This window comes from Janthinobacterium sp. SUN137, assembly GCF_030587265.1.
In the GTDB taxonomy this organism is placed as follows: Bacteria; Pseudomonadota; Gammaproteobacteria; order Burkholderiales; family Burkholderiaceae_D; genus Janthinobacterium; species Janthinobacterium kumbetense.
The window spans coordinates 716,274-772,717 of record NZ_JAPWHZ010000003.1 but is presented as its reverse complement, the minus strand read 5'-3'; the positions used below and the strand labels follow the sequence as shown (position 1 = coordinate 772,717).

The 56,444-nt window shown below is 63.1% G+C and carries 51 protein-coding genes and 5 tRNA genes (1 of these 56 only partly in view); 36 read left to right on the top strand and 20 right to left on the bottom strand.

Features of this window, described 5'->3' with window-relative positions:
* A protein-coding gene (locus O3298_RS18440) for a PAS domain-containing methyl-accepting chemotaxis protein (RefSeq protein WP_305060207.1) crosses the window boundary here: on the top strand, nt 1-1,123 show its 3' portion. The gene continues 530 nt to the left of window position 1, outside the view; only the last 1,123 of its 1,653 coding nucleotides appear in the window; the start codon falls outside the window, past its left edge; it ends in the stop codon at nt 1,121-1,123.
* On the opposite strand, the gene O3298_RS18435 is transcribed toward O3298_RS18440, so the two are convergent.
* From O3298_RS18435 to O3298_RS18425, 3 genes are all read right to left on the bottom strand, one after another.
* The gene (locus O3298_RS18435; RefSeq protein WP_305060206.1) at nt 1,095-1,943 is read right to left on the bottom strand and encodes a DUF2071 domain-containing protein; all 849 of its coding nucleotides are present in this window, start codon (nt 1,941-1,943) and stop codon (nt 1,095-1,097) included. The two genes, O3298_RS18440 and O3298_RS18435, sit on opposite strands and share 29 nt — an antisense overlap.
* Nucleotides 1,944-2,112: 169 nt before the next feature.
* The gene (locus O3298_RS18430; protein ID WP_034777971.1) at nt 2,113-2,895 is read right to left on the bottom strand and encodes a 3-hydroxybutyrate dehydrogenase; all 783 of its coding nucleotides are present in this window, start codon (nt 2,893-2,895) and stop codon (nt 2,113-2,115) included.
* A 92-nt stretch (nt 2,896-2,987) separates the two neighbouring features.
* Nucleotides 2,988-4,061, bottom strand: coding sequence for an AraC family transcriptional regulator (locus O3298_RS18425; protein ID WP_305060205.1), 1,074 nt, complete (start codon nt 4,059-4,061; stop codon nt 2,988-2,990).
* Between the two features lie 126 nt (nt 4,062-4,187).
* Between O3298_RS18425 and O3298_RS18420 the strand changes: the two genes are divergently transcribed.
* The 4 genes from O3298_RS18420 to O3298_RS18405 all read left to right on the top strand — a co-directional run bounded on the left by O3298_RS18420 (nt 4,188) and on the right by O3298_RS18405 (nt 9,346).
* Entirely contained in the window at nt 4,188-5,798 is a 1,611-nt protein-coding gene (locus O3298_RS18420; RefSeq protein WP_305060204.1) for an FAD-binding oxidoreductase, read from the top strand.
* Nucleotides 5,795-7,375, top strand: coding sequence for a glycerol-3-phosphate dehydrogenase/oxidase (locus tag O3298_RS18415; RefSeq protein ID WP_305060203.1), 1,581 nt, complete (start codon nt 5,795-5,797; stop codon nt 7,373-7,375). Before O3298_RS18420 ends, O3298_RS18415 begins: the two co-directional genes overlap by 4 nt.
* A gap of 159 nt (nt 7,376-7,534) precedes the next feature.
* Nucleotides 7,535-7,762 carry a hypothetical protein gene (locus tag O3298_RS18410; RefSeq protein WP_305060202.1) on the top strand — a complete coding sequence of 76 codons (228 nt, stop codon included), beginning with the start codon at nt 7,535-7,537 and terminating at the stop codon, nt 7,760-7,762.
* 3 nt (nt 7,763-7,765) lie between these two features.
* Nucleotides 7,766-9,346, top strand: a complete 1,581-nt coding sequence (locus O3298_RS18405) for an FGGY-family carbohydrate kinase (protein WP_305060201.1) — start codon at nt 7,766-7,768, stop codon at nt 9,344-9,346.
* Nucleotides 9,347-9,350: 4 nt separating this feature from the next.
* On the opposite strand, the gene O3298_RS18400 is transcribed toward O3298_RS18405, so the two are convergent.
* From O3298_RS18400 to O3298_RS18390, 3 genes are all read right to left on the bottom strand, one after another.
* Nucleotides 9,351-10,709: a diguanylate cyclase domain-containing protein gene (locus tag O3298_RS18400; RefSeq protein ID WP_305060200.1), complete on the bottom strand. Its 1,359-nt coding sequence runs from the start codon at nt 10,707-10,709 to the stop codon at nt 9,351-9,353.
* 290 nt (nt 10,710-10,999) lie between these two features.
* The gene (locus tag O3298_RS18395; RefSeq protein ID WP_305060199.1) at nt 11,000-12,193 is read right to left on the bottom strand and encodes a PLP-dependent aminotransferase family protein; all 1,194 of its coding nucleotides are present in this window, start codon (nt 12,191-12,193) and stop codon (nt 11,000-11,002) included.
* 176 nt (nt 12,194-12,369) lie between these two features.
* Complete coding sequence (locus tag O3298_RS18390; protein ID WP_305060198.1) at nt 12,370-13,284, bottom strand: DMT family transporter; 915 nt, start codon at nt 13,282-13,284, stop codon at nt 12,370-12,372.
* Nucleotides 13,285-13,413: 129 nt separating this feature from the next.
* On the opposite strand from O3298_RS18390, the gene O3298_RS18385 reads away from it, so the two are divergent.
* The 4 genes from O3298_RS18385 to O3298_RS18370 all read left to right on the top strand — a co-directional run bounded on the left by O3298_RS18385 (nt 13,414) and on the right by O3298_RS18370 (nt 17,750).
* On the top strand, nt 13,414-14,832 hold the full coding sequence (locus O3298_RS18385) for a PLP-dependent aminotransferase family protein (RefSeq protein WP_305060197.1): 1,419 nt from the start codon (nt 13,414-13,416) through the stop codon (nt 14,830-14,832).
* Nucleotides 14,833-14,930: 98 nt separating this feature from the next.
* Complete coding sequence (gene htpG, locus O3298_RS18380; RefSeq protein ID WP_305060196.1) at nt 14,931-16,850, top strand: molecular chaperone HtpG; 1,920 nt, start codon at nt 14,931-14,933, stop codon at nt 16,848-16,850.
* Nucleotides 16,851-16,998: 148 nt separating this feature from the next.
* Nucleotides 16,999-17,388: a hypothetical protein gene (locus O3298_RS18375; protein WP_305060195.1), complete on the top strand. Its 390-nt coding sequence runs from the start codon at nt 16,999-17,001 to the stop codon at nt 17,386-17,388.
* Entirely contained in the window at nt 17,385-17,750 is a 366-nt protein-coding gene (locus O3298_RS18370) for a hypothetical protein (protein ID WP_305060194.1), read from the top strand. Before O3298_RS18375 ends, O3298_RS18370 begins: the two co-directional genes overlap by 4 nt.
* Here the strand turns inward: O3298_RS18370 and O3298_RS18365 are convergent.
* Nucleotides 17,727-18,458 (bottom strand): alpha/beta fold hydrolase, encoded by a 732-nt coding sequence (locus O3298_RS18365; protein ID WP_305060193.1) that lies wholly within the window; start codon nt 18,456-18,458, stop codon nt 17,727-17,729. The two genes, O3298_RS18370 and O3298_RS18365, sit on opposite strands and share 24 nt — an antisense overlap.
* A 134-nt stretch (nt 18,459-18,592) precedes the next feature.
* Between O3298_RS18365 and O3298_RS18360 the strand changes: the two genes are divergently transcribed.
* Nucleotides 18,593-19,630 carry a hypothetical protein gene (locus O3298_RS18360; RefSeq protein WP_305057024.1) on the top strand — a complete coding sequence of 346 codons (1,038 nt, stop codon included), beginning with the start codon at nt 18,593-18,595 and terminating at the stop codon, nt 19,628-19,630.
* A 2-nt stretch (nt 19,631-19,632) separates the two neighbouring features.
* Here O3298_RS18360 and O3298_RS18355 read toward each other — a convergent pair whose 3' ends face one another.
* From O3298_RS18355 to kynU, 5 genes are all read right to left on the bottom strand, one after another.
* Nucleotides 19,633-20,658, bottom strand: coding sequence for a hypothetical protein (locus O3298_RS18355; protein ID WP_305060192.1), 1,026 nt, complete (start codon nt 20,656-20,658; stop codon nt 19,633-19,635).
* Between the two features lie 2 nt (nt 20,659-20,660).
* A complete protein-coding gene (locus O3298_RS18350; RefSeq protein ID WP_305060191.1) occupies nt 20,661-22,715 on the bottom strand; it encodes a toxin-antitoxin system YwqK family antitoxin in 2,055 nt (684 codons plus the stop codon).
* 106 nt (nt 22,716-22,821) lie between these two features.
* On the bottom strand, nt 22,822-23,367 hold the full coding sequence (locus O3298_RS18345) for an alpha/beta hydrolase (protein WP_289916182.1): 546 nt from the start codon (nt 23,365-23,367) through the stop codon (nt 22,822-22,824).
* A 15-nt stretch (nt 23,368-23,382) separates the two neighbouring features.
* Entirely contained in the window at nt 23,383-24,270 is an 888-nt protein-coding gene (gene kynA, locus O3298_RS18340) for a tryptophan 2,3-dioxygenase (protein WP_305060190.1), read from the bottom strand.
* An 8-nt stretch (nt 24,271-24,278) separates the two neighbouring features.
* On the bottom strand, nt 24,279-25,529 hold the full coding sequence (gene kynU / locus O3298_RS18335) for a kynureninase (protein WP_305060189.1): 1,251 nt from the start codon (nt 25,527-25,529) through the stop codon (nt 24,279-24,281).
* Nucleotides 25,530-26,135: 606 nt separating this feature from the next.
* Between kynU and flhD the strand changes: the two genes are divergently transcribed.
* The 14 genes from flhD (at nt 26,136) to cheY (ending at nt 39,071) form a co-directional block, all read left to right on the top strand.
* Nucleotides 26,136-26,453, top strand: a complete 318-nt coding sequence (gene flhD, locus O3298_RS18330) for a flagellar transcriptional regulator FlhD (RefSeq protein WP_034758381.1) — start codon at nt 26,136-26,138, stop codon at nt 26,451-26,453.
* A gap of 48 nt (nt 26,454-26,501) precedes the next feature.
* Nucleotides 26,502-27,065: a flagellar transcriptional regulator FlhC gene (gene flhC, locus O3298_RS18325; RefSeq protein ID WP_099664754.1), complete on the top strand. Its 564-nt coding sequence runs from the start codon at nt 26,502-26,504 to the stop codon at nt 27,063-27,065.
* Between the two features lie 121 nt (nt 27,066-27,186).
* Nucleotides 27,187-27,948: a class I SAM-dependent methyltransferase gene (locus O3298_RS18320; RefSeq protein WP_305060188.1), complete on the top strand. Its 762-nt coding sequence runs from the start codon at nt 27,187-27,189 to the stop codon at nt 27,946-27,948.
* Between the two features lie 219 nt (nt 27,949-28,167).
* Entirely contained in the window at nt 28,168-29,028 is an 861-nt protein-coding gene (gene motA / locus O3298_RS18315; RefSeq protein WP_077401985.1) for a flagellar motor stator protein MotA, read from the top strand.
* 58 nt (nt 29,029-29,086) lie between these two features.
* Nucleotides 29,087-30,064, top strand: a complete 978-nt coding sequence (gene motB / locus O3298_RS18310) for a flagellar motor protein MotB (RefSeq protein WP_077401988.1) — start codon at nt 29,087-29,089, stop codon at nt 30,062-30,064.
* A gap of 46 nt (nt 30,065-30,110) precedes the next feature.
* Entirely contained in the window at nt 30,111-30,659 is a 549-nt protein-coding gene (locus O3298_RS18305; RefSeq protein ID WP_077401991.1) for a chemotaxis protein, read from the top strand.
* Nucleotides 30,660-30,742: 83 nt separating this feature from the next.
* Entirely contained in the window at nt 30,743-31,108 is a 366-nt protein-coding gene (locus O3298_RS18300) for a response regulator (RefSeq protein ID WP_034758362.1), read from the top strand.
* 43 nt (nt 31,109-31,151) lie between these two features.
* Complete coding sequence (cheA, locus tag O3298_RS18295) at nt 31,152-33,344, top strand: chemotaxis protein CheA (RefSeq protein ID WP_305060187.1); 2,193 nt, start codon at nt 31,152-31,154, stop codon at nt 33,342-33,344.
* A gap of 30 nt (nt 33,345-33,374) precedes the next feature.
* Nucleotides 33,375-33,881, top strand: a complete 507-nt coding sequence (locus O3298_RS18290) for a chemotaxis protein CheW (RefSeq protein ID WP_034758356.1) — start codon at nt 33,375-33,377, stop codon at nt 33,879-33,881.
* 180 nt (nt 33,882-34,061) lie between these two features.
* Nucleotides 34,062-35,783 (top strand): methyl-accepting chemotaxis protein, encoded by a 1,722-nt coding sequence (locus tag O3298_RS18285; RefSeq protein ID WP_305057030.1) that lies wholly within the window; start codon nt 34,062-34,064, stop codon nt 35,781-35,783.
* Nucleotides 35,784-35,854: 71 nt separating this feature from the next.
* Entirely contained in the window at nt 35,855-36,727 is an 873-nt protein-coding gene (locus tag O3298_RS18280; protein WP_251351875.1) for a CheR family methyltransferase, read from the top strand.
* 9 nt (nt 36,728-36,736) lie between these two features.
* Complete coding sequence (cheD, locus tag O3298_RS18275) at nt 36,737-37,345, top strand: chemoreceptor glutamine deamidase CheD (RefSeq protein WP_034758343.1); 609 nt, start codon at nt 36,737-36,739, stop codon at nt 37,343-37,345.
* Nucleotides 37,346-37,454: 109 nt separating this feature from the next.
* Complete coding sequence (locus O3298_RS18270; protein ID WP_034778028.1) at nt 37,455-38,525, top strand: chemotaxis response regulator protein-glutamate methylesterase; 1,071 nt, start codon at nt 37,455-37,457, stop codon at nt 38,523-38,525.
* Between the two features lie 147 nt (nt 38,526-38,672).
* Nucleotides 38,673-39,071 carry a chemotaxis response regulator CheY gene (cheY, locus tag O3298_RS18265; RefSeq protein WP_010396677.1) on the top strand — a complete coding sequence of 133 codons (399 nt, stop codon included), beginning with the start codon at nt 38,673-38,675 and terminating at the stop codon, nt 39,069-39,071.
* 73 nt (nt 39,072-39,144) lie between these two features.
* Here cheY and O3298_RS18260 read toward each other — a convergent pair whose 3' ends face one another.
* Entirely contained in the window at nt 39,145-39,897 is a 753-nt protein-coding gene (locus tag O3298_RS18260; protein ID WP_305060186.1) for an SDR family oxidoreductase, read from the bottom strand.
* A gap of 294 nt (nt 39,898-40,191) precedes the next feature.
* On the opposite strand from O3298_RS18260, the gene O3298_RS18255 reads away from it, so the two are divergent.
* A complete protein-coding gene (locus O3298_RS18255) occupies nt 40,192-40,644 on the top strand; it encodes a hypothetical protein (protein ID WP_099664748.1) in 453 nt (150 codons plus the stop codon).
* A gap of 65 nt (nt 40,645-40,709) precedes the next feature.
* On the opposite strand, the gene panC is transcribed toward O3298_RS18255, so the two are convergent.
* From panC to metG, 5 genes are all read right to left on the bottom strand, one after another.
* A complete protein-coding gene (panC, locus tag O3298_RS18250) occupies nt 40,710-41,549 on the bottom strand; it encodes a pantoate--beta-alanine ligase (RefSeq protein ID WP_099664747.1) in 840 nt (279 codons plus the stop codon).
* A gap of 54 nt (nt 41,550-41,603) precedes the next feature.
* Nucleotides 41,604-42,536: a ScpA family protein gene (locus O3298_RS18245; RefSeq protein WP_077402012.1), complete on the bottom strand. Its 933-nt coding sequence runs from the start codon at nt 42,534-42,536 to the stop codon at nt 41,604-41,606.
* A gap of 17 nt (nt 42,537-42,553) precedes the next feature.
* On the bottom strand, nt 42,554-42,763 hold the full coding sequence (locus O3298_RS18240) for a DUF3460 family protein (protein WP_034778041.1): 210 nt from the start codon (nt 42,761-42,763) through the stop codon (nt 42,554-42,556).
* Between the two features lie 107 nt (nt 42,764-42,870).
* Nucleotides 42,871-43,350: a GNAT family N-acetyltransferase gene (locus O3298_RS18235; protein WP_077409049.1), complete on the bottom strand. Its 480-nt coding sequence runs from the start codon at nt 43,348-43,350 to the stop codon at nt 42,871-42,873.
* A gap of 19 nt (nt 43,351-43,369) precedes the next feature.
* Complete coding sequence (gene metG, locus O3298_RS18230; protein ID WP_099664746.1) at nt 43,370-45,526, bottom strand: methionine--tRNA ligase; 2,157 nt, start codon at nt 45,524-45,526, stop codon at nt 43,370-43,372.
* Nucleotides 45,527-45,686: 160 nt separating this feature from the next.
* Between metG and apbC the strand changes: the two genes are divergently transcribed.
* From apbC to O3298_RS18210, 4 genes are all read left to right on the top strand, one after another.
* Complete coding sequence (gene apbC, locus O3298_RS18225; RefSeq protein ID WP_034758315.1) at nt 45,687-46,775, top strand: iron-sulfur cluster carrier protein ApbC; 1,089 nt, start codon at nt 45,687-45,689, stop codon at nt 46,773-46,775.
* An 87-nt stretch (nt 46,776-46,862) separates the two neighbouring features.
* Nucleotides 46,863-47,270 carry a DUF4399 domain-containing protein gene (locus tag O3298_RS18220; RefSeq protein ID WP_152257152.1) on the top strand — a complete coding sequence of 136 codons (408 nt, stop codon included), beginning with the start codon at nt 46,863-46,865 and terminating at the stop codon, nt 47,268-47,270.
* Between the two features lie 165 nt (nt 47,271-47,435).
* Complete coding sequence (locus tag O3298_RS18215) at nt 47,436-49,121, top strand: alkaline phosphatase family protein (RefSeq protein ID WP_305060185.1); 1,686 nt, start codon at nt 47,436-47,438, stop codon at nt 49,119-49,121.
* 160 nt (nt 49,122-49,281) lie between these two features.
* The gene (locus O3298_RS18210) at nt 49,282-50,244 is read left to right on the top strand and encodes a hypothetical protein (protein ID WP_305060184.1); all 963 of its coding nucleotides are present in this window, start codon (nt 49,282-49,284) and stop codon (nt 50,242-50,244) included.
* A 15-nt stretch (nt 50,245-50,259) separates the two neighbouring features.
* Here the strand turns inward: O3298_RS18210 and O3298_RS18205 are convergent, their stop codons facing one another.
* Nucleotides 50,260-51,825 (bottom strand): phospholipase D family protein, encoded by a 1,566-nt coding sequence (locus O3298_RS18205; RefSeq protein ID WP_305060183.1) that lies wholly within the window; start codon nt 51,823-51,825, stop codon nt 50,260-50,262.
* Between the two features lie 62 nt (nt 51,826-51,887).
* Nucleotides 51,888-53,126 (bottom strand): diaminopimelate decarboxylase, encoded by a 1,239-nt coding sequence (gene lysA, locus O3298_RS18200; RefSeq protein WP_305053389.1) that lies wholly within the window; start codon nt 53,124-53,126, stop codon nt 51,888-51,890.
* A gap of 101 nt (nt 53,127-53,227) precedes the next feature.
* On the opposite strand from lysA, the gene O3298_RS18195 reads away from it, so the two are divergent.
* The 7 genes from O3298_RS18195 to O3298_RS18165 all read left to right on the top strand — a co-directional run bounded on the left by O3298_RS18195 (nt 53,228) and on the right by O3298_RS18165 (nt 56,409).
* On the top strand, nt 53,228-54,139 hold the full coding sequence (locus O3298_RS18195; protein WP_251351870.1) for a LysR family transcriptional regulator: 912 nt from the start codon (nt 53,228-53,230) through the stop codon (nt 54,137-54,139).
* A 70-nt stretch (nt 54,140-54,209) separates the two neighbouring features.
* Nucleotides 54,210-55,616, top strand: coding sequence for a glutamate--tRNA ligase (gltX, locus tag O3298_RS18190; protein ID WP_305060182.1), 1,407 nt, complete (start codon nt 54,210-54,212; stop codon nt 55,614-55,616).
* A 124-nt stretch (nt 55,617-55,740) separates the two neighbouring features.
* Nucleotides 55,741-55,816: transfer RNA gene (locus O3298_RS18185), tRNA-Ala, on the top strand.
* Nucleotides 55,817-55,883: 67 nt separating this feature from the next.
* A tRNA-Glu gene (locus O3298_RS18180) sits at nt 55,884-55,959 on the top strand.
* A 134-nt stretch (nt 55,960-56,093) separates the two neighbouring features.
* Nucleotides 56,094-56,169 (top strand) — tRNA-Ala (locus tag O3298_RS18175).
* Between the two features lie 38 nt (nt 56,170-56,207).
* Nucleotides 56,208-56,283: transfer RNA gene (locus tag O3298_RS18170), tRNA-Glu, on the top strand.
* A gap of 50 nt (nt 56,284-56,333) precedes the next feature.
* A tRNA-Ala gene (locus O3298_RS18165) sits at nt 56,334-56,409 on the top strand.
* Nucleotides 56,410-56,444 lie beyond the last annotated feature (35 nt).

Below are 56,444 nucleotides of genomic sequence, written 5' to 3'. Positions count from 1 at the left end.
CCTGGTATTGCTGCTGCAACTGGCGTGGAATGCGGGCCTGCTGCCGGCCGGCGCGGCCGGCTGGCTGACGGGCTTGTCCGTGGCGGCCTTGGGCGCGACCCTGTATTTCTGGTACAGCCTGCACCGCGCCGTGCTGCAACCGTTGCAGCAGGCGCGCCAGGCTTGCGACGTGATGGCGGGCGGCGACCTGACGGGCGAGCTCGATACGACGCGGCGCGACGAAATGGGGCAACTGCTGCGCTCCCTGCGCCAGCTGCGCGTAAACTTGCATTCCATCGTCGGCGACGTGCGCGGCAATTTCTTGCGTATCAGCATGGCCAGCCAGGAAATCGCCGCCGGCAATATGGACTTGTCGGGCCGCACGGAAGCGCAGGCGTCAGCCCTGCAGCAGACGGCGTCGAGCATGGAGCAGCTGGCGGCCACGGTGCAGCAAAACAGCGGCAACGCCGTGCAGGCCAGCGACATGGCGGGCAAGGTCCACGGCCTGGCCGGGCGCGGCGGCGAGATCGTCGGTCAGATGGTGAGCATGATGGCCGATATTGACGCTTCATCGAAGAAGATCGGCGACATTACGGGCATTATCGAAGGCATCGCCTTCCAGACGAATATCCTGGCCCTGAACGCGGCCGTGGAAGCGGCGCGCGCCGGCGACCAGGGGCGGGGCTTTGCCGTGGTGGCGGGCGAAGTGCGCAGCCTGGCCCATCGCAGCGCGGCGGCGGCCACGGAAATCAAGCAATTGATCACGGCGTCGTTGGCGCAGGTGCAGGCGGGCGCGAAGCTGGCCCAGCAGGCGGGCGCCAGCAGCGCCGAAATGCTGGGCGCCGTGCAGGGCGTGCACGGCATCATGGAAGAGATCGCCTCCGCTTCGCGCGAGCAAAGCCACGGCATCGGGCAAGTCAACATGGCCGTCACGCAGATGGATGAAGTCACGCAGCAGAACGCGGCGCTGGTGGAGGAATCGGCGGCCGCCTCGGCGTCGCTGCAAGACCAGACCTTGCAGCTGGAGCAGGCGATGGCCTTGTTCAAGCTGGAACGGCGGCGCGGCGGCCAGACAGGCTCCGCCACGCCCCCGCGCACGGGGGAGCGCCGGCGTGCTACAGCAGGCGCTCTGACAACGCCTTGAAGGGAACCTTGGGCACGAGAAAGGCAAACGGCTGGGAGACGGGCGGCAACTGCGCCAGCAAGCCGCAGTCGGCGCGCAAGGCTGTCAGCGCTTGTACTTGATCCAGATCAACGGGCAAGTCGATTTCGCCGAAGACCAGTTTGCCGTTGCGCGGCACGTGCGCGATGGCCGCATCCTGGCAGGCGAGGAAGGCGACGGCGTCGCGCCAGTTGCCGAACAGCGCTTGCCAGCCGGCATCGAGGGCATGGTCGGTTGCGATGTCCGCCTGCACGTCCAGCGATGGCGCGCTGCCGTTGCCGCTGGCAATGCTGCAGCGCGCTTGCGTGGCCGTGACTTCCAGCGTCATGCCGGCGGCCAGGTGGGTCGGCAGGATGTCGCTGAACAGCCGCGTGCCCAGCGCATGCGGCAAGCTGTCCATGATGTTTTTCAGAAAGTACACGCAGGGCACTGCCGGCGCGCCCGCTGGCGTGTGGTCCAGATATACACGCCAGTTGCTTTGCAACGGAGACGGCAGCATCCGGCGCAGGGGGCCGAGCAGGGCCGGGCCGAAATGCCCGTGGCGGTAGGTCAGCACGGTAAATGGCGTCTTGCCGTCGCGCTGCCACAGGGGCACGCCGGCGGGTAGCAGTTGCTGCGCGGCAGCGGCGTCGACCAGCCAACTCACGTAGACGACGTCGCGCACGTCGCTATGCAGCGTCAGGAAGGGCAGGCGGGACATGATCGCGTGGCGCGTGTTGGCAAAGCGCGTGGAATTGGCGAGCGCGGCAAACAGGCGCCCCGGCCAGCCCGCGCGCGGGTGGCGGTAAGTGTTGTCTTGCAATTAGGAACTTTCGGGGTAGATACCGGGGGAATACGCTGATGCAAAAGCGCCCGTCCACATCATCGCGAGCGGCAGCGATGTGTGGCCGAGACGCGCAGCTGTGCTGGAGCACAGCGAGCATCGCAGGCCGCACAGGGCGCCGCGCAGCCGATGTGGGCGGGCGTCACTATTATTGCATGTGCCAGCCGTGGCTCACGACGATCGACTGGCCGCTCAGGGCGTTCGACGGGAAGGCGGCCAGGAAGACGGCCGTTTGCGCCACGTCCTGCGTGGTGGTGAATTCGCCGTCGATGGTGTCTTTCAGCATGACTTTCTTGATCACGTCTTCTTCGCTGATGTTCAGCTGGGCCGCCTGTTCGGGGATTTGCTTGTCCACCAGCGGCGTGCGCACGAAGCCGGGGCAGATGACGTTGGCGCGGATGCCATCCTTGGCGCCTTCCTTGGCCACCACCTTGGCCAGGCCCAGCAAGCCGTGCTTGGCGGCAACGTAGGCGCTCTTGAAGGGCGAGCCTTCGTGCGAGTGCACGGAACCCATGTAGATGATGGCGCCGCCGCGGCCCGCCTTGATCATTTCGCGCATGCAGGCGCGCGTGGTGAGGAAGGCGCCGTCCATGTGAATGGCCAGCATCTTTTTCCATTGATCGAACGGGTAGTCGACGACGGGGCTGATGATCTGGATGCCCGCATTGCTGATCAGGATATCGATGCCGCCGAAGTGGGCGGCGGCATCGGCCACGCCCTTGTCCACTTGTTCTTCGCTGGAGACATCCATGGCGACGGCAAACGCCTGGCCGCCCGACTGCTTGATTTCCTCGGCCGTCTTGCTGGCCGCTTCCAGGGCCAGGTCGGCGATGACGACCTTGGCGCCTTGTTTCGCGTATTCAATAGCCATTTCCTTGCCGATACCACTGGCGGCGCCGGTAATCAGTGCGACTTTGTCTTTGAGTTGCATATTAATCCTTTGCATTGCGGGTTGGAGTGATCGTGGAAAACCTGACTATGCCAGTATAGCCAGAAAACGCGCCGCGCATGCCCCGCGCACGCCTATGGGGCTTGCTGCCGGTCAAGCTGCCTCTCTTGTATTTCCTGCAAGCGCCAGGCGCCGGGATTGGTACCCGCCCAGGTGCGGAACGCGTGATTGAACGCGCTTTGCTCCTGGTAGCCGAGCAGGAAGGCGATGTCGACCAGCGACAAATCCGGCGCGCGCAGATAATCGCGCGCCAGGCCGTACCTGGCCTGGTCCAGCAGGGCCTGGAAGCTGGTGCCCGCGTCGGCCAGCTTGCGCTGCAGGGTGCGCGGCGTGACGGCCAAGGCGGCGGCAACGGTGGCCAACCGCGCCGAACCGTGGCGCAAGCCCGCGACGATGGCCGCGTGGACTTGCGCGTCGATGGCGCCGCCAGTGTCGGTTTCGGCCTGGCGCTGCGCCAGCAGTTGTTCCGCATGCTGGCACAGCACGGGGTACAGGCTGACGTCGGCGTTCGGCACGGGCCAGTCCAGCAATTGCGCATCGAAGGTGGCCGTGTTGGCAGGGGCGTTGAAGGCGGGCAGGCTGCCCAGCACGCGCACATATTCGTCGCGGTGCGCCGCGTGGCGCAGCAGGTCGCCGCCGCCATCGTGCGTGAATGCCAGCCGGGCCGGCGGCAGCGGCATGCCCGCCAGCCAGTCGCCGCACACGCGGATGCCGGCAAAGACGCTGTCGACCAGGTGCCGGCTGGCGCCCGGGTAATTGCTTGCCCAGCGGTAATGCGCGACGGCGCCGTCGCGCTGCAGGGTCGAGCGGCCCAGGTCGTGCGCCAGCCGTTCATAGCGGGCCGTCTGTTCCAGTGCCTGGCCCACGTTGCTGCAACTGAGCAATATCAAACCGTAGGCGCTGTAGGTGCCCATGCGCACGCGCTGGCCCACGTGCAGGCCGAAATGCGCATCGCCCGCCAGTTGCGCGCCCGCATCGAGCAGGCGCACGTAGTCGCACGCGGCCAGGCTGGCTGCGGACGCTTCCAGGCTGTGCGGCGCCACGCCGGCCGCCTGCGCCAGGGCGGCAACGGGGATGCCGTGCGCGCCGGCCGCTTCCAGCAGCGGCTGCAGATAGGCGCCGGCGACCCGGCCTTCAGTGCTTGTCATGATGGAACAATGCGATTGTCATGAAAAACCAATACCCTTGGCCTGTGGCGGCATATGCTGTTGAACAGGCAAGAACAGTATAGCAAGCCGCCGTGGCGCGCAACTGGCCGAACACAGGGGATGTCGATGCAACGCTGGAATGGCTGGGGAGACGAGAGCATCACGTATGCGCTGAGCGAGGACGCGCTGGCCTTCCTGGGCGAGCGCCTGGGGCCGGGCAGCGCCATCGTCGACGCCACCTTCGACGACGCCTGCGCGCAAGTGCCCGCTTCGCGTCTGGCGCCGCATCCGCTGATCGACACACAGCCTGCCACGCGCGTGCGCCATGCGCTCGGTCAAAGCCTGCCCGACTGGTTTAAATTACGCCATGGCCGCATCGGCGCCGTGCCCGATGGCGTGGCCTTTCCCGGCAGCGCGCTGCAGGTGCGCCAGCTGCTCGCGTATGCGCGCCAGGCGTGCGTGGCCGTGATTCCCCACGGTGGCGGCACCAGCGTGGCCGGGCATTTGACGGTGGCGGCGGGACCGCGCCCCGTGCTGGCGCTGAGCCTCGTGCGCCTGTGCGCGCTGGGCCACCTGGACCGCGAAGCGCAGCTGGCCACGTTCGGCGCGGGCGTGTATGGCCCCGACCTGGAAGCGCAGTTGCGCGCGCACGGCTACACCCTGGGCCACTACCCGCAGTCGTTCGAGTATTCGACCCTGGGCGGCTGGATCGCCACGCGCTCGTCGGGCCAGCAATCGCTGCGCTATGGCCGCATCGAGCAGCTGTTTGCGGGCGGCGAAGTGGAAACGCCGGCCGGTACCTTGAGCATTCCCACGTTTCCCGCTTCCGCGGCTGGTATCGACCTGCGCGAAATGGTGCTTGGCTCCGAAGGGCGGCTGGGCATCCTGACGCAGGCCACGGTGCGCGTTTCGCCGCTGCCGCCGTATGAAGCGTTCCACGCCGTGTTTTTCGCCGACTGGGGCCAGGCGCAAGCGGCCGTGCGGGCGCTGGCCCAGTCGCGGCTGTCCTTGTGCATGCTGCGCCTGTCGAATGCGCTCGAAACGCAGACCATGCTGACCCTGGCCGGGCACAAGAAGCTGGTGGGCTTGCTGGAGCGCTATTTGTCGCTGCGCGGCTGCGGCGAAGGCAAGTGCATGCTGATGCTGGGCGTCAGCGGCGAAACCGGGCCGGCGCGCGCGGCCCTGCGCGGCGCCCTGGCGCTGGCGCGGCGGCACAAGGGCGTGCACGTGGGGCGGCACATGGGCGACAAATGGAAGCAGGGGCGTTTTCGCAACGTTTACCTGCGCAACGGCGCGTGGGAACACGGCTATGTCATCGACACGGTGGAAACGGCCGTCGACTGGCCGCGCGTCACGGCGATGATGGCGGCGCTGGAGCAGGCGGGCACCAAAGCGCTGGCGCGGCATGGCGAGCAAGTGCATGCGTACACGCATCTGTCGCACGTGTATGCGCAGGGGGCCAGCGTCTACACTACGTATGTGTACCGGCTGGCGCCGACCTTTGAAGACAACATGGCGCGCTGGCGTACGTTGAAAGACGCGGCCAGCGCCGCCATCGTCGCCAACGGCGGCACCATCAGCCACCAGCATGGCGTGGGCACGGACCACGCGCCGTGGCTTGCGGCGGAAAAGGGAGAGCTGGGCATCGCCGCCATGCGCGCGCTGCTGCGCCAGTTCGACCCGCAGGGCATGATGAATCCCGGCAAACTGCTGCCCGAAGCGGGAGGCGGCTTGTGAACGGGGCAAGGCGCCGCGACGGGCTGTCCGCGCTGTTGGCGCGCGAGTGGGATATCTTGATCGTCGGCGGCGGCATCACGGGCGCCGGCATCCTGCTGGAAGCGGCGCGGCGCGGCTTGACGGCGCTGCTGGTGGAGCAGCGCGATTTCGCCTGGGGCACGTCGAGCCGCTCCTCGAAGCTGGTGCACGGCGGCTTGCGCTACCTGAAGCAGGGACAGTTCGCGCTGACGCGCGAATCGGTGCATGAGCGGCAAGCCTTGCTGACGGATGCGGCGGGGCTGGTCGAGCCGCAGGGCTTTGCCTTTGGCGATTACACGGGCCGGAAGCCGGGCCGGCGCCAGTTCATGCTGGGCCTGGCCATCTATGACGTGATGGCGGGCCGGCGCGCGCGCCGCTATGTCGATGCGGCGGATTTCGCCATGCTGGCGCCGCATGTCAACCGCGATGGCCTGCGGGGCGGCATGCTGTACCAGGACGCCAAGACGGACGATGCGCGCCTGGTGCTGCGCGTGCTGCAGGAGGCGCGCCGCCATGGCGGCGTGGCCGTCAATTACCTGGGCGTGGACTCGCTGCTGCGCGACGATGGCAAGGTCGCCGGCGCCACCTTGAACGATGCGGTCGATGGCAGGGCACTCACTGTGCGCGCGCGCCTGGTGATCAGCGCCACGGGCGCCTGGGCCGACGGCTTGCGCGGCCAGGTGGGAGAGCCGCCGAAACTGCGGCCCCTGCGCGGCAGCCATCTGCTGTTGCCGGCCTGGCGCCTGCCGCTGGCGCAAGCCGTCAGCCTGATGCACCCGCACGATGGCCGCCCCGTGTTTGCGTATCCCTGGGAGGGCGTGACCCTGGTGGGCACCACCGATGTCGACCATGGCGCCAGCCTGGACCTGGAGCCGGCCATCACGCGCGGCGAACTCGATTATCTGCTGGCGGCGCTGCGCTGGCAGTTTCCGCAGCTGGCGCTGTGCGAAGACGATGTGCTGGCCACGTTTGCCGGCGTGCGCCCCGTGATCGACAGCGGCCAGCTTGACCCGTCGAAGGAAGCGCGCGAACATGCGCTATGGCTGGAAAACGGCTTGCTGACGGTGGCGGGCGGCAAATTGACGACGTTTCGCGTGATTGCCCTGGACGCATTGCGCCGCGCCGCGCCGCTGCTGCCGGGCTGGCAGGCGGATTTGCGCCCCTTGCCGATCTTTGACCCGTCGCCGCCCTTGTCGGGCAAGGCGTTGGCGCTCGATGGCGAGCAGCGCGAACGCCTGCTGGGCCGTCATGGCGCGGCCGCGCAAGCGCTGTGCGATGCGGCGCAGGAGGGCGAACTGGCGCCGGTTCCCGGCACGCAGACCTTATGGGCGCAGCTGCGCTGGGGCGCGCGCAACGAGGACGTGCAGCACTTGGACGACTTGCTGCTGCGGCGCACGCGCCTCGGTTTGCAGCTGGCCGGCGGCGCGCTTGCTATCATGCCGCGCCTGCGCGCCGTCTGCCAGCAGGAACTGGGCTGGGACGATGTGCGCTGGGAGGAAGAGCAGCAGCGCTACCTGGCCCTGTGGCGCCGCCATTACAGCGTGCCGCAAGGCGAATGAAGCAATGATAAAAACAGCGATAAATGCGGCGATACAAGCAGCGATAAGAATATAAAAGAGGAGAGCATCATCGAAACTACCCTGTTTGGCCAGCCCCTGGCGCTGGGCGACGCCCGCATCACCTACGACAGCCTGTCGCCGCTGGACTTGCGCCAGAGCGTGGACGTCCTCGTCGACGACCTGGGCGAAGACCTGCTGCAAATCACGTGCGCGAATGGCGACATCGTCGACGTGGGCTGGTATCCGGCCTGGAATGCGCAGGGACGCTTGCGCGTGGTGGCCGTGCGGGGACAGGACTGGGACGCGCCCGTGTTCAGCGCGCAGCCGGACAAGGATTCGCAGGCGCTGCTGCAGGCGCTGCGCGCCGCGCTGGCCAGCGTGGGCTGAGCCATGACCTCCGCGGCGGGCGACGGCCCGTATATCCTCTCCATCGACAATGGCACGCAAAGCGTGCGCGCGCTGCTGTTCGATCGGGACGGCAAGCTGGCGGCCAAGGCGCAAGTCTTCCTGGAAGCGTATTACTCCGACCACCCCGGCTGGGCCGAGCACGACGCCGACGGCTACTGGCAAGCCGTATGCGAAGCGTGCCAGCAGCTGTGGCGCGGCACGGACATAGCCAAATCCTCGGTGGCCGGCGTGGCCGTGACCACGCAGCGCGGCACGGTGGTCAACGTGGATGAACATGGCGCACCGTTGCGGCCCGCCATCACCTGGCTGGACCAGCGCAGCACGCGCGACATTCCCCGGCTGGCGCCATGGTGGCGCGCTGCCTTCCGCGCCACGCGTCTCGACGGCACGATACGCTACTTCCGCCGCGAGGCCGAGATCAACTGGATCAGCGCGCACCAGCCCGACATCTGGCGCCGCACGCACAAATTCCTGCTGCTGTCGGGTTTTTTGAACCACCGGCTCTGCGGCAACTACGTCGATTCGACGGGCTCGCAAGTGGCGTATATTCCCTTCGACTACAAGCGCCACGCCTGGGCCGGGCGCTTCGACTGGAAATGGCAGGCGCTGGCGATTCGACGCGCCATGCTGCCCGAGCTGGTAACGCCGGGCACGCGCATGGGCGCCATCACCAGGGCCGCCGCCGCAGCGACGGGCATCCTGGAAGGCACGCCCTTGCTGGCGGCGGCCGCCGACAAGGCGTGCGAGGTGCTGGGCGCCGGCTGCGTCGAACCGCACGTGGCGTGCCTCAGCTACGGCACCACGGCCACCATCAACACGACCAACCGCAAATATGTGGAAGTGACGCGCTTCATTCCGCCGTATCCGGCCGCCATGCCGGGCGCCTACAGCACGGAAGTGCAGATATTCCGCGGCTACTGGATGGTCAACTGGTTCAAGGAGCAGTTCGGCGACCGCGAACGGGCGGCGGCGGCCGAATATGGCACGGGCTTGTCCGCCGAAGCGCTGTTCGACCGCCTGGTCGAGGCCGTGCCGCCCGGCTCCATGGGCCTGATGCTGCAGCCGTACTGGAGTCCCGGCATCAAGGTGCCTGGACCGGAAGCGAAGGGCGCCATGATCGGCTTTGGCGACGTGCACACGCGCGCACACATCTATCGCGCCATCCTCGAAGGACTCGCGTATGCGCTGCGCGAAGGCAAGGAGCGCATCGAGCAACGCAGCGGCATCGCCATCACGGAGCTGCGCATCGCGGGCGGCGGTTCGCAAAGCGATGCGGCCATGCAGCTGACGGCCGACATCTTCGGCTTGCCCGCCGCGCGCGCCCACGTGTATGAAAGTTCGGGCCTGGGCGCGGCCATCGCCGCTAGCGTGGGCCTGGGCTGGCATGCGGACTTTCCCGCCGCCGTGCAAGCCATGACGCGCAAGGGCAAGGTATTCCAGCCGGATCCCGGGCACAGCAAGGTCTATGAAAAACTGTACCGGCGCGTGTACCGCAAGATGTATGCGCGGCTGCAGCCCCTGTACCGCGAAATCGCCGACATCACCGGCTATCCTGAAAAGTGACCGGCTAGCGCAGGACGAGCGCCTTGACCGTTTCCCAGGCCGCGCTGCCCGATTGCGTGACGCGCACCTGGTTGCGGCCCCCTTCCTTGGCCACGTACAGGGCGCGGTCGGCGGCGACGAACAGCGCTTCGCGGTCGTCCAGCTGGTGCGGGCAGATGGTCGCCACGCCGATGCTGACGGTGATCCACGGCGAGGTGATCGATCGCGGGTGCGGCAGTTGCAGCGCCTCGATGTGCGCGCGGATGGCTGCGGCCAGGTGCAGGGCGCCTTCGGCATCCGTGTCGGCGAACAGCAGGACGAATTCCTCGCCGCCGTAGCGGGCAGCCAGGTCGCCGGGGCGTGCGGCGTGCGAGGCGATGGCTTGCGCCACCTGCTGCAGGCAGCTGTCGCCGGCCGGATGGCCCAGGCTATCGTTGTACAGCTTGAAGTGGTCGACATCGAGCACCACCAGCGACAGGACGCCGCCGCCGCGCACGGCGCGCTGCCATTCCTTTTCCAGGAAGCTGTCGAAATGCCGGCGGTTGGCGATCTGCGTCAGCGGGTCAAGATAGGCGGCGCGCTGCAAGGCGTCTTCCGACTGCTTGTGGTGCGTGATGTCGTGCAGCAGGCCGATATACAGGGGCTGGCGCAGATACATGGGCGTCAGGGTCAGGTCCATGCTCAGCGCCTCGCCGTTGCGGTGGCGGATCGCCACTTCGCGCGTGCCGTGGTTGTGCGCTTTTTCCGGATTGGCCGCGTGCATGGCGAAGTAATCGAGGTATTCCTGCGTCACCAGGGGGCTGAGCAACTCGCCGATGGAGCGCCCGGCCAGTTCGTTTTCGCGGTAGCCCAGGTACTGGTCGCAGGCGGGATTGGTGTACTGGATGCGGCCATCGGCTTCGATGATCAGCAAGCCCTCGGCCATGTTGTTGACGATGGTGCGCAGGCGCTCGGCCTGTTCCTGCTGGGTTTCATTGTTGCTGCGGATTTGCAGCTGGGCGCGCACGCGCGCGCACACTTCGGCCATGCGCAGCGGCTTGCTGATGTAATCGACGGCGCCGCAGTCGAAGCCGGCCACCACGTCTTCCGTTTCCGTCTTGGCGCTCATGAAGATGACGGGGATACCCTGCGTCAGCGGGTGCTGCTTGAGGCGGCGGCACGTTTCGATGCCGTCCATGTCCGGCATCAGCACGTCGAGCAGGATCAGGTCGGGGTGGGCGCGCTGGGCGATCACCAGCGCCCGTTCGCCGGACGTGGCGACATAGGTTTGATAGCCTTGCTCGCTCATCAGTTTGCGCAGCAGCTCAAGGTTGGCCGGCGCATCGTCGACAATCAAAATGGCGGCCTCGCGCCGCTGGGAATGCTCCACACTGCCTGGACTCATTGCTTCCGGCCTTCTCGATGTACTTTGCGATGCCAGCGATTGCTGCACTTTCGGTGATGCTGACCGGGTTCAAATCTGCGACAGCGGTCAAATCATACCGCCTTGCCAATTTTTTGGGTAAAAAAATCGACGTTGCGCGAGGTGATAAAATATTATTTTTATGCTATTTTTAAAAATAAATACACGCAATTGCTGTCGTGAAGGCGGTTTTTGGGCGAAAAAGACGCGTGCCCCCTGGAGCTGGGGCAGCTGGGACACGCCCCGCGGCAGGCGGGGCGTGGGGAGTGCGATTACATTTTTGCGGCGATCAGTTTGCCGAGGATGGCGATGCCTTCGCGGATGCGTTCCGGCGGCACCGTCACGAACGACAGGCGCAAGGTGTGCGTTTCCGGCGTGTTGGCGTAGAACGGCGCGCCCGGCACGAAGGCGACCTTGTTGGCGATGGCTTCATCGAGCAGTTTCATCGCATCGATGTGCTTCGGCAGGGTGACCCAGATGAACATGCCGCCTTCAGGCTTGGTCCACGTGACGCCGGCCGGGAAGTGCTCTTCCAGCGCCGACAGCATGGCCTGGCACTGGTTGCCGTACAGGCTGCGGATGCTGGGGATATGCCGGTCCAGGAAGCCATCCTTGATCACTTCATGCACGACCATCTGCGTCAGTTGCGACGTGTGCAGGTCGGCCGCCTGCTTGGCCAGTTCCAGGCGGCGCACCAGCGGCATCGGCGCCACCACGTAGCCGAGGCGGATGCCGGGCGTGAGCACTTTCGAGAACGAGCCCATGTAGATCACGCCGTCCGGATTCATGTTGATCATCTTCGGATACGGTTCGCCGCTGTAGCTCAGGGCGCCGTACGGATCATCTTCAATCAGCGGCAGGCCGTGGCGGGCGCAAGTTTCCACCAGTTCCACGCGGCGCGCCACGGACAGGCTACGGCCCGTCGGGTTCTGGAAGTTCGGCAGCGCGTACAGCAGGCGCGCACCGTCGGCGACGGGGTTGATCGACGACGGCACCAGGCCTTCGTCATCGGTATCGACGGAAACGAATTCGGGACGGTAGACGGAAAACGCCTGCAGGGCGCCCAGGTAGCTGGGGGTTTCCACCAATACCTTGCTGCCTTCGTCGATCAGGACCTTGCCCAGCAAGTCCAGTGCCTGCTGCGAGCCGGACGTCATCAGCACTTGTTCCGGCAGGATGGTGCTGCCGTTGGCGGACAGGGAATCGGCGATCCACTGGCGCAGCGGCAGGTAGCCGTCGGTCGGGCCGTATTGCAGGGCGACCTTGCCATTGTTCGACAGGACCTTGTCGAAGGCGGTCTTCATTTCTTCCACGGGGAAGGTGGCGGGCGAGGGCAGGCCGCCGGCAAACGAGATGATCTCGGGACGCTGCGTGATCTTCAGGATTTCGCGGATGAACGAGCTTTGCAGCTGTTCCGCGCGTTCGGCAAAGCGCCATTGGATCGGATTCGGATTTTCAATTTTCATACGAGTCTCACAGAAGATGCCGAGCTGCGCCGGCTGGATTTGTTGGCCCGCTTGTGGCGGTGCGTGCGCAAGCGGCGCCGGATAGGCGTCGCCATGGTGCTGCGGTATTGTACGGCTTGCACGCCGCTCTGCCCATCCGCACGCGTAACGGCGTTGCAAATGGGCGTCAGGGAGCGTTACTTCAGCTTGCGCCCGATCCCCACCACGGCGATCACGGCGCCCGCAAACAGCAGGCTTTCACCCGTCAGGGGTTCGTGCAGCAGCACCGCCGCGCCCAGCAGGGTGAGGAAAGGCTGCAGCAACTGCGTCTGTCCCACGCGCGCCACGCCGCCCAGCGCCATGCCCCGGTACCAGAAAAAGAAACCGATAAACATGGAAAACACGGAAATATAGGCAAAGCCCAGCCAGGCGGCGGCGCTGGCCTGCGCCATCAGCGCGCGCTGCGGCCAGGCGTTCCACAGCACCACGGGCAAGACAAATGGCACGGCCAGCAGCAGCGCCCAGGAAATCACATGCTGGCCCGGCATGGCTTGCGCCAGGCGCCCGCCTTCGGCATAGCCGAGCGCGGCCAGCAGCACGGCGGCAAAGATTAGCCAGTCGGCCAGGTGGAAGCTGCCGCCGCCCTGGCGCAGCGCGAAGGCCACCACCAGCGCCGTGCCGAGCAGGGCCATCAGCCAGAAGCCCGGCGATGGGCGCTCCTTGCCGCGCAGTACGGCAAACACGGCGGTGGCCAGCGGCAGGATGCCCACCAGCACGGCGCCGTGCGAGGCGGGCAAGCTGCGCATGGCGATCGACGTCAGCCAGGGGAAGCCCAGTACGCAGCCCAGCGACACGAGCGCCAGCGGCAGCCATTGTTCGCGGCGCGGCATCGGCGCGCGCTGCTGCCATAGCCACAGGCCGGCCAGGACGGCGGCCACCAGGGCGCGGCCCAGGGCGACGAAGGTGGGGTCGAGTTCGGCCACCGCCAGCCGCGTAAAAGGCAGGGTCAGGCTGAAGAGGGCGACGGCGATCAAGCCCAGCAACAGGCCGGTGCGGTCGGCGCCGAGGCGCGGTGGATGGTTGGAAACGATGGTGCTGGTGTGCGAAGGCATGGGATTCCCGAGGCTGGCGTGACAAGGTATGGGCATGGATTAAACTGCCCGATACTGCTATCCTAGGGTGCAATAGCAATACAGTACAAATACACTTCCACGCATAATTTCACATACTGTGATGGTCATATGAGCAATACACTCCCTTTGCTGTCGCGCGTCTCGGGCGAAACCCTGATCGACCAGATCGTGCGCTCGCTGGCGGCGCGCATCGACGATAAGCTGCTGCGCGGCGGTGCGCGCATGCCGTCGATCCGCCAGTGCGCCGCCAGCCTGAGCGTGTCCTGCGCCACGGTGGTGGCCAGCTACGACAAGCTGGTGGCGCGCGGCTACCTGGAATCGCGGCGCGGCGCCGGCTTTTTCGTGTGCGAGCGCTCGCCGTTGAACACCCCCTTGCCGCCCGCTGGCGCGCAGGATGCGGCGGCGCAGCCGATGGACGTGGTGTGGCTGATCCGTAACATGTTCCGCCAGACGCCGGCCATCCCCGCGCCAGGCTCCGGCATGCTGCCCGCCGAGTGGCTCGATGGCGACCTGGTGGCGCGCGCCTTGCGCGACGTCAGCCGCCAGCCCGGCAGTTTGCTGCTGGGCTACGGCGCGCCGCAGGGTTTCCTGCCGTTGCGCCAGCAGTTGCAGCTGAAGCTGGCGGGGCTGGAAATCGGCTGTCCGCCCGAGCAGATCGTCACCACGGTGGGCGTGATGCAGGCGCTGGACCTGGTGGCGCGCGAGTTTGCCCGTCCCGGTGAAACGATTTTCGTCGACGATCCCGCGTATTGGCTGATGTTCGGCGCTTTTGCCGCGATGGGCATGAATGTCATCGGCATCCCGCGCTTGGCCGACGGCCCCGATATCGCCGTGCTGGCCGAGCTGGCGGCGCTGCACCGTCCCAGGCTGTACGTGATCAATTCGGTGCTGCACAATCCCAGTTCGACGTCGCTGTCGGCGGCCAAGGCTTTCCAGGTGCTGCGCCTGGCCGAACAGCACGATTTCCTGATCGTCGAGGATGACATTTATTGCGACATGCACCCGGGCGGCGCGGTGCAGCCGGCCACCCGCCTGGCCGCGCTGGACCAGCTGCGCCGCGTAATTTACCTGGGCGGCTTTTCCAAGAGCCTGGCGGCGAACCTGCGCGTGGGCTTCATCGCCACCTCTGCGGAGCGGGCGCAGCGCCTGGCCGACCGCAAGATGCTGGCAACGCTCACCACCAGCGACATCGGCGAGCGCGTGGTGTATAAAATCCTCTCGCAGGGGCTGTACCGCAAGCATGCGGAGCGCCTGCGCGCGCGGCTCGACAAGGTGCGCGAGGGTACGTACCGCAAGGTCGAGCAGGCGGGCTTGCGCTTCAACCCGGCATCGGCGGGCATGTTCGTGTGGGCCGATGCGGGCTGCGACACGAATGTATTGGCCGAAAAGGCGCTGGCCGAGGGCTTGGTGCTGGCGCCGGGCAGCCTGTTTTCGCCGCGCCAGCTGCCGTCGACCCGCATGCGCCTGAACCTGGCCACGGTGCAGGACGAGCGCATCTGGGCGTTTTTCGACCGCGCACTGGGGTAAACTGGACATTGCAGGACATTCGGCTGGGGCTCTTGAAATCGCTTGTACCATCCCCAACTCCGTAGAATCCGTCCCATCCACAAGACTATGAGGTAAAAATGGCTGTCTCCGAAAAGCAAACCCTGGGTTTTCAGACCGAAGTGAAGCAAATGCTGCACCTGATGATCCATTCCCTGTACTCGAACAAGGAAATCTTCCTGCGCGAATTGATCTCGAATGCGTCCGACGCGGCCGACAAGTTGCGCTTCGAGGCGATCGATAACGACGCCCTGTACGGCAACGATCACGAATTGAAGATCAAGGTCAGCTTCGACAAGGATGCGCGCACCATCACCATTTCCGACAACGGCATCGGCATGACCCGCGACGAGGCGATCTCGCACCTGGGCACCATCGCCAAGTCGGGCACCAAGGAATTCTTCGGCAAGCTGTCGGGCGACCAGCAGCAGGACGCGGCCCTGATCGGCCAGTTCGGCGTGGGCTTCTATTCGGGCTTCATCGTCGCCGACAAGATCACCGTCGAAACGCGCCGCGCCGGCGTCGACGCCTCCGAGGGCGTGCGCTGGGAATCGGCCGGCGAAGGCGATTACAGCATCGAGACCATCGAAAAAACGGGCCGCGGCACGGACATCATCCTGCACCTGCGCGAAGGCGAAGACGAATTGCTGTCGAGCTGGAAGATCAAGTCCATCATCCGCAAATATTCGGACCATATCTCGCTGCCGATCGTGATGCAGAAGGAAGAGTGGGACGACGAGAAAAAAGAAACCGTCCTGAAAGACGAATTCGAAACCGTCAACCAGGCCAGCGCCCTGTGGGCCCGCAACAAGGCCGACATCACGCCGGAACAGTACGACGAATTCTACAAGCACGTGTCGCACGACTTCCAGTCGCCGCTCACGCACACGCACAACCGCGTGGAAGGCCGCAGCGAATACACGCAGCTGCTGTACATCCCGGCCAAGGCGCCGTTCGACATGTGGGACCGCAACAAGCGCGGCGGCATCAAGCTGTACGTCAAGCGCGTCTTCATCATGGACGATGCCGAGCAGCTGATGCCGATGTACCTGCGCTTCGTGCGCGGGGTGATCGACTCGGCCGACCTGCCGCTGAACGTATCGCGCGAAATCCTGCAGGAATCGCGCGACGTGAAAGTGATCCGTGAAGGCTCGACCAAGCGCGTGCTGGGCATGCTGGAAGAACTGGCGAACGCGGACGAGCAGGACAAGAAGGACAAGTATGCCGTCTTCTGGAAGGAATTCGGCCAGGTGCTGAAGGAAGGTATCGGCGAAGACGCGGCCAACAAGGAACGCCTGGCCAAGCTGCTGCGCTTTGCCTCGACGGCCAACGACAGCGACGAGCAAATCACTTCGTTCGCCGACTACGTGGCGCGCATGAAGGAAGGCCAGGACAAGATTTACTACGTCACGGCCGAGAATTACGCCGCCGCCAAGAACAGCCCGCACCTGGAAATTTTCCGCAAGAAGGGCGTCGAAGTGCTGCTGCTGACGGACCGTGTCGATGAATGGATGCTGTCGTTTATCCAGGACTTCGAAGGCAAGGAACTGGTCTCCGTGGCAAAAGGCGGCCTGGACCTGGGCGCGCTGGAAGATGAAGCGGAAAAGAAAGAGCACGAAGAAACGGAAACCTCGTACGCCGACCTGGTGGGCAAGATGAAGGCCGTGCTGGCCGACAAGGCCAAGGACGTGCGCGTGACGTTCCGCCTGACCGATTCGCCTGCCTGTCTGGTGGCCGATGAAAACGAATTGTCGGGCAACCTGCTGCGCATGCTCAAAGCTGCTGGCCAGAGCGCGCCGGAATCGAAGCCGATTTTGGAAATCAACCCGAACCATCCGCTGGTGACGCGCTTGAAGTATGAAGATGCGGAAGGCGGCAAGTTCGGCGACTGGGCCAACATCCTGTTCGACCAGGCCATGCTGGCCGAAGGCGGTTCGCTGGCCGACCCGGCCAGCTTCGTGAAACGCCTCAACGAATTGCTGCTCAATTCGGCGAAGTAAACACCTTGCTGTTGACGTAAGCAAGCCGGCCCTTTCTGCGTGAAAGGGCCGGCTTTTTTTATGCTACAGTGCGCGATTATTTTATTTTATGGAAAAAGCAATGGCGCATTGCCCGGCATGTGACAGTTCCAACGTTCAACGCCTCTCCATGGTGCATGCCTCCGGCATTTCCGGCACATCGACCCATATGTCGGGCAGGATCGATGGTGATTTCATCCACGGCCATGCGCATACGCGCAGCCAGACCTTGCTGTCACGCCAGGCCGCAGGGCCGACGATGCAGACCCACCAGAAGGCAGGGCTGATCGTGTTGGGCGTGATCATTTTTATTATCGCCGCCGTCGTCTTTTACCAGGCCGGCGCGAATGGCCTGTTCTGGATCTTCGTGGCAGGGGGCGTCGTCTCCATCGCCTTGTCGCAAACGACCTTCGTCGCCAATTGGGACAAGGAGGCCGCCGCCTTGCAGGACAAATATGCGCGTACCTTCATGTGCCATGCCTGCGGCCACCGCTTCATTCCTGTACTCAGGCAACCGTGAAAATTCGCCTGATGGCCGGCCTGGGCGCGCATGCGCTGGGCTGCCTGCTGTTTATCGCATTGAGCTGGCTGGGGTTTTATTTGTACACGCAGCTGTTCGGCAGCCTCGGCTCGCGCGGCGTGGCCGGCGGCCTGGCCCTGCTGCTGGTGTTTTACGTGTATGCGGGCACGAATCTGCTGCTGGCGCTGCTGCCGCCCGGCAGGGTGAAGCCGCTGCTGTGCGCCTTGCTGGGCGCGGCCGTGCTCGCGTATCTGCTGCCCCAGCATCCGCTGCGTGCCATTTACTTCAGTGCGCTGTCGGGCGGCTTGAGCTGGCTGGCCGTGCTGGCCGGCGCGCGTTTAAGCGGATACTTGCGCGGCTGACAGGGTGTTGACAAAGGCGGCGACGGCGACGGCGGCCGCTTCCGGCGCCGCCTGCAGCAGCATGTGGGGCGCGGCGATGTCGGCCAGTTGCGCGCCGGGTGCCAGGCGCAGTATCTGCAGGGCGTTCGCCGGCGGCACCAGGCGGTCGTGCCGGGCGCGCAGATACAGCACGGGCAAGCTGCCGCGCGCGAAGCTGCGCGAGGCGTCGGTTTCCAGCACGGCGCGCAGGCGCTGGCGCAGCACGCTGGGAGGCACTTGCGCCAGCGCTGCCGCCAGTTCCGCCTGCAGTTGCGGCGTGGCGCAGGGCGCCAGCAGCGCCTGGCGCAGGGCGAAGCCGGGCATGGCGCCAAAGGGCACAAGGCCGAGCAGGTGGCGCAGTGGCGCCAGCATCGGGCGCGGATTGCGCACGAATGAACAGCACAGGATCAGGGCGCGCATGCCGGGCGGCGGATCGGCGCGCAGGGCGGCCCCCAGCGGCCCGGAAAACGATTCGGCCAGCACCACGAAAGGGCGATCCTGCGGCAAGCGCTCGCGCACGAATGCTTCCAGCGCCGCGTAACCGAGTGGCGCGGCCGGATAGGCGATGGCCAGGGTATCGAGGGCGGCCTGCGCGCGCAGGGCGGCGTCAAAGCGGTCGAATAGCCGGGCCGTGCCATCCATGCCAGGCAGGAGGACAAGCAGGGGCGAGGCGTGGGTTGGTGTCGTCATTGCGGCCATCATAGCAGCCGCGCCGGCATATGGGCCGTCCGCCAGCCGCACCGCATGGGCGCTGGCGCCATGCTAGAATCGCCAGCGCGCCCTGCGTGGCCGCAATTGCGGCCAAATCCCCGACAGACAGAATCATGCATATCATTTTTTCGAATTACCGTACTCTGGGCGGCGCCTTGCTGGCAGCGGCCTGCGTCCTTTCCCAGTCCGCCGGCGCCACGGCGGCACCCTCCGCGCCGGCCGGGAAAAGCCTGTCCTCCTTGCTGGCCGGCGGCCCCTTGCCGCGCCTGAGCGACGATGCGCAGGTGCGGGCCGCCCTGTTCGACTTCTTCGGTTACGCGCGCGGCAGTTACACGGAAGACGATGAATTGCTGCTGGCGCAGGCGCTCGAAGCGATCAGCGAAAAGCGCGACGCCACGCGCACCGTGCTGGCCGATGGCCGCCAGTTGCTGGCGTCGATGAATGACCGCAAGCAGGGCCGCGAACGGGGTGCCATGCTGCTCGACAAGCGCGGCGCCATCATCGCTTTTGGCCTCGTCAACGGGCATTGCCACCTCGAGGGCCAGCCGCTGGCAAAAGTCTGCAATCCCGATCCGAACGCGGTGTTGACGGTGTTCCACCGCAAGGGCATGCTGGTCGGCGAAGCGGCGCCCTTGCTGGCCTGGGCCCGGCAATTGCCGCCCATGCTGGCGCTGATCGCGGGCGACAAGGAAGCGGGCGCCGATGGGCAAAAGATCGCCAGCGTCGAATATGTGCTGGCGCAGCCGGCCCTGCCGGGCTGGAACCGTGCCCAGTTGCCGCCCGCCTATCCGCCGGCGCTGCTGGCGCTGCTGCTCGATAAGTCCACGGTGCTGACGTCGGCCGGCGCCGGCGTGTTTGCCTATCCGCTCACCTTGAAGGGCAAGAAACAGAACAATGTGCTGGACCATGCCGAAGGCCGCCCGCCGCGCGACCTGGAAGTGGCGCTGCGCAGCTATGCCAGTTTCGACACGGTGGTGGAGCGCTACCGCCAGCTGGCCAAGGGCGCCAGGCTGCAGCGCAACGAGCGCACGGCCTACCTCGATGGCGACATGGGGCAGGGCAGCTACCGCGTCTACATCCGCAACACGGGCGCCGATGGCGTGATGATCGACGTGGCGCTGTGGCAGCGCAAGCTGGCGGCCGGCCGCTGATTTCAGCCAGGGCGCGCCGGTTCGTAGCCCAGTTGTACCAGCTGCGCGGCGATGGCGTCGTCGCGTGTTTTCCTGCCGGTGCGCAGGCGCGCATGCGTCAGGGACGCGGGCAAGCCATGCGCCAGCAATGCGTCGATGTCGAGCATGGTCTCGGATGCCGACAGCTGGCGCAGGGCGGGCAAGGTGGCGAGGCCGGGCAGGCTGTCGAGCGTCTTGCAGGTGTGCAGGTCCAGGCGTTCGAGCACGGAATTGGCCCCCAGCGCGATCTGCCGCAGCTTGATCTGGTCTTCCACCCATAGCGCCTGCAGCAACGGGAAGCGGCCGATGTCGCCCAGCGTTTCCAGGCCGCGCACGCGTATCACTTCCAATTTCTTCAGCAGCGGCGCCTCGATGTGGGCGAGCGATTCGCGGCCGCCCAGCTGCAACAGCAGCCTGTCCAGGCGGCCCATCTCCGAGATGAAATCCAGCGGCACCTTGTTCTTGATGCGGTACAGCGACAGCTCGTGCAGCGCCGGCAGGCCGGCCAGGGTGTCGATGCGCTGGTGGTGGCCTTCGAGGACCAGGCTGGCCAGGTGCGTATAGTGGCGCAGGGGTGCCAGGTCGATATTGTTTTTGGCCGACTCGCCCAGATGCAGGTATTCGAGGCCGCGCAAACTCTTCAGCTGCAGGATGTCGGCTTGCGCCAGCTCGTACACGCCCAGGCTCAGGCGCTTGAGATGCCGCAGCTCGCCCAGCGCTTCCAGATGGATGGCTTGCCGGTGGTAGTCGATGGAGAGGCTGGCCACATGCGGCAGCGCGCGCAGGATGCGGGCATCGAACACCCTCGGGTCGTAGCCGTAGATGCGGATGGTCAGCGCCGTGCCGCAGGTGGCGGCCAGGGCGTCGAGATCGGCCAGCAGCGGTTCCGGCTCGGCCAGGGTATTGAACTGCACCAGCACCTGCTTGCCAGCGGCAATGGCGGCGCGGATCGCCGCGGCGTCTATGCGCTCGGGGTTCTGGATGCACTGCGCCCGTTCTGCTTGCGTCATCGTCACAATCCAATGGGGTAGGTTACCTGCCTGGGGGGCGGACAACCTTCCGGGCCCGGGAACGTCTGCTTGCCCGTGTCATCGTAGCGCTTGCCGCAATCGACGAGCACGCGCTTGCGGAAGGTGTAGATGCTGGCCACCTTGCCGTTCGGGTGGTAGCAGATATTGTCGCCGTCGCGGTCGGCCGACGCGTAGCTGTTCATGGTTTGGCCATTCACCGTGCGCGTGCTGTGGCCGCTGCGCGGCTCCGTGCATTTGAGCTGGCCGCTTTCGTAATACACGTTGAAGACGGAGGTGTCGGCGGCGCGGTCGACCAGTAGTTCGTCCTTGCGCTTGCCGTTCGGGTAGTTCTCGTATCCTTCCTGGCGCTGGCCGTACTGGAAGGCGTAGTAAGACTGCGGCTTGCCGTCCGGGTAGTACATGTGGTGGTACTCGCACACGTCGTCGCGTGTGCTGCCGTACTCCTGGAAGGTGCAGCGGTGGATGTCGTTGAACAGCTGGCCGTCTTCATAGTATTCGCGCAGGTGCGTGAGCAGGCGGCCCTGATCGATGACGGCCAGGCGTTCCGGCTTGCCGTTCGGGTAGTAGCGCGCGTCCAGCCCCTGCTTCTTGCCGTTGTCCCACAAGGTGTCGAGGCGCAGGATCTTGCCGCTGTCGTCGAACGCCTGTTCGCGCCCATCGAGCTGGCCGTTGCGGTAGGTGGCCGTGTAGACCACGTATTCCTTGCCGGCCGGGCCAAGATAGCGCGTGCGGCTGCCATCGAGCACGCCGGCCTGGTAGTGGTCGCGCACGCGCAGCGCGCCTTGCGCATCCGTGTCGACCGCCTCGCCCTGTTTTTTGCCCTGCACAAAAGTGACGCTCTGCGTGACCTTGTCCTTGAGCCTGAGTTTCCATGGCCCGTCGCGCAAGCCGTCGATGAAGCTGCCGTCGCCGTCTTCCGTGATCCACGCGCCATGGCGCGCGCCGTTGACGTAATTGCCGCGCGTTTGCAGCTTGCCGCCCATGCTGCGCTCGTGCGGGCCATTGAGCTGGCCGCCCGTGTAGGTGTCGAAGCCCGTCACTTCCTCTGCATCGGCATAGTTGACGACCGTCCAGCGGCCTTCGCGCTTGCCGGCCCGGTACATGCCGCTCTCGCTCTGCCTTGGATAATCGAAGCGCCACAGGCCTTCCTGCAGGCCGTTGACGAAATGTCCCTTTTCGCTGCCTTCGTGCATGCCTTCGCGCACCCACAGTCCCTGGCGCTTGCCCTTCACGTACTGGCCCCGTTCGACCACCGAACCGTCGTCCCAGGCCAGACTGTAAATGACGGACGGGCCGGCTGCGCTGCCCGTGAACTGCCGCGGCGCCGTTTCCCATGTCACTTGCCACAGGCGGTAGTTGGGCAGGATGCCCGCGCCCGCGTCGCTGTACAGGGTGTAGCTGGCCGTCAGGTAGTGGTCACCTTTTTTCAGGAAGGTTTTCTTGTAGGTGATGGCGTCCTTGCCGCCAGCGGCCACGGGTTTGCCTTCATCGCTGTAGTAGCCGACGATGGTGCCTTGCGTATGGTCGATGGCGTCGAAGTCCGCATTGCCGCTCTTGCCCCGGGCGACGCTGTAGTCCATCGGCGCCAGTTTCGCCAGCGCGGCCTTGACCAGTCCCGCGTTGGGACTGGCGCTTTGCGCCGCGATGCGGTTCAGGGCCGGCTGCAAGCCATCGAGGCGCCGGTACTTGCCGGAACTGCGGTGGTAGCGGTAGGCGCGCAAGCCATTTTTGTCGCCCTGGAGGAACAGCACCAGCATGGTTTGCACGCTGTCGTCCGTCTCCTTGTCCAGCGAAGCGTAGAAGACGGAGCGGATGACGGCATTGCCGAACTGGTCGAGCAAAATCGGTTTCGCGCTGCCGCTCTTGCACTCGCAGTAATAGCCGTTGACGCCATCTTTTTCCTTGAGGAAGGCGATGTCGAAGCCGCTGTCCTGGGATGCGCTGATGGCGGGATGGGCGAGGCTCTTGCCTTCATAAAAGGGCGCGCCGTGGGCCAGCGCGGAGCAGAGGAGCAAGGGCAGAAGCAGACGTTTCATCGTGTGGCTGGCGCCGGGGCGCCGCAATGGAAAGGCCACGATTCTGCCTGCGTTCTTACTTGTGGGCAAATATGCGCCTATCGTGCGCAGGTGCGCGCCCTGCGTGTCAGGGCTGGTGCGCGGCGCAGAAGTCCAGCAGCAGTTGCTCGCCATCCGGCCACGGGCCGTAGCCGGCGTCGCCGTTGATATGACCGGCGTCGCCGATCAGGGTGAAATCGCTGCCCCAGGCGGTGGCAAATGCGCGTGCGCGCGCGAAGCTGACGTAGGGATCATCGCCGCTGGCGACCACCAGGCTGGGGAATGGCAAGGCTTGCAGCGGCATCGGCGCAAAGCCGGTGGTGCCGGACGGGTAGGAGGGCGCTTCCACATCGCTGGGGGCGACGAGGAAGGCGCCGGCGATCCTGTGCGGCGAGCCGCTGGCCGCCCAGTGGGCCACCAGCGTGCAGGCCAGGCTGTGCGCCGCCAGCACGGGCGGGCGCTCGCAGGCGGCGATGGCGCGGTCGAGCTCCGCCACCCATTCGTCCTTGTCCGGCGTCTGCCATTCCCCGTGCGGCACGCGCGACCATTGCGGGTGGCGCGCTTCCCAATGGGTTTGCCAGTGCTGCGGCCCCGAATTCCACAGGCCGGCCAGGGTCAGGACGAGAGGCGACATCGATGCTCCTTGAGGTTATAACTCCGTGCGCAGGGCAAACAGCTCCGGGAACAATACCACGTCGAGCATCTTGCGCAAATAGCTCACGCCCGCCGTGCCGCCCGTGCCCGTCTTGAAGCCGATGATGCGCTCCACCGTCGTCACATGGCGGAAGCGCCAGAAGCGGAAGGCCGTTTCCAGGTCCACCAGCTTTTCGGCCAGCTCGTACAGGGCCCAGTGTTTCGACGGGTCGCGGTAGACTTCCAGCCACGCCGCCTTGACCGAGGCGTCGGAGGCGGTCGGCAGGGTCCAGTCGGCGTTCAATCGTTCGGCGGAGATGGGCAAGCCGCTGCGCGCCAGCAGCTTGATGGCTTCATCGTAGACGGAGGGCGCGCGCAGGGCGGCGTCGAGCACCTCATAGGTTTCCGGCGCCGTCGTATGCACGTTGAGCAGGGCGGCGTTCTTGTTCCCCAAAATGAATTCGATTTCGCGGTACTGGAAGGACTGGAAACCGGACGAGGCGCCCAGGTAGGGGCGGATGGCCGTGTATTCGGGCGGCGTCATGGTGGCCAGCACGTCCCAGGCATGCACCAGTTGATCCATGATGCGCGCCACGCGGGCCAGCATTTTAAAGGCGGGCGCCAAATCGCCGCTTTGCAGGTTGGCGCGCACGGCGTGCATTTCGTGCAGCATCAGCTTCATCCACAATTCGCTCGTCTGGTGCTGCACGATGAACAGCATTTCGTTGTGGTTCGGCGACAGCGGATGCTGGGCCGTGAGGATGCGGTCCAGCGCCAGGTAATTACCGTAGCTCATAGATTCGCTGAAATCCATCTGCGCGCCATGCCACTGCGCGTCCTGGGCGCCGGCATGCATGGGGCAGCCGCTGGTGTTTTCCTTGTTCATAGTCTTGTCGTCGCTCATGGGATGGTTCAGGTGACCGCATCGCGCTTGGCGGCGATGTCATAGGCTTGGGTATCGAGGATGTCGCGCAGGATGTCCACGGCATCCCATACGTCGGCAAAGCTCGTATACAGGGGCGTGAAGCCGAAGCGCATGATGGCCGGTTCGCGGTAGTCGCCGATCACGCCGCGCGCGATCAGCGCCTGCATCACGGCATAGCCGTGCGGGTGCGTGAAGCTGACCTGGCTGCCGCGCCGCGCATGTTCGCGCGGCGTGACGAGGCCCAGCGGATGGCTGGCGCAGCGCTGTTCCACCAGCGCGATGAACAGGTCCGTCAGGGCCAGCGACTTGTGGCGGATGGCTTCCATGCTCGTCTGCGCGAAGATCTCCAGGCCGCATTCGACCAGGGCCAGCGAGAGTATCGGCTGCGTGCCGCACAGGGCGCGGGCGATGCCGTCGGCCGGCGCAAAGCCCGGATCCATGGCGAACGGCGTGGCGTGGCCCCACCAGCCGGACAAAGGCTGGCGGAAGCGCGCCTGGTGTTTTTCCGGCACCCAGATGAAGGCGGGCGAGCCTGGGCCACCGTTCAGGTATTTATAGGTGCAGCCGACGGCCAGGTCGGCGCCGGCGCCGTTCAGGTCCAGCGGCACGGCGCCGGCCGAATGGGCCAGGTCCCACAGCGCCAGCGCGCCGTGCGCGTGGCAATGGCTGCTGATGGCGGCCATGTCGTGCTGGTAGCCGGTGCGGTAGTTCACGTGCGTGAGCATGGCGACGGCGCAATCGGCATCGATGGCTTGCGCCAGTTCTTCGGGACTGTCGACCAGGCGTAGCTGGTAGCCGCGGTCCAGCCAGGCAGCCAGGCCCTGTGCCATGTACAGGTCGGTGGGGAAGTTGCTGCGTTCGCTGACGATGATGCGCCGCGCTGCCCGCGCCGGATCGCCGGCCTGCATCTGCAGGGCGGCGGCCAGGGCCTTGAACAGGTTGACGGAGGTGGTGTCGGTGATCACCACTTCGCCTGTGCCGGCGCCCAGCAGCGGGGCCAGGCGGTCGCCCAGGCGCTTGGGCAAGTCGAACCAGCCGGCCGTATTCCAGCTGCGGATCAGGTCCGTGCCCCATTCGGCCGTGATGACGTGCTGGGCGCGGGCCAGGGCCGCTTTCGGCCGCGCGCCCAGGGAATTGCCATCGAGGTAAATCACGCCTTGCGGCAAGTCGAATTGCTGGCGCAGGGGCGCCAGGGGATCGTCGAGGTCGCGCGCGCTGCAGTCATGTCGAGAAATCATGGTGGCTTTCATATTGATACTTGTCTGGATGGCATGATATTGCTTGAGGCTTAAAGTATCACGCGGAAGTGGCAGTGTAGCAAATCCCCGTCGCAAAACGTGTTTCCTGGCATGGACAGGCGGCGAAAAAATGCCTGCTTGTGGGGCGTCAACGAAAAAAATCACGATTTTTAAAAATATTTTCAAATAGCCCTAAAGTTTTGCCAGGCGCCGCCGTCAACGATTACATGAACGGCGTCAAACCGACGGAAAAAGAATGCAGCTTTTTTAAATATTTTTCAAAAAAGCCCTAAAGTTCCTGCCAAGGCAGCCGTTATCTCAGTAGACAGGCTTGATTCTTATCAAGTTGTTGTAAAAAAGTGATATTTTTTACAGGCCAAAAGTCGGGCAAATCCGGCACAGAGCCAACCTCCCATATCCGCGCCGTTGCTGGCGTGCGACCATGATCGAGTAGTGTTTGTCAGACAAACACCTACGATCCCATCCGCTATTCCCCGACCAAAAATACAGCGCTTTGCCTCTGTTGCGTTTAATGTTGCTCCTGCAGAATGTATCTCACTGGCAACACACAACGCCAGCTGAATTCAACGGATTGAGGAGATGGAAATGACTGCTAACGACATGATGGCTGAGATTCGCGACGCTAACCTGAGCTACCTGATGCTGGCCCAGCAAATGATTCGTGCGGACAAAGTAACGGCCATCTTCCGTTTGGGCATTGCCGCCGAAATCGCCGAACTGATCGAGGGCATGAGCAATGCGCAGATCCTGAAACTGGCTGGCGGCAACATGATGCTGGCCCGCTTCCGCTTCGACGATAGCGCCATCCTGGGCATGTTGACGAACTACAATAAAGACCGCTCGCTGGCCCAGTCGCATGCTGCCATTCTGATGGCCGGCCAGGGCGTCGAAGAAATCGCTTAAGGTTCCCGACCTTATCAGTCAGTATCAGTCAGTAGTGGAGTACACAGCATGGCCAAGAAAAGTGTCGTATCGGAAGCGCAGGAAATCCAGCTGGCCATCGAATTGATACAGCTGGGCGCCCGTTTGCAACTGCTGGAGACGGAAGTCTCGCTGTCGCGCGAACGCCTGCTGAATCTGTACAAGGAATTGAAGGGCGTCTCGCCGCCCAAGGGCATGCTGCCGTTTTCCACCGACTGGTTCATCACCTGGCAACCGAATATCCATTCCTCGCTGTTCATCAATATCCACAAATTCCTCGTCGACCACGCCGGCGCTACCGGCATCGAAGCCGTGATGAAGGCATATAAGCTGTATCTGGAGCAGATGCCGCCCGAAGCGGGTGAAGAGCCCCTGCTGTCGCTGACGCGGGCCTGGACCCTGGTGCGCTTTTTCAGCAGCAAGATGCTGGACATGGCGCCCTGCGGCAAGTGTGGCGGCAAATTTGTCGTCAACTGCCTCGACCTGAACGCCGATTATGTGTGCGGCCTGTGCCACATGCCTTCGCGTGCTGGCAAGACCAAGAAGGCGCGCGATGAAGCGGCCGCTGTCGCGCCGCCGGGTGTCGCCGCCTGATGCTGCCTTAATAGCTGCCCGAATAATAGCCTCAGTGAAAACCGGAGCGGTCGCCAGACCGGACTCCGGTTTTTTCATGGTGCTTTCGCTTACACTGGCGTTTTCCTCCTTTGACTGCCCCATGCTGCAACAAATCCTGCGCGCGCCCGCGCTCAAGGCCATCCTGATCCAGGTGCTGGCCTTTCCCTTGATGTTGCTATTGGTATATGGTCTGGCGCGTGCCGGCGTGGCCATGTCGTTGCCGGCCGTGGTGTTGGTGCAGGGCATGCTGGCGGCGCTCATCACGTGGCGCGCGGGACTGGCGCGCTGGTGGTGCGCCATCGGCCTGCTGTTTGCGCCCGCCTTGCTGGCGGCCAGCCTGCTCGATTTGCCGCCGGCCGTGTTCCTGGTGGCCTTTGTCTTCCTGCTGAGTTTGTACTGGTCGACGTTTCGCACGCAAGTGCCGTTTTATCCGTCGGGGCCGAAGGTGTGGCAGGCGGTGGCCGAGCTGATCGCGGACCGTCCCGGCGTGCGCCTGGTCGATATCGGCAGCGGCCTGGGCGGCCTGGTGCTGGACCTGGCGCGGCGCCGGCCCGATGGGCAGTTTTCCGGTATCGAGCTGGCGCCGCTGCCGTGGCTGGCAAGCCGCTTGCGCGCAGGACTGGCGGGCAGCCGCGCGCGCTTCCTGCGCGGCGACTACGAGGCGCTCGATTTCGGCCGCTACGATGTCGTCTTTGCCTACCTGTCGCCGGCGGCGATGGCGGCCCTGTGGCGCAAGGCGGAAAGGGAAATGTTGCCCGGTAGCATGCTTCTTAGTTACGAATTCCAGATTGCGGCACGCGAGCCCGATAAGACCATCGCCGCCACAGAGGGTGGCCCTTTACTTTACATATGGTGCTTTTAAGCAATTGTCTGCGTTATTTGCTTGCCCGTGGGGCAATCTCACGTTATTGTAGTTCCACACGGCATTTTCTCGGAATTGCATTGAAAAGCAGCGCATTTCAATTAACTTCCGGTTGCTTTTTTTGCCGCTGTCTTTGCCGGCGGCGCAGCCGCCAGAAGGCAGGAACAGGTTTGAACACGCCGGGCATACAGCCCCGGCCATTATTGGGAGTCAGGGCACTTGTTAGTCATAATCGGATACATCATCGTCTGCGCCTCGGTCTTTGGCGGCTTCGCGTTGGCCGGCGGCCATCTGGCGGCGCTGTTCCAGCCGCTGGAGCTGCTGATGATCGGCGGCGCCGCCCTGGGCGCCTTCCTTGTTGGTAACAATAACAAGGCCATCAAGGCGACGATCGCCGCCTTGCCCAGCCTGTTCAAGGGGTCGCGCTATACCAAAGAACTGTACATGGAACTGATGTCGCTGCTGTTCGAAGTGCTCAGCAAAGTGCGCAAGGAAGGCTTGATGTCGATCGAAGGCGATATCGACAAGCCAGAGGAAAGCCCGCTGTTTTCCAAGTATCCGGCCGTGCTGGCCGACCACCACATCGTCGAATTCATGACCGATTACCTGCGCCTGATGGTGTCGGGCAATATGGATGCGTTCCAGATCGAAAACCTGATGGACAACGAAATCGAAACTCACCATCACGAAGGCGCCGTGCCGGCCCACGTGATCGCCAAGGTGGGCGATGGCTTGCCCGCCTTCGGTATCGTCGCTGCCGTGATGGGCGTGGTGCACACGATGGAATCGGTGGGTATCCCGCCGGCCGAACTGGGCATGCTGATCGCGCATGCGCTGGTCGGCACCTTCCTCGGCATCTTGCTGGCGTATGGTTTCGTCGGACCGCTGGCCAGCCTGCTGGAGCAGAAGCTGGAAGAGTCGAGCAAGATGTTCCAGTGCGTGAAAGTGACCCTGCTGGCCAGCCTGAACGGCTATGCGCCGGCGCTGGCCGTGGAGTTCGGCCGCAAGGTGCTGTTCTCGACCGAGCGCCCGACGTTCAATGAGCTGGAAGACCACATCAAGAAATCGAAAACGAAGTAAGCAGTGAATATACGCCTGGACACCATGAGTCATTTGCAGCACACGGAAGGGGGACGCCATGGCCGATGAAGGCATGCGCCCGATTATCGTCAAGCGTATCAAGAAGACGGCTGGCGGACACCATGGCGGGGCGTGGAAAATCGCCTACGCCGACTTTGTCACGGCCATGATGGCCTTCTTCCTGCTGATGTGGCTGCTGGGCTCCACCTCGAAGGGCGACTTGAACGGCATTTCCGAATTCTTCAAGACCCCCTTGAAAGTGGCCATGGCGGGCGGTTCCGGCAGCGGCGAAAGCAATTCCGTGATCCAGGGCGGCGGCCAGGACTTGTCGCGCCAGGATGGGCAAGTGCGCAAGGCGCAGGAAGAGCAGCAGCGCAAGTCGTTCGACCTCAATTCCGCCAAGGCCGCGCTGGAACGCGAAGAGGGCAAGCGCCTGCAGGCGCTCAAGGCGCGCATCGAAGCGACCATCGACGCCAATCCCCTGCTGAAAAAATACAAGAACCAGTTGCTGCTCGATATCACCAGCGAAGGCTTGCGCATCCAGATCGTCGACGAGCAGAACCGTCCGATGTTTGCGCTCGCCAATGCGAATCTGCAACCGTACACCAAGGAAATCCTGCACGCCATCGGCTCCGTGCTCAATGAAGTGCCGAACCGCATCGGCCTGTCCGGCCATACGGATTCGACGCCCTACATGAGCGATGCCGGCTATAGCAACTGGGAATTGTCGGCCGACCGCGCAAACGCGTCGCGTCGCGAACTGGTGATTGGCGGCATGAAGGAAGAGAAAGTATTGCGCGTGGTGGGACTGGGCTCGGCCGCCCACCTGGACAAGCTCGACCCCTTCAATCCGATCAACCGGCGCATCAGCATCATCGTCATGAATAAACGCACGGAAGAAAATGTCCTGCGCGATGGCTCGGCGATCGAGCTGCCGGTGACCGATGCCGCTGCCGCCGCTGTCGCTTCAGGGCTGGCGGCCGGTGCGCCGCCCGCGGCGGCGCCAGCCCCCAGCCCGGTAGCGGCGAAAAAATAACACGCAAGGCTGTCGACGCGTGGTGTATTGAAACAATGAGACCTTTATGACAAGAAAGAAAATACTTGGCTCGCATGTAAAGCGCCTGCTGTCTGGCGTGTCGGACCATGGCCGCAAGCACTTGACGGAGGTGGAAACCGACCTGGTGCAGACCGGCATCTTGCTGGAAGAGGCGATCGAGAAGCTGTCCTTCAATTTCATGGCGATACACGCAGCTGTTGCTGCGCAGCAAGATACCATCGCCCTGCTGCTCGACGGCGGTATTCCGGCCGAGCAGCAGCGGGAAAAACTGCTGGCATTGCAGGATGAGGTGGGGGGCTACGTGAATGCCGCCATCACCAGCCTGCAGTTCCAGGACATGACCAGCCAGCTGATCGAGCGCACCTTGAAGCGCGTGACGGGCTTGCGCGAGTTCCTCGGAACCCTGGGCTCGCATGGCGCGGAGATGTTGCCGGAGAGCGACAATGAAGAAATTGTCGCCTTGCTGGGGCGGGTCAGCATGGCGCTGGCGATTCAAAGCCTGGAGTTGCGCAGCGTGCTGCGCAAGGCTGTCAGTCAACAGCATTTGGAAAGTGGCGACATCGAGCTGTTCTAGCATGCCAGTGCGGAACGCTTGTGGTTGCATGGATTGATTAATCAAATACTCGGGCAGGATGCCCGGAATAAGTGGGAGCAAAGATGGCCAAAACGATACTTGCAGTGGACGATTCCAGCTCATTGCGCCAGATGGTGGCGTTCAGCCTGAAAGCCGCCGGTTACCAGGTGGTGGAGGCCGTCGACGGCCAGGATGGACTGGAAAAAGCCAAGCTGCAAACCGTGGACCTGGTATTGACGGACCAGAACATGCCGCGCATGGATGGCCTGGAGCTGATCAAGCTGCTGCGCGAACTGCCGACCTACCAGAAGGTACCCATCCTGATGCTGACGACGGAGTCGTCGGACGAGATGAAATCGAAGGGACGTGCCGCCGGCGCCAATGGCTGGCTGGTCAAGCCGTTCGATCCGCAACGCCTGATCGAAGTGGTCAAGAAGGTGATCGGCTGATGCCAGCCGCGCAGCACAACGATGCAATTGACGGAGTCACCCTATGACCATCGATATTAGCCAGTTTTTTCAGGTCTTTTTCGATGAGGCCGAAGAACTGCTGGCTGAAAAAGAACGGCTGCTGCTGGCCGTTGATATTGCGGCGCCCGACGCCGAAGACCTGAATGCCATTTTCCGCACCGCCCATTCGATCAAGGGCGGCGCATCGACGTTCGGCCTCTCCGACATGAGCGAGGTGACGCATATCCTCGAGTCGCTGCTCGACCGCATCCGCCAGGGCCAGATGGCCCTGACGGCGGAACACGTCGACGCCTTTTTGGCGGCCAAGGATATCCTCAAGATGCAGCTCGACGGCCACCGCCTGGGCAGCGCCGTCGACCAGGATGCCGTGGCCAATGTGCGCATGATGCTGCAGTCGTTCTCGCAGGACGTGCCCGTGGCCGCGCTCACGCCCGTCGCACCGGCTTTCCATACGGCGGAAAAGGCCGCCGTCAGTCATGCCGGCGGCCATCGCATCCGCCTGGAGCTGCCGGCCATGGAGCCACGCGAAGTCGATGCGCTGGCGGCCGAACTGGGCTTGCTGGGCGACGTCGTGGTATCAAGCCTGCCCGACGCGCGCAAGGTGCTGGAAGTGACGACGCATGAAAGCCTGGACGATATCCTGGCCATCTGCTCCTTCGTGCTCAATCCGGACGACATGGTGATCACGCAGGCGCCGCCACTGGCGCCAGGTGAAGCCGAAGCGGCCCGCGCGGCGCAGGAAAAAGCCCAGGGCTACGGCTTCTTCGACCCGCTGCCCGGCGCGCAGGGCGCGGCCGATCCCGGCTACGGCTTCTTCCAGCCGCTCGAGGACATCCGCGCCGCCGCAGGCGTGCAGAGCGAGGCCGAACAGGGCTACGGTTTCTTCCAGCCGCTCGAACAGATTCGCGCCGACGCGGCTAAGGCGGGCAACGCCGGCGCCGCCGCCACGCCGGTCGTGGCCAGCGCCGCGGCCGAAGCGGAGCTGGAAAAGAAACCGGCCAAGAAAGAAGGCGACAAGGCCGGCGCCGAGTCGTCGTCGATCCGCGTCTCGATCGAAAAAGTCGACCAGCTGATCAACCTGGTGGGTGAACTGGTGATCACGCAGGCGATGATCGAGCAGCGCGCCAGCGCGCTCGACCCGATGCTGCATGAAAAACTGCTCGACAGCGTCAGCCACCTGACGCGCAATACGCGCGACTTGCAGGAAGCGGTGATGTCGATCCGCATGATGCCGATGGATTTCGTCTTTTCGCGCTTCCCGCGCATGGTGCGCGACCTGGCGACGAAACTGGGCAAGAAGGTCGACTTCATCACGAATGGCGCCGCCACGGAGCTGGACAAGGGCCTCATCGAGCGCATCGTCGATCCCCTCACGCACCTGGTGCGCAACAGTATCGACCATGGCGTGGAAATGCCGGCCGCCCGCGTGGCAGCCGGCAAGACCGAGGCGGGCCGTTTGTTCCTCTCGGCCAGCCACCAGGGCGGCAACATCATCATCGAAGTATCCGATGACGGCGCTGGACTGAACCGCGAGCGCATCCTGGCCAAGGCCGCGCAGCAGGGCCTGGACGTGTCCGAGACGATGAGCGACGCCGACGTGTGGCAGCTGATTTTCGCGCCCGGCTTTTCCACTGCCGAAGCGGTCACCGACGTGTCGGGCCGCGGCGTGGGCATGGATGTCGTCAAGCGCAATATCAGCGCCATGGGCGGCGTCGTCGACATCCGTTCGGCGAAGGGCTTTGGCACGACGATTTCCATCTCGCTGCCGCTGACCCTGGCCATCCTGGACGGCATGTCGATCCGCGTCGGCGACGAAGTGTATATTTTGCCGCTGGGCTTTGTCATCGAATCGCTGCAACCGGCCGTTGAGGATATCAAGGACATCAGTGGCAAGGGCCAGGTGGTGAAGGTGCGCGGCGAATACCTGCCTTTGATTCCGCTGTACCAGATGTTCGACATCGCGCCGCGCTTTACCAGTCCCTCGGAAGGCATCTGCGTGATCCTCGAGACGGAAGGGCGCAAGGCGGCCCTGTTTGTCGACGACCTGGTGGGACAGCAGCAGGTCGTGGTGAAAAACCTCGAATCGAATTACCGCAAGGTGGTGGGCATTTCCGGCGCCACCATCCTGGGCGATGGCGGCGTGTCGCTGATTCTCGATGTCGCCGCCCTGATCCGTTCCTCTCGCCAGCTGGCCGACGAGTCCATTTTTTCGTAATACCGATAGATAAAGATAGGAAAACGCACCATGTCAGATACTCAACAAACATCCGGAAGCAATGCGGGCGACGGCAAGGACATCGCCGGCCGTGAATTCCTGGCCTTCACCCTGGGCTCCGAAGAGTACGGCATCGATATCCTGAAGGTTCAGGAAATCCGCGGCTACGAAGCGGTCACCCGCATCGCCAACGCGCCAGAATTCATCAAGGGCGTGATCAACCTGCGCGGCATCATCATCCCCGTGGTCGACATGCGCATCAAGTTCAACCTGGGCACGCCCGTGTACGACCAGTTCACGGTGGTGATCATCCTGAACATCGGCGGGCGCATCGTCGGCATGGTGGTCGACAGCGTTTCCGACGTCACCACGCTGACGCCGGAGCAGGTGAAGCCGGCGCCGGAAATGGGTACCGCCTTCTCGACCGACTACATGATCGGCCTGGGCACCATCGACGAGCGCATGCTGATCCTGGTCGATATCGACAAGCTGATGTCGAGCAGCGAGATGGGCCTGATCGACAAGCTGGCGGCGTAAGCGGCAGCAAGGCGGCGCCCGGTGCGCCGCCGTTTTGGCACGCAAAGAATCACTACAGATATGCATGTACCGGCGCGAGCAGAGGCGCGCCGGCAGGCTGCAAGGTCCGTCAGAGACCAGGCCACAACACGGCGCCGTCCGGTTGAACGGGCGCCGTTCACATAAATATTGGAGACTGTAATGAGTTTGCGCGATTTCAAGATAGGCACCCGGCTGGGGATAGGTTTTGGCAGTATCCTCGCCATCCTGGTGGTAGTGATCGTTTCGGCGAATGCACTGAATTACCGTAACAAGGCCCAGTTGCTCACGGGGCTGGAGCTGGCAAGCGAAAAGAATACGCAGGCGTCGCTGATGAAAAGCGCGATGCTGGAAACGGGTATCGCCATGCGCAATATCGGCCTGCAGGGCGATGTGGGGCTGATGCAGGTGGAAGAGGGCAAGGTGCGCGAGCAGCGCAAGCTGTACGACGGCGCGCGCGGAAAACTGGCCAGCCTGGGGCTGTCCGAGGGCGAGAAAGCGCTGCTGGCTAATATCGCCAAGGTTGACGGCGAAGTCGATGCGGCCTTCAAGGAAGCGATGGGGCAGGTACTGGCGTTTAACAGCGAGGGCGCGGCGAAGGTTATTGCCACCCGCATCGATCCCTTGAACAAGACGACCCTGGCCGACATCAACAAGCTGCTCGACTTGCAGCATGTGGCGCAGCAAAGCTTCATGGACGACTCGCTGGCGGCCGATGCGCGCCTGATGACGGTGTTGTTCATCCTGGGCGGCGCGGCGGTGGCGATCGGCGCCTGGTGCGCCATCTTCATCACGCGTTCGATCACGGTGCCGTTGTCCGGCGCCCTGGCCGTGGCGCAGAAGGTGGCTGCCGGCGAGCTGACGGCGCGCGTGGTGGTCGAAGGCAAGGATGAAACGAGCGCCTTGCAGCAGGCGCTCAAGGACATGAACGCGAGCCTGGTGCAGACGGTCAGCGACGTGCGCCAGGGAACGGATACGATTACCGTGGCGTCGCGCGAGATCGCCAGCGGCAATGCGGACCTGTCGGCGCGCACGGAAACGCAGGCCAGTTCGCTCGAAGAGACGGCATCGTCCATGGAAGAACTGACGTCGACCGTGAAGCAGAACGCGGACAACGCGCGCCAGGCCAACCAGCTGGCCGTGTCGGCGTCGTCGGTGGCGGAGCAGGGTGGCAAGGTGGTGGCGCAAGTGGTCGATACCATGGGTTCCATCAAGGACAGTTCACGCAAGATCGTCGACATTATCGGCGTCATCGACGGCATCGCGTTCCAGACGAATATCCTGGCCTTGAATGCGGCCGTCGAAGCGGCACGCGCCGGCGAGCAGGGACGCGGCTTTGCGGTGGTGGCGTCGGAAGTGCGCAACCTGGCGCAGCGTTCGGCTGGTGCAGCGAAAGAGATCAAGGGCCTGATCGGCGACTCGGTCGACAAGGTCGACGCGGGCAGCCGCCTGGTGGACGAGGCGGGGCAGACCATGGGCCTGATCGTTACGTCGATCCGGCAGGTGGCCGACATCATGGGCGAGATCACGGCGGCAACGCAGGAACAGAGCCATGGCATCGAGGAAGTGAACCAGGCCATCGCGCAGATGGACCAGATGACGCAGCAGAACGCTGCGCTGGTCGAGGAAGCGGCGGCGGCGGCCGAAAGCATGCAGGACCAGGCGCAGAAACTGGCCGACGCCGTCAGCATCTTCAAGCTCGATGGCGAGAGCGGGGCGCAGGCGGCCATGCCCACACCCGCGCCAGTAGTCAAGATGGCTGCACGGCCGGCACCAAGTGTGGCGGCAAATACACGGCGGTTGGCAAAGACGGCGCAAGCCGGCACGCCACCGCCCGCGAAAAAGCTGGCGGCGGCCGGCGGCGACGATTGGGAAGAGTTCTGACGCCAACCCGGTCCTGCTAGTTATACTTGCAAAGGCATTGGTCAGAGTAGTCATAGAGAGGTAAAAACAAAATGCCGCAAACTAAAACGGATTCGGTCAAGGAATTTGATTTCACCGGCAAGGACTTTGAACGGGTCCGCGCCATGATTTACAAGCGGGCCGGCATCGCGCTGGCCGACAGCAAGCAGGAGATGGTCTACAGCCGCCTGGCGCGGCGCCTGCGCGCGACCGGCATCTCCTCGTTCGTCCGCTACCTGGACGACCTGGAAGCGGGCCGCATGGGCGACGAGTGGGAAGCGTTCACGAATGCGCTGACGACCAACCTGACGTCGTTCTTCCGCGAGGCGCATCACTTTCCGCTGCTGGCCGAGCATGTGAAAAAACTGAGCGGGCCGATCACCATCTGGTGTTCGGCCAGTTCCACAGGCGAGGAGCCGTACTCGATCGCCATGACGGTGTGCGAGGCATTCAATACGCTCACGCCGCCCGTCACCATCATCGCCACGGACATCGACACGAACGTGCTGGCCACGGCCGCCAATGGCGTCTACAACCTGGACCGGCTCGACAAGATGCCGGCCGACCGTGCGCGGCGCTTTTTCTTGCGCGGCAAGGGCGATCGCGAGGGGCAGGTGCGGGTGCGCCCGGAACTGCGCCAGATGATCACCTTCAAGCCGCTCAACCTGCTGGCCGACAGCTGGCCGGTGACGGGCCAGTTCGACGTCATCTTTTGCCGTAACGTGATGATTTATTTTGACAAGGCGACGCAGCGCAAGATCCTGTCGCGCTTTGTGCCGTTGATGAAGCCGGATGCCCTGCTGTTTGCGGGCCATTCGGAGAATTTTCTGTACGTGTCGGATTCATTGAAGCTGCGCGGTAAAACAGTCTATGAGCTCGATCAGCCTCGGGGCACCGCGCCCAAGGCATCGTCGCATCGTACATGAGAGTGAAATATGAGCCTGGAATCCAAAGAGCAATTCGCCACTAACGTCTATTACGACAGGACGTTCAATTGTGACGCCGCCAAGATCTTGCCTGGTGAGTATTACTTTACCAACAAGGACATGCTGATCGTCACCGTGCTCGGCTCCTGCGTCTCGGCCTGCATCCGCGACCGCGTCACGGGCCTGGGCGGCATGAATCACTTCATGCTGCCCGACGGCGGCAGCGATCCGAATAGCCCGATTTCCGCGTCGATGCGCTATGGTACCTACGCCATGGAGATCCTGATCAACGATTTGCTGAAGGCGGGCGCGCGGCGCGAGAACATGGAAGCGAAAGTGTTCGGCGGCGGCGCCGTGCTGCGCGGCTTCACGGCGATCAATGTGGGCGAACGCAATGCGGCCTTCGTCATCAATTATCTGAAGGCGGAAAAGATGCGCGTGGTGGCGGAAGACCTCAATGACATCCACCCGCGCAAGGTGTATTTTTTCCCCCGCAGCGGCAAGGTGCTGGTGAAAAAGCTGATGCAGACGCATAACGATACGCTGGTGCGCCGCGAACTCGATTACGCAAGCCGTCTCAAAGTCGCGCCAGTCGGCGGCGAAGTCGAGCTGTTCTGACAAACACCAGACCAAACCTGCTGCGCGTCGCGCCGTGCGGCTTGCGGCGATTTTGTCCGGTGTACTAATTTAATAAAGAATAAGGGCCGCAAGGCCTGGAAGGATAACTATGAAGATCAAAGTATTGATCGTGGATGATTCGGCCTTGATCCGCAGCGTGATGACGGAAATCGTGAACAGCCAGCCCGACATGGAGGTGGTGGGCGCTGCGCCCGATCCGCTGGTGGCGCGCGAGATGATCAAGCAGACCAACCCCGACGTGCTGACCCTCGACGTCGAGATGCCGAAGATGGATGGCCTCGACTTCCTGGAAAAACTGATGCGCTTGCGCCCGATGCCGGTATTGATGGTGTCGTCGCTGACCGAGCGCGGTTCGGAAATCACCATGCGCGCGCTGGAGCTGGGCGCGGTCGATTTCGTCACCAAGCCGAAGATTTCCATCCAGAGCGGCATGCGCGAGTACACGGACATGATCGCCGACAAGATCCGTGCCGCCTCGAAGGCGCGCATCCGTGCGCGCACCCTGCCGTCGGCCAGCGACAAGGTGGCCGCGCCGCTGCCTGCGCTGCGCAGCCCGTTGACGTCGAGCGAAAAGCTGATCATCGTCGGCGCCTCCACGGGCGGCACGGAAGCCATCCGCGAATTCCTCATGCAGATGCCGTCCGATTGTCCCGGCATCCTGATCACGCAGCACATGCCGGAAGGCTTTACGCGCTCGTTTGCGCGCCGCCTCGATTCGCTGTGCAAGATCTCGGTGCAGGAAGCGGCAGGCGGCGAACGCGTTCTGCCCGGCCACGCCTACATCGCGCCCGGCCATTCGCACCTGACCCTGACGCGCAGCGGCGCCAACTACATGACAAAGATCGACCAGGGTGAGCCGGTGAACCGCCACCGCCCGTCCGTCGACGTGCTGTTCCGTTCGGCCGCGCAATCGGCCGGTAAAAATGCCGTCGGCGTGATCCTGACCGGCATGGGCAAGGATGGCGCACAAGGCATGTTGGAGATGAAGGCTGCAGGAGCGTATAATTTTGCGCAGGATGAAGCCAGTTGCGTGGTGTTCGGCATGCCGCGCGAGGCGATCGCCGTCGGTGCTACGCATGAGGTCGGCGCTCTGACGGCGCTGCCTGGCATGGTGCTGGGACACCTGGCTGCGCATGGCATGCGTGCTTTGCGCGTGTAAGCCACGTTTTATATGATCTGAGGCAAGTTTGTTCGCCTAAAAGCAACGAAAATGCTATCCTACAACTTGCTGCCGTAGTGTCGACCATAATGTCGGCATTCATGTCGATATTATTAACAAACCGCTACAGAAACAACGGAGTTATTCATGGCTGATCCAAAGATGAAATTTTTAGTCGTTGACGATTTTTCGACGATGCGCCGCATTGTCCGGAATCTGTTGAAGGAACTGGGTTATGCCAACGTCGATGAGGCGGAAGACGGCGTGATGGGCCTGGCCAAGCTGCGCGCGGAATCGTACGATTTCGTCGTGTCGGACTGGAACATGCCAAACATGGATGGCCTGACGATGCTGCAGCATATCCGCGCCGATCCCGCACTGGCCAAGCTGCCCGTGCTGATGGTCACCGCCGAAGCGAAAAAAGAAAACATCATCGCCGCCGCCCAGGCTGGCGCCAGCGGTTATGTCGTCAAGCCGTTCACGGCCGCGACCCTCGATGAAAAGCTGAACAAGATTTTCGAGAAGCTGGAAAAAGCCGGCGCCTGATCACGGCTTGATACCGATCAAGAAAAACGCTGCCAATGCGAATTGGCAGCGTTTTTTTTCGTCCGCAAAAAACTCAGACCAGCCCGCCATTCGCGCGCAGGGTCTGGCCATTCACCCAGCGGCCATCCGGCCCTGCCAGAAAAGCCACGGCGGCGGCGATGTCGTCCGGCGTGCCCAGGCGCTCCAATGGCGCCATCTTGCCCATGCGCTGTATCGTTTCTTCCGTCTTGCCGTTCAAGAACAGCGCCGTGGCCGTGGGGCCGGGGGCGACGGCGTTGACGGTGATGTTCTTGCCGCGCAATTCCTTGGCAAAGATATTCGTCATCGTCTCGATGGCCGCCTTGGTGGCGCCGTAGACGGCATAGCCGGGCAGGGCCAGGCCGATCACGCTGGTGGAAAAGTTGACGACGCTGCCACCGTGGCGCAAGCGCGTCGCCGCCTGGCGCATGGTGTTGAAGCTGCCCTTGACGTTGATGGCGAACAGGCTGTCGAAGGTGGCGTCGTCCGTGTCGGCCAGGGCCGGCAGCGCGGGCGGCATGATGCCGGCATTGTTGACCAGCACGTCGACGCCGCCGTAAGCCGCCTCGGCCGCATCGAACAGGGCTTGCACCTCGCCCGCGTCGGCGACGTTGGCCTTGACGGCGATGGCGGCGCCGCCGTCGGCCACGATGGCCGCCACCAGCTGCTCCGCTTCCACGTTGCCGCTGGCGTAATTGACGACGACCCGCATGCCATCGCGCACCAGGCGGCGTGCGATGGCTGCGCCGATGCCGCGCGAAGCGCCCGTGACGATGGCGACCTTGGCCGGTATAGCTGCTGTGTTCATGGGTGTTCTCCTGTTGTGGTGGGATGCCCGCATGCTGTCGCTGCGAGCCAGTGCAGCGATTGTCATCTTTATTGATTGATGAATAAAGGTGGGTTTGATGATTTCAGTGTGCAAATTGCATTAACAATTGTCCCAGGCTTGCCGGGTACGGACAGAGAAGATCCCGCTGCCTGAAGATAATTGCGCAAAGGAATGAAATATTTCCCAAAGTTAACTTTACACGTCAAATAATTTGGCCCATGATCGCTGCAGTATTTCCCCTTTGTCCCCGACCCCGACAAGAAGGAGCGCACGATGCGCCGAGCACCCGTATTATTTTTCGCCCTGGGCACGGCCCTGTTAACGGCCTGCGGCGTGAGCCTGGAGCAAACGGCCGTTGCGCCCGTCGCGTCGGTCGAGATGCAGGAGCCTGCCGCGCAGCCGGTAGCCGAAGCCGATGGCCGGCATGCCTATTTGCACCGCGTGGGCGGCCATGACTATGTCAGCCTGAGTCAGCATGGCCCGCAGGGCGGCTTGCCGATACTCACGGGTACGCAGCGCCATGCGCACGCCATCCGCCTGCTGGCGGCCGATCCGGCCCAGGCACGGGCCATCCTGCGCAGCCTGAGGCTGCCTGCGAACCAGCGCAAGCTGTGGGCGGGAGAAGAAATCGTGCTCGATGCGGCCAGCTATGACATGTTGCAAGCGGCACGCGGCAGCAACAGGCCGCTGTTTGCCGAACTCAAGCTGGTGGGGATGGAGAAGTAAGGAAAAGAAAAAGAAACAGAAACGGGGCCGAATGGCCCCGTCGAGGTGACGCTTGGAGATGGCGCTTAAATTTCCAGGTTGTCGATGAGGCGAGTCTGTCCCAGCTTGGCGGCGGCCAGCACCACCAGCGGTTCGCCGGCGGCCAGTTCGGCGGCGTTCGGCGCCTGCAGGTTGGCGCGCTTGCGCACGGCGATGTAGTCCGATTTCCAGCCGCGGCCGTCCAGCAGCTGCATGGCCGCCTGTTCCAGTTCGCCGACGGCCAAGTTACCCTTGCGCACTTCCTCGGCGACGAAATTGAGGCCCTTGAACAGTTCAGGCGCTTCTGCGCGCTCGCTTTCCGACAGGTACATATTGCGCGAGGACAAGGCCAAGCCATCGTCTGCGCGGTAGGTCTCGGCGGCGATGATTTCCGTCGGCAGCGCGAACTGGCGCGCCATGTTGCGGATGATCATCAGTTGCTGGTAATCCTTCTTGCCGAACACGGCTACGCGCGGACCCACGCAAGAGAACAGCTTGGTGACGACCGTGCACACGCCTTCGAAGAAGCCGGGACGGAATTCGCCTTCCAGGGTATTGCCCAGGTCATCGGGCGGGCGCACGCGGTATTCCTGCGGCTCCGGGTACAGTTCCTTTTCCGTCGGCGCGAACAGCACGTACACGCCTTCCTTTTCCAGCTTGGCGATGTCGGCCGCCATGGTGCGCGGATATTTCTCGAAGTCTTCGTTCGGGCCGAATTGCAGGCGGTTCACGAAGATCGAGGCGACGACGGGGTCGCCATGCTTGCGCGCCAGGCGCATCAGCGACAGATGGCCTTCGTGCAGGTTGCCCATGGTGGGGACGAACGCCGTGCGCAGCTGTCCGCTGAGCTGGTCGCGCAATTCTTCGATGTCGGAAATAATTTTCATGGATTGCTTTCGCTAAAACCCCGTTGTACGGTGGTCAGTGACAAAGGGAAGGAGTCAGGCGGGCGAATAGGCCAGCCGGACGTAGATGGGGGCAAACGGTTCTGCCTGTGTGATTTCGATCAGGGTTTCCTTGGCCAGTTCCAGCAGGGCCACGAAGTTGACCACCACCACGGGCACGCCGCCGGCAATGTCGAACAGCTCGCTGAATTCGACGAAGCGCGACGATTGCAAGTGGCGCAGGATGCTCGACATATGCTCGCGCACGGACAGTTCCTGGCGGCTGATGCGGTGATGCTGGGTCAGTTTCGCGCGTTTCAGCACGTCGAGCCACGCCTGCTGCAAGTCCACCGGTTCCACGTCGGGCCAGGTGGGTGTCAGGCTTTGCTCGATGAAAATCTGCGTGCGCACGAAATCGCGCTCGAACTGCGGGATGGCGTTCAGGTCGTAGGCGGCCAGCTTGATCTGCTCATATTCGAGCAGGCGGCGAACCAGTTCGGCACGGGGATCGCCGCCATCTTCCTCGACGTCGCTCTTGCGCGAAGGCAAGAGCATGCGCGACTTGATCTCGATCAACATGGCCGCCATCAGCAAATACTCGGCGGCCAGTTCCAGGTTGCGCACGCGGATCTGGTCGACATATTTCAGATATTGCAGGGTCACCTGCGCCATCGGGATATCGAGAATATTGAAATTTTGCTTGCGGATCAGGTAGAGCAGCAAGTCGAGCGGGCCTTCGAAGGCTTCGAGGAAGATTTCCAGCGCGTCCGGCGGAATGTACAAATCCGTCGGCATGCGCATCATCGGCTCGCCATACAGGCGGGCGATGCCCAGCGGGTCGGCGGCGGGAGCCGCGTCCGTTACTGCCGTGGCGGATGCTGCAGGGTCGCCGCTGCCGTCGCCGCCAGCGGCGGGTTCGGGCGACTCGATGACTGCGCCGGCGCCGGAAGCGTCGGCTTCCGGCGTGACTGCAGACTCTTCAGGCAACATCGTGCCGGTTCCAGATCTTAGTTCTTGTTCTGGTAAACGTAAGCCTGTTGCTTGACGGCCGACGCCAGTTGGCGCTCCTGCTCATCGATGCTGACGGCCGGCTTGTCCCACAGCAGGGCGCGGCCCGCTTGCTGGCCCGCTTCCATGCCAGGATTCTTGGCCTTCAGTTCAGCGATGAACAAGGTGTGGTCGGATACGTAGTTGTTGTGTTTTGCAGGCAGTTTCATATTCTCTTCTGAGTGTCTTATAGGTAAGGTCAGCCGGCCGTATTTTACCGCGCCGTGCCGCCTGGCGGGTTGTTGTATCGGCAAGTCCGGGGCGAAATTGCTAAAAATCAATAACGCAACAAACGCCGCATCACCATCGGCGCCGGTTCGGCGGGGTTGGCGTGCGAATATTCCAGTTCTTCGGCCAGGTCGAATTCGAAGGCCGCATAAAAATCGATCAGCTTGCGCTGGTCGCGCCGCACGGCCAGGCGCAATTCCTCCGCCTGGCACGACAGGCCGTGATGAATGATGGCTTCCAGCAAATGTTGCGAAACGTGGCTGCCCCGGTAGGCGGGCAGCACGCCCATGCGTGAAATCTTCCAGATGGCGGGATCGCTGTCGAGCGGCATCCAGCGCAGCGAACCGGCTGGAATGTCGTCGATCAGCAACAGAAAACCGCCGCCGTGGCGCAATTGCTCTTCCACCTGCTGCGCCGTCTCGTGGTGTCCACTGGACGAGGCCGCCACCTTGCCGGCCCACGCGGCGCGGGTCAGCTCGGCAATCAGTTGTGCATCGGCATTCGTTGCTTCGCGCACCACGATATTCATCATCGGTCCTTGTGCGGGCTTAGCGGATGCGCATGCCAGGTTCGGCGCCTGGCCAAGGGTTCAGGATGTAGATGCCTGGATTGGCCTTCTCGTCGGCGCTTGATGCGGCCATGACCATGCCTTCGGAAATGCCGAACTTCATCTTGCGCGGCGCCAGATTGGCCACCAGCACCGTCAGCTTGCCTACCAGCTCTTCCGGCTGGTAGGCGGAGCGGATGCCGGAGAAGACATTGCGCAAGCGGCCTTCGCCCGCGTCCAGGGTCAGGCGCAGCAGCTTGTCGGAGCCGTCGACCAGTTCGCAGTTGACGATTTTCGCGATGCGCAAGTCGACCTTGAGGAAGTCGTCGATCTTGATCTCGGGCGCCAGCTCCTCGATGGCGGAGGCCGGTGTTTCAGCGACCGCTGCGGCGTCGTTCGCGGCATCGCCAGCCGGCGCGGCGATGGCGGCAGCTTGCGGTGCGTCAAACAGCGCTTCGATCATCTTTGCATCCATGCGCGTCATCAAGTGGCTGTAGGCGCCGATGGTACGGCCCAGCATGCTGTTCGAGACGGCGTCGCCGAACACTTGCGTATCGGCCCAGGTGAATTGCTCGTCGTTGAGGAACGAGGCCACGTTCTTGGCCACGCCCGGCAGGACTGGCGACAGCAGGATCGTCAGCTGGCGGAACAGGATCAGGGCCGTCGTGCACACGTCGTGCAGTTCGGCTGTCTTGTCCGCATCCTTGGCGAGGATCCACGGCTTGTTTTCATCGACGTACTGGTTGGTGATGTCGGCGATTTCCATGATCTCGCGCAAGGCCTTGCCGAATTCGCGGTTCTCGAAGTGCGCGGCGATGCTGGCCTGGCGCTCGACGATGACGCCGTTGGCGTCCACCGTCAGCGCGCGGTTGATCCAGCTTTGCGCGCCTTCCGACAGCGTGGACGCCAGCTTGCCGTCGAAACGCTTGGCGATGAAGCCGGCGCAGCGGCTGGCGATGTTCACGTATTTGCCGATCAGGTCGCTGTTCACGCGGGCCACGAAGTCGTCGCCGTTGAAGTCCAGGTCTTCCACTTTCGAGTTCAGCTTGAAGGCGATGTAGTAGCGCAGCCATTCCGGGTTCATGCCCAGGTCCAGGTAGCGCAGCGGCGAGATGCCCGTGCCGCGCGACTTCGACATCTTTTCGTTGTTGACCGTCAGGAAGCCATGCACATTGACTTTCAGTTTGTCGATCACCGGGTGGCCGGCAAATTTCAGCATGGCGGGCCAGAACAGCAAATGGAAGGAAACGATGTCCTTGCCGATGAAGTGGATTTGTTCCGTGGCAGGATCGTTCAGCAGGGCGTCGAAATCGAGGCCTTTCTTGTCGCAATAGTTTTTCAGGCTGGCCAGGTAGCCGACGGGCGCGTCCATCCACACATAGAAGAACTTGCCCGGCGCATCGGGAATCGGGATGCCGAAATAGGGCGCATCGCGCGAGATATCCCAGTCGGCCAGCTTTTCGCCCGCTTCGCCCAGCCATTCGCTGACCTTGTTGACCATTTCAGGCTGCAGGCGGCCTGGCGTGTTGAGCCAATCCTTGAGGAATTCGAAGCAGCGCGGGTCGGACAGCTTGAAGAAGTACTGTTCCGACGGCTTCATCACGGGCGTCGCGTTGGTGAACACGGAGAACGGGTTGACCAGGTCGGTCGGCTGGTAAGCGGCGCCGCACACTTCGCAATTGTCGCCGTACTGGTTCTTGGCGCCGCATTTCGGGCATTCGCCCTTGATGTTGCGGTCGGCCAGGAACATGCCCTTGACCGGATCGAAGAAGCGGTCGACGGTTTTCGTGACGATCAGGCCCGTATCGCGCAGCTTGCGGTAGATCGATTGCGACAGATCAACGTTTTCCGGCGAATCGGTCGAATACCAGTTGTCGAAGGCGATATGGAAGCCATCGAGGTACTGGGCGCGGCCGGCCGCGATGTTGGCGACGAATTGCTGCGGCGTAATGCCTTCCTTTTCGGCGGCGATCATGATGGGCGTACCATGCGTATCGTCGGCGCCCACAAAGTGCACTTCACGGCCGGCTGCGCCATCGCGTTGCATTCGCTGGAACCGGACCCAGATATCGGCCTGGATGTATTCCATGATGTGGCCAATGTGAAAAGCGGCGTTTGCGTAAGGCAGGGCAGTGGTGACGAACAGCTTGCGAGTCATGATTGATGCACTTTTGGGATGGATAATAGGTCATTTTAACAGCGGAAAGGCAATATGAGCAGATGCAGCGCTGGCAAGTGATGCTTTTGCCGCCATCGCGCCATGCAAATTTGCGCTAGACTGCGCGTATTGCACATATGTAGTACACACGGAGATTTACATGAGCATCACAGTAGAAGACGTCAAGGCCGCGCTGGCCCAGGTTATTGATCCAAATACACATAAAGATTTCGTTTCCAGCAAAACCGTCAAGAATCTGAAGGTCGATGGCGATGATATTTCGCTCGACATCGAACTCGGTTACCCCGCCAAAAGCCAGATCGACCTGATCCGCAAATCCGTGCTGGCCGCCCTGCGCGTGCTGCCGGGCGTGGGCAACGTCAGCGTGGGCGTGTCGTCGAAAATCATTTCGCACACGGTGCAGCGCGGTTTGAAGCCGATGAGCAACGTGAAAAACATCATCGCCGTCGCTTCCGGCAAGGGCGGCGTTGGCAAATCGACCACGGCCGTCAACCTGGCCCTGGCCCTGGCGGCCGAAGGCGCCACCGTCGGCATGCTGGACGCCGATATCTATGGCCCGTCGCAGCCGATGATGCTGGGCATCAGCGGCCAGCCGAAGACCCTCGATGGCAAGAGCATGGAGCCGATGGAAAACCACGGCCTGCAAGTGTCGTCGATCGGCTTCATGATCGATCCGGACGAGCCGATGGTGTGGCGCGGTCCGATGGTCACGCAAGCCTTGCAGCAATTGCTGGACCAGACCAACTGGCGCGACCTCGATTACCTGATTGTCGACATGCCGCCGGGCACGGGCGACATTCAATTGACCCTGTCGCAGAAAGTGCCCGTCACAGGCGCCGTGATCGTCACGACGCCGCAGGACATCGCGCTGCTGGATGCGCGCAAGGGCTTGAAAATGTTCGAGAAAGTCGGCATTCCGATCCTTGGCGTGGTGGAAAACATGAGCACGCACATCTGCTCGAACTGCGGCCATGCGGAAGAAATCTTCGGCGCCGGCGGCGGCGCGAAGATGTGCGCGGACTTCGGCGTGGAATTCCTCGGCGCCTTGCCGCTGACCATGGCGATCCGCCAGCAGACGGATTCCGGCACGCCGACCGTCGTGGCCGAGCCGGAAGGCCCCGTCGCCGTCATCTACAAGCAGATCGCCCGCACCATCGCGATTAAAGTGGCGGAAAAGGCGAAGGATATGACGAGCAAGTTCCCGTCGATCGTCATCAAGAACGATTAAACGTCAGGCTTGGCGCTGCCACGCGCCAGTGTCAGCAGGAATATGGTTTCATGCAGTCCGTGTTGTTATTAAACAAGAGGAGACATCATGCAATTGACCACCGTATTCCTGCGCCAAGCCGCAGCCGTGATCGCTGGCAGCCTGCTGGCCGCCAGCGCGTTTGCGCAATCCGTTTCGTTCGTCGAGCCCGTCGATGGCGCGACAGTGAGCAGCCCGTTCAAAGTGAAATTTGCCGTCAGCGGCATGGATGTCAAGCCGGCCGGTGACATGACGGCCAAGACGGGCCACCATCATTTGCTCATCAATATGGGGCCGATGAAGGCGGGCGAAATGATACCCATGGACGATAAACATTTGCACTTCGGCAAAGGACAGACGGAAACGGACGTCACCTTGCCGCCGGGGCAGTACACCCTGACGATGCAGTTCGCCAACGGCGCGCACCAGTCGTATGGGCCGGAGTTGAGCAAAAGCATCAAGGTGACGGTCAAGTAAGCCAGGCAAGTAAGCCAGGTAAATAAGTCAGGCAAATTCATCTGTTTCAGTAAAGGCCGGGTTCCAGCGATGGAGCCTGGCCTTTTTCATATTGTTGCTTCTTGTCATTATTGTGTCATATAGTCGGCGTATGCTGGCCGGTGGCCTAACTTTTGATGAGCGGATATGACGAAACAATTCTCCCTTTCCCGGCAACTGGCACAGGCGCTGCTGCTGGCGGCTGGCGTGGCGGCGAGCCAGGCGCATGCGGCCAAGGCCGTTCCTGCTGTTGCTGCCGGTGCGGCGCAGCCGAAGCTGGTGGTGGTGCTGGTAGTGGACGGCTTGCCGCAAGAGCAGGTGACGCGCTACCGCGACCAGTTCGGCCAGGGCGGTTTCCGCCGCCTGCTGGAGCAGGGCGCCTGGTTCAGCGATGCGCACCAGGCGCATGGCATCACGGTCACGGCCATCGGCCACTCGGCCGTGCTGTCGGGCGCTTACCCTTACCAGCATGGCGTGATCGGCAATAACTGGATCGATCCCGTCACGAAAAAATCCGTGTACTGCACCGAAGACGGCAATTTCCATTACATCGGCGAAGACACGCAGCCCGACGACGGCACGGCGCCGACCAAGCTGCGCGTGAGCACCCTGGGCGACGAGTTGCGCTATTCCACGGGCGACAAGGCGAAGGTCGTCACGGTGTCGGGCAAGGACCGGGGCGCCATCCTGCTGGCCGGGAAAACGGGTACGGCGTATATGTACATGGAAAAGACGGGCAATTTTGCCAGCAGCACCTACTATATGCAGCAGCACCCGCAATGGGTGCAGCGCTACCAGGCCGCCAAACCGCAGGACCGTTATTATGGCAAGAGCTGGACGCCGCTGCTGGCCGATTCCGCCTATGCGCGCGATGCCCGCGATGATCTGGTGCCGGCCAAGCCGGGCACGCGCAACACCTTCCCGTTTGCCTATTACAGCGACAGCGGCAAGCTCGATGGCGAGTACTACAGCCGCCTGAAGGCCGGTCCCTTCCTCGATGAACTGACCCTGGAATTCGCCCGCGCCGCCATCGATGGCGAAAACCTGGGCCACAACCCGGCCGGCGTGCCCGATATCCTGGGCGTGAGCCTGTCCGCGCACGATTACGTGAATCACGCCTACGGCCCGGAAAGCAAGATGTCGCACGACCACCTGCAGCGCCTGGACCGCATGCTGGCCGGCTTCTTTGCCGACCTCGATAAAAAAGTCGGCATGGACAACGTGCTGGTGGTGCTGACGGCTGACCATGGTTTTGCCAACGTGCCGGAATTTGCCGAAACGCGGGGTTTCTCGGCCAAACGCATCGACGGCGCCAAACTGGTCGATGCCTTGAACCAGCACCTGGCGACTAACCTGGGTATCGATAAACTGGTGACGACGTCGTCGCTGCCGAATATCTACCTCGATTACGCGCTGGCGGAGAAGGGCGGCGTCAATCGCGCCGCCCTGGAAGACGCGGCGGCCCGCTTCCTGCTGCAGCAGGACGGCCTGGCGCAAGTCTACACGCGCACGCAGATGGAAACGGGCGCCGTTGCCACGCGCATGGACACCCTGATGCGCCGCGCCTGGAACCGCCAGCTGTCGGGCGACCTGATGGTCGTGACAAAGCCGGCCTGGTACTTCGGCAAGGGCGCGGGCGGCACTTCGCACGGCACGCCGTACACGTATGACACCAACGTGCCGCTGATGGTGTTCGGCCCCCGCTGGATCAAGCCGGGCGCCTATGGCCAGTATGCGGAAGTGGTCGATATCGCGCCGACCCTGGCGCACCTGCTGCGCATACGCCAGCCGTCGGCGTCGGAAGGGCGGGTGTTGATGGAGGTGGTGCGGTAGTTCAGGCATAGAGGTGTATCGTTGATGTAAAGGCCAGGCTTGCGTTTTCACGGAAGCCTGTTTTTTTATTGATTTAAGAGTTGTAAGTCGACAAATATCAATAGGCACGCAAAGTTCTTGACGGATAGTGAAATTTCTTTATTTCACGATGAGGACGTCAATGAACAGTTCACTATTCAAATGTTGCTGTATGGCATTGATGTGGATTTTGCTGCCGGGGTGCGTCGTGCCACACTTCGATCATGCCTCATATGACTATTATTATGCCGTTCCCTTGAAGGCCGACAAGCCGTGGCTAAGTCTGAGCAACGGGCTTGATCTGCATGCCTATAACAAATGTGAGCATAGTGAAGTGCCGCCAAAATGTGACCCGCCGGGTTTTTGGGTGATGGAGCGACCGCAGAAGCCGGATTGGCATGAGATAGGTCGCTACAGAGTGAGCGTGTGGCATCCCGGCAAGTTGCAGTTTCAACCAATGCTTTCGGCCTATGCCAACACGACGTATCGTGCAGTTAGTCTTGTTAAAGAAGAATCACGCAAAATATATTTGCTTCGGCCTGGGTTTGGCGGTGACGAGCGCCGATCACTGGAAGGAAACGACGCTGGTGTTGTTGCAATCGATTTGCGGCCAAACGCATTATGTAGAACGGATGAGCCTGTACCACGCCTTATTGTCTTTGATGCCGATAATATATGGGTATTTGCGGAGTATGAATCAGACTGCCGAAAGGATCTGCAGGCCGATTTCGCCCCGCTTGATATATTGAACTTTGAGGACAGCGATCAGTTTAATGCTATTTTGCGTAAACCGATGAAACTGTTTTACCTCAGCTCCAGCGTGGTAGGTCAGTCAGATTTTGGTCAACCGCGCACGGTTTTACGGGATGCTGATCGCCCGAATGAAAGTACGCGCAAGACCGTGCGCTTGTCCGAGGTCGTCCGATTACAGAGCACGATGTTCCGGCTTGAGACCACACCGGCGCCACCTCTGTTGCCAGTACCGGATTATCCCAATTTTTATTGTCACTACTCAGATACGGTTATTGGTTTGAGAATGATATTTTTTGATGGTGAGAAACCATACCCCGACCTTAAATATTGTCGGCCATTTCGCGGGAAATGACATAGGCTGCGTGCTTTACAGTAGCCAATCAATCGGCAGCACCGACAGTATCGCCACCCCGATGCGCTTCCACACGCTGGCGCCCGGCTCCGTGTCGTAGCGCGTGGTGGCGCCGCTGGCGTCGCGGGCGATCCAGTACAGCGCGCCGTCGTCGCCCAGCAGTACCTGGTAGGCGCGCCGCGGGATGGTGGTGCGCATGGCTTGCCCCAGCTGGCTGGCCAGCGCGGGGCTGTCGATGACGAGGCCCATTTCCGTGTTCAACTCGATCGAGCGCGGGTCGAAGTTGAACGAGCCGACAAAGATGCGCCGGTCGTCGACGGCAAAGGTCTTCGCATGCAGGCTCGATGCGGAGCTGCCGAAGCGGCCCGGCTGTTCGCGCGCATCGCCGGCTTCCCACGAGCGGCGCGACTCGTACAGCAGCACACCCGCTTCCAGCAGCGGTTTTCTCCACTTCGCATAGCCCGCATGCACGGCCGCCACGTCGGTCGCTTCCAGCGCATTCGTCAGGATGCGCACGCCCACGCCTTTTCTTGCCAGGTCGGCAAAGGCCTGGGTGCCGGCTTTGCCGGGCACGAAATACGGCGACACCAGGTCCACTTCCTTTTCCGGCACGCCCAGCAGGTTTTTCAGGTTGTCCGCCACGCCCGTGCCTGGCCTGGCCTTGTCCAGCACCTTGGCCGGGTCGTCGCTGACCATGCGCGTCCTGGCCCATTCGAAGGGCAGGGTGCGCTCCATCATCTGCCTGACGAAGGGCGAGGTGCGCAGCGCCTGCACGTATTCCTCGGCCGCCTTGGTATCGTCGATGCGGTCCGCCTCGGCGGCGATGGTGGCCGCGTCGCCCTCGACAGGGCTGGTCAGCAGCAGGCTGGCGGGGTAGGCCGAGGCGCTGTTCCAGTAGCGGTCGAAATCGCGCGAAACGTCGTCGACGACGGGGCCGACGGCCAGCACGTCAAGGTCGGCGAACAGCACGTCGCCGGCCGCGCCAAAATATTCGTCGCCCACGTTGCGCCCGCCGACGATGGTGGCCTGGTTGTCGGCCGTGAATGATTTGTTGTGCATGCGCCGGTTGAGGCGAGAAAAATCCGTGGCAAAGGCCAGCGCGCGCGGCGCGCGGGGCACGAAGGGATTGAACAGGCGGATTTCGATATTCGCCTGCTTGCCCAGCATCGCCAGGGTCTGGTCCAGGCCCGCCGTGTTGTTATCGTCGAGCAGCAGGCGCACGCGCACGCCCCGCTCGGCCGCTTGGCGCAGGGCGTCGAACAGCAGGGTGCCCGTGATGTCCTTGTGCCAGATGTAGTACTGCACGTCCAGGCTGCGCTGGGCGGCGGCGGCCAGCAGGGCGCGCGCGGCAAAGGCGTCGCGCCCATCGGCGAGCGGGTAAATGCCGGACACGCCGGGATGCTGCGCCACCATGGGCGCAATGGCCGTGGCCAGCTGGGTGTGCTTTGTGTCGGCGATGACGCTGGATGCCACGCGGCCTTCCAGCGAAGGCAGCGAGACGCAGCCGGCGAGGACGGCGGACAGCAGCAGTGGCAGCAGCAGCCGGGTGGCGCTGCGGAAGGGGAGTGCTTGGGCGGGCATGGCGGGCTTTCATCGGGTTGCCCCGATGTTAGCAGATGCGCATGCCCGCACGGGGCGAGGTGTTACAGTTGTTCCAGCGCGATCAGCTCGGCCACCGTCTGGCGGCGGCGGATCAGGCGGGATTGTTCTCCGTCGACCAGGTATTCGGCCGCATGCGGACGGCTGTTGTAGTTCGACGACATCGACGCGCCATACGCGCCCGCGCCTTCGAAGACGACGTAATCGCCCACCTGCGCGGCCGGCAGGAGGCGTGTTTCCACCACGCCGCCGTCGCGCTGCGTAAATACGTCGCCCGATTCGCACAGGGGGCCGCCGACCACGGTGGCGCGCTGCGTGTCCAGTGCGCGGCCGTCATGCGCGATGACCGACATTTCATGGTAGCTGCCGTACATGGCAGGGCGCATCAGTTCATTGAAACCCGTATCGAGCAAGGTGAAGTGGTTGCCGCCCATTTGCTTGGTGGCGCGCACTTCGGCCACCAGCAAGCCCGCATCGGCCACGAGGAAGCGGCCCGGCTCGATTTCGAGGTGCACGCGATGGCCCAGGTGCGCCTCGATCTGCTTGCGCGCCGCATCCCACAGCTGGAAGTAGTGGTCCGTGTCGACCGGCTGCTCGCCTTCGCGATAGGGTACGGACAGGCCGCCGCCCGTGGAAATGGCTTCGATGTCGTGGCCCATGTTTTTCACCAGGTCGACCATGGTGCCGCAGACGGTTTCCAGGTGGCTGTAGTCGACGCCGGAGCCGATGTGCATGTGCAGGCCCACCAGGTGCAGGCCATGTGCGCGGATGACGGCCAGTGCCTCCGGCAGCTCTTCGTGCCAGATGCCGTGTTTGCTGTTTTCGCCGCCCGTATTGGTCTTGTTGCTGTGGCCATGGCCGTAGCCCGGATTGATGCGCAGCCAGACGCGGTGGCCGGGCGACACGGGGCCCAGTTGGCGCAGCATGTCGACGGAGCCGCAATTGACTTCGATCTTCGCCGCCGCCACGCGCGCCAGGGTGGCGCGGTCGAACAGGTCGCAGGTGAAGACCACGCCGGCGGCGCCATTCGTTTGCGCCGGCGCAAAGCCTGCCTGCAGCGCGCGCTCGATCTCGCCCAGCGAGACGGCGTCCACGTGCACGCCCGCTTCGCGCATCAGGGTGAGCAGGTGGATGTTCGAATTGGCCTTTTGCGCGAAGCGCACCGTGTCGAACTGCGCCAGCTGCGCGATGCGCGCGCGGATGGTGGCCGCGTCATACACCCACAGGGGCGTGCCGTGTTCCTGGGCGAGTTGGGCGAGGGTCTGGTCGGTGACGGGCTTCATCGTGTGCTTTCGGTGGAATGAGGAGATAGCGCATGATGGCTGATTGTACTTCGACTATAAAATATCTATTTGAGGCTACCTTATTCATTTATGATATGACCATGACTATCTCCCTGCGCCATATCGAGGTCTTCCGCGCCATCATGACGACGGGCAGCGTGACGGCCGCCGCCGCCATGCTGCATACGTCGCAGCCCACCGTCAGCCGCGAGCTGGCGCGCCTCGAACACTTGACGGGCCTGACCCTGTTCGAGCGCGAGCGGGGGCGGCTGCGCCCCACGGCCCAGGCGCTGCAGCTGTTCGAGGAAGTGCAGCGCGCGTATTTCGGCCTGGAGCGCATCATCAGCACGGCGGCGGCCTTGCGCCAGTTCGACCAGGGGCAGCTGTCGATCGCCTGCCTGCCCGTGTTTTCCCAGTCGCTGTTGCCGCAGGCGTGCAAGCGTTTCGTCGCCGATTTCCCCAAGGTGAGCATCAGCATCACGCCGCAGGAGTCGCCGCTGCTGGAAGAGTGGCTGTCGGCACAGCGCCACGATATCGGCCTGACGGAAGTGGGCAATGCGCCGCCGGGCACGGCGCTCGATACCTTGATGTCCGTCGACGAAGTGTGCGTGCTGCCCGACGGCCATGCGCTCGCCGGCAAGGCCGTGCTGCAGCCGGCGGACTTCGCGGGCCAGCCTTTCATCAGCCTGGCCGCCGTCGACCCCTACCGTCAGCAGATCGACGCCATCTTTGCGCAGGCGGGCGTGGAGCGGCGCATGGCGCTCGACACGCACAGCGCTGCCTCCGTGTGCGCGATGGTGCGCGAAGGCGTGGGCCTGGCCATCGTCAATCCGCTCACGGCGCTGGACTACGCGGGGCAGGGCTTGCAGATCCGCCGCTTCGGCGTTTCCCTGCCATTTACGGTGAATCTGGTCAAGCCCCTGCACCGGCCCCTGTCGCAACTGGTCGCCCTGTTCGAGCAGGCGCTGCATGCGCAGGCGGCGGAGGTGAAAAGGCGCTTGCTGCAGCTGTGACGGTGCTTGTGGAGCAGCGGCGGTCAACAGAGTAAAATGGCGTTTTACTTATTCAAGCCTGATTACTTCGATGACCACAACCGCTACTCCCGTCCGCACCCGTTTCGCTCCCAGCCCGACCGGCTATCTGCACCTGGGCGGCGCCCGCACCGCTTTGTACAGCTGGGCGTATGCCCGCCACTTCGGCGGCACCTTCGTGCTGCGCATCGAAGACACGGACGTGGAGCGTTCCACGCCGGAAGCCGTGCAAGCCATCATCGAAGGCATGAAGTGGCTGGGCCTGGACCACGACGAAGGCCCGTTCTACCAGATGCAGCGCATGGACCGCTACCGCGAAGTGGTGGCGCAGATGCTGCTTGAGGGCACTGCATATCACTGCTACTCGTCGCCGGAAGAAGTCGAAGCGATGCGCGAGCGCATGCGCGCCGCCGGCGAAAAGCCGCGCTACGACGGCACGTGGCGCCCGGAGCCAGGCAAGACCCTGCCAGCCGTACCGGCCGACCGCAAGCCCGTCGTGCGTTTCAAGAACCCGCTCGACGGCGACGTGACGTGGGACGACGTGGTCAAGGGCACGATCACGATTTCCAACCGCGAGCTGGACGACCTGGTGATCGCCCGCCCGGACGGCACGCCGACATACAACTTCTGCGTGGCCGTCGATGACTGGGACATGCAGATCACGCACGTGATCCGCGGCGACGACCATGTCAACAACACTCCGCGCCAGATCAACATCCTGCGCGCCATCGGCGCACCGCTGCCGCTGTACGGCCACCTGCCGATGATCCTGGGCGCGGACGGCGAAAAGCTGTCGAAGCGCCATGGCGCCGTCAGCGTGATGGATTACCCGGCGCAGGGCTTCCTGCCGGAAGCGATGCTGAACTACCTGGCGCGCCTGGGCTGGAGCCATGGCGACGATGAAGTGTTCTCGACCGAGCAGTTCTGCGAGTGGTTCAACCTGAACCACCTGTCGAAATCGGCGGCCCAGTTCAATAATGAAAAACTGGCCTGGCTGAACAACCACTATATCAAGCAGGCCGACAATACCCGTCTGGCCGACCTGGCGCGTCCGCAAATGGTCGCCGCCGGCGCCGTCTTCGAAGGCGCGCCGGACCTGGCGCAAGTGCTGGGCATGATGAAAGAGCGCGCCAACACCGTCAATGAGTTGGCTGCCGCCTCGATGCTGTTCTTCCGCGAACCGCAGCCGGAAGCGGAACTGGTCACGCAGCACATCACGGATGCCATCAAGCCCGTGCTGGCGCAGTTTGCCGAGCGTATCGCCACGGTGGAGTGGAGCAAGGAAGCCGTCGCCGCCATGATCAAGGAAGTGCTGGCTGCGAACACCATCAAGATGCCGCTGCTGGCCATGCCTTTGCGTTTGATCTTGACGGGCCAGCTGCAGACGCCTGCCATCGACCAGGTGGTGGTGATGTTCGGCCGCGACACCGTGCTGGCGCGCCTGGCAAAGTGGCTGTAATCGCCGCGCCGAATTGAGCGTGTAAATGCGGTGCAGAAACCGCCCCTATGAAAAGTTGCTCATAGACGAAAAAGGGTATTTGCAGAGTGAAACTTCTTTGCTATACTCTTGTTTCTGCACCAACGGGGGTATAGCTCAGCTGGGAGAGCGCTTGCATGGCATGCAAGAGGTCAGCGGTTCGATCCCGCTTACCTCCACCAGCAGCAAAATCGCAGTCAGGTTTTGTTAGTCGTTGAAGTGGTGCAGTTGTTGTTTGGAAGTTCCGCGGTCCCCATCGTCTAGAGGCCTAGGACATCACCCTTTCACGGTGAGTACAGGGGTTCGAATCCCCTTGGGGACGCCAGGTAGTTGTGGTATAGTAGTGGCAGTTGTTTGTACTGATTGTTGTAAGTTCAGGCCCGTAAAAAGCGGAATCTGGATGGAAAGCAAGTAGTGGAACAAAGTCGCCAAGTGCGGCTTTTATTATTTCTGCGCCCGGGGGGTATAGCTCAGCTGGGAGAGCGCTTGCATGGCATGCAAGAGGTCAGCGGTTCGATCCCGCTTACCTCCACCAACAGCGCAGAAGTAAGGTGGTAAAACTGTAGTACCGAGGTCCCCATCGTCTAGAGGCCTAGGACATCACCCTTTCACGGTGAGTACAGGGGTTCGAATCCCCTTGGGGACGCCAGTTCAGTCTGGTGTTGTAGTTGCAAAGAAGTAGCAGTGTTTCTGCGCCCGGGGGGTATAGCTCAGCTGGGAGAGCGCTTGCATGGCATGCAAGAGGTCAGCGGTTCGATCCCGCTTACCTCCACCAACAGCGCAGAAACAGGTAGTAAATGGTAATGAATA

Bases quoted from the DNA above. Each gene is read 5' to 3' on its own strand.
- O3298_RS18430 (WP_034777971.1), bottom strand. From the start codon at position 2,895: ATGCAACTCAAAGACAAAGTCGCACTGATTACCGGCGCCGCCAGTGGT.
- O3298_RS18425 (WP_305060205.1), bottom strand. From the start codon at position 4,061: ATGACAAGCACTGAAGGCCGGGTCGCCGGCGCCTATCTGCAGCCGCTG.
- O3298_RS18420 (WP_305060204.1), top strand. From the start codon at position 4,188: ATGCAACGCTGGAATGGCTGGGGAGACGAGAGCATCACGTATGCGCTG.
- O3298_RS18405 (WP_305060201.1), top strand. From the start codon at position 7,766: ATGACCTCCGCGGCGGGCGACGGCCCGTATATCCTCTCCATCGACAAT.
- O3298_RS18400 (WP_305060200.1), bottom strand. From the start codon at position 10,709: ATGAGTCCAGGCAGTGTGGAGCATTCCCAGCGGCGCGAGGCCGCCATT.
- O3298_RS18395 (WP_305060199.1), bottom strand. From the start codon at position 12,193: ATGAAAATTGAAAATCCGAATCCGATCCAATGGCGCTTTGCCGAACGC.
- O3298_RS18390 (WP_305060198.1), bottom strand. From the start codon at position 13,284: ATGCCTTCGCACACCAGCACCATCGTTTCCAACCATCCACCGCGCCTC.
- O3298_RS18385 (WP_305060197.1), top strand. From the start codon at position 13,414: ATGAGCAATACACTCCCTTTGCTGTCGCGCGTCTCGGGCGAAACCCTG.
- htpG (WP_305060196.1), top strand. From the start codon at position 14,931: ATGGCTGTCTCCGAAAAGCAAACCCTGGGTTTTCAGACCGAAGTGAAG.
- O3298_RS18375 (WP_305060195.1), top strand. From the start codon at position 16,999: ATGGTGCATGCCTCCGGCATTTCCGGCACATCGACCCATATGTCGGGC.
- O3298_RS18365 (WP_305060193.1), bottom strand. From the start codon at position 18,458: ATGACGACACCAACCCACGCCTCGCCCCTGCTTGTCCTCCTGCCTGGC.
- O3298_RS18360 (WP_305057024.1), top strand. From the start codon at position 18,593: ATGCATATCATTTTTTCGAATTACCGTACTCTGGGCGGCGCCTTGCTG.
- O3298_RS18355 (WP_305060192.1), bottom strand. From the start codon at position 20,658: ATGACGCAAGCAGAACGGGCGCAGTGCATCCAGAACCCCGAGCGCATA.
- O3298_RS18350 (WP_305060191.1), bottom strand. From the start codon at position 22,715: ATGAAACGTCTGCTTCTGCCCTTGCTCCTCTGCTCCGCGCTGGCCCAC.
- O3298_RS18345 (WP_289916182.1), bottom strand. From the start codon at position 23,367: ATGTCGCCTCTCGTCCTGACCCTGGCCGGCCTGTGGAATTCGGGGCCG.
- kynA (WP_305060190.1), bottom strand. From the start codon at position 24,270: ATGAGCGACGACAAGACTATGAACAAGGAAAACACCAGCGGCTGCCCC.
- kynU (WP_305060189.1), bottom strand. From the start codon at position 25,529: ATGATTTCTCGACATGACTGCAGCGCGCGCGACCTCGACGATCCCCTG.
- flhD (WP_034758381.1), top strand. From the start codon at position 26,136: ATGACTGCTAACGACATGATGGCTGAGATTCGCGACGCTAACCTGAGC.
- flhC (WP_099664754.1), top strand. From the start codon at position 26,502: ATGGCCAAGAAAAGTGTCGTATCGGAAGCGCAGGAAATCCAGCTGGCC.
- O3298_RS18320 (WP_305060188.1), top strand. From the start codon at position 27,187: ATGCTGCAACAAATCCTGCGCGCGCCCGCGCTCAAGGCCATCCTGATC.
- motB (WP_077401988.1), top strand. From the start codon at position 29,087: ATGGCCGATGAAGGCATGCGCCCGATTATCGTCAAGCGTATCAAGAAG.
- O3298_RS18305 (WP_077401991.1), top strand. From the start codon at position 30,111: ATGACAAGAAAGAAAATACTTGGCTCGCATGTAAAGCGCCTGCTGTCT.
- O3298_RS18300 (WP_034758362.1), top strand. From the start codon at position 30,743: ATGGCCAAAACGATACTTGCAGTGGACGATTCCAGCTCATTGCGCCAG.
- cheA (WP_305060187.1), top strand. From the start codon at position 31,152: ATGACCATCGATATTAGCCAGTTTTTTCAGGTCTTTTTCGATGAGGCC.
- O3298_RS18290 (WP_034758356.1), top strand. From the start codon at position 33,375: ATGTCAGATACTCAACAAACATCCGGAAGCAATGCGGGCGACGGCAAG.
- O3298_RS18285 (WP_305057030.1), top strand. From the start codon at position 34,062: ATGAGTTTGCGCGATTTCAAGATAGGCACCCGGCTGGGGATAGGTTTT.
- O3298_RS18280 (WP_251351875.1), top strand. From the start codon at position 35,855: ATGCCGCAAACTAAAACGGATTCGGTCAAGGAATTTGATTTCACCGGC.
- cheD (WP_034758343.1), top strand. From the start codon at position 36,737: ATGAGCCTGGAATCCAAAGAGCAATTCGCCACTAACGTCTATTACGAC.
- O3298_RS18270 (WP_034778028.1), top strand. From the start codon at position 37,455: ATGAAGATCAAAGTATTGATCGTGGATGATTCGGCCTTGATCCGCAGC.
- cheY (WP_010396677.1), top strand. From the start codon at position 38,673: ATGGCTGATCCAAAGATGAAATTTTTAGTCGTTGACGATTTTTCGACG.
- O3298_RS18260 (WP_305060186.1), bottom strand. From the start codon at position 39,897: ATGAACACAGCAGCTATACCGGCCAAGGTCGCCATCGTCACGGGCGCT.
- O3298_RS18255 (WP_099664748.1), top strand. From the start codon at position 40,192: ATGCGCCGAGCACCCGTATTATTTTTCGCCCTGGGCACGGCCCTGTTA.
- panC (WP_099664747.1), bottom strand. From the start codon at position 41,549: ATGAAAATTATTTCCGACATCGAAGAATTGCGCGACCAGCTCAGCGGA.
- O3298_RS18245 (WP_077402012.1), bottom strand. From the start codon at position 42,536: ATGTTGCCTGAAGAGTCTGCAGTCACGCCGGAAGCCGACGCTTCCGGC.
- O3298_RS18240 (WP_034778041.1), bottom strand. From the start codon at position 42,763: ATGAAACTGCCTGCAAAACACAACAACTACGTATCCGACCACACCTTG.
- O3298_RS18235 (WP_077409049.1), bottom strand. From the start codon at position 43,350: ATGAATATCGTGGTGCGCGAAGCAACGAATGCCGATGCACAACTGATT.
- metG (WP_099664746.1), bottom strand. From the start codon at position 45,526: ATGACTCGCAAGCTGTTCGTCACCACTGCCCTGCCTTACGCAAACGCC.
- apbC (WP_034758315.1), top strand. From the start codon at position 45,687: ATGAGCATCACAGTAGAAGACGTCAAGGCCGCGCTGGCCCAGGTTATT.
- O3298_RS18220 (WP_152257152.1), top strand. From the start codon at position 46,863: ATGCAATTGACCACCGTATTCCTGCGCCAAGCCGCAGCCGTGATCGCT.
- O3298_RS18215 (WP_305060185.1), top strand. From the start codon at position 47,436: ATGACGAAACAATTCTCCCTTTCCCGGCAACTGGCACAGGCGCTGCTG.
- O3298_RS18210 (WP_305060184.1), top strand. From the start codon at position 49,282: ATGAACAGTTCACTATTCAAATGTTGCTGTATGGCATTGATGTGGATT.
- O3298_RS18205 (WP_305060183.1), bottom strand. From the start codon at position 51,825: ATGCCCGCCCAAGCACTCCCCTTCCGCAGCGCCACCCGGCTGCTGCTG.
- lysA (WP_305053389.1), bottom strand. From the start codon at position 53,126: ATGAAGCCCGTCACCGACCAGACCCTCGCCCAACTCGCCCAGGAACAC.
- O3298_RS18195 (WP_251351870.1), top strand. From the start codon at position 53,228: ATGACTATCTCCCTGCGCCATATCGAGGTCTTCCGCGCCATCATGACG.
- gltX (WP_305060182.1), top strand. From the start codon at position 54,210: ATGACCACAACCGCTACTCCCGTCCGCACCCGTTTCGCTCCCAGCCCG.